Source organism: Arthrobacter glacialis (assembly GCF_002909445.1).
Classification (GTDB): Bacteria; Actinomycetota; Actinomycetes; order Actinomycetales; family Micrococcaceae; genus Specibacter; species Specibacter glacialis.
This window is the reverse complement of the sequence record NZ_PPXC01000003.1, coordinates 56,267-113,937: the sequence shown is the minus strand read 5'-3', so window position 1 is coordinate 113,937 and position 57,671 is coordinate 56,267. Positions and strand designations below refer to the sequence as shown.

The window sequence follows — 57,671 nt, the reverse complement described above, 5'->3', positions numbered from 1 at the left end:
GGCGTTGACGGCATCAAGTGCCGTCGCACGGACGCAGTGGTCGGTGGCGAGGCCCACGATGACCACATCCTCGACGTCGTTCTCGCGGAGCCAGTCATCCAGACTGAGGGGGGACTCGGCGTCCACATCGGCGGACTCGTGCGCCTCACGTTCGCCGACGGCAACCTCGTCCTCGGGTGCCAGCAGGCCGTCGAAGCCCGAGTAGGCGGCGTCGAACTTGCCCTTGCGGAAGTAAGCGTCAATGTCCTCGGTGTCCAGGTTGCGGTGCAGGGCGGCGCCCTTGGAACCAGCAACGCAGTGAACCGGCCAGCTGGTGCGGAAGTCAGGGGCATCCGAGAAGTGGCTGCCCGGATCCACATGCCAGTCCTGGGTGGCGACAATGAAGTCAAAGTCGGGTGCGTCGGCAATCAACTCAGTGATCTCGCTGGCAAGGTCAGCCCCGCCAGTCACGGCAAGTGATCCGCCTTCGCAAAAATCGTTCTGGACATCAACAATAATCAGGGCCTTGGCCATGAGTAACTCCTTTTAGTTCCTTGGGGTTGTTGCTTGTTCGTATTCAGTGGGGATGACGGCGTCCCCGCGCTGGAGCCGGCGTGCCGCTCCCGGCATCTCCGCCATGGAAGCGGCATGGCGGGCCGTTGCCCGCACCACGCCCTCGGCACCGGTCCACCCAGCTGCGAGCACGCCGCCGGTCATGAACTTGGCCAGCAGCGGCCTGTCGTTGTTGTCTGAGGCTGGCTCGTGGCCGATGCCCACAACTTCCGCCGTGGCAATGCCAGAGCCATTCAGGCGGCGCATGGCGTACTTCCGCCCGCCCACGCTGGCCTTGTTCTTGGCGGCCTTGGCCACCGAGACGAACTCGCCGTCGTCACCCTCGCGCGAGACCAGTTTGTACACCATGGAGGCTGTGGGGGCGCCGGATCCGGTCACCAGGGATGTCCCGACACCGTAGGAGTCCACAGGTGCCGCGGCCAGGGCGGCAATGGCGAACTCGTCGAGATCGCTGGTCACTGTGATGCGGGTGCTGGTGTTCCCCAGCGAATCCAGCAGGGCCCGGACGTCGCGCGCCTGGGCGAGAAGATCGCCGGAATCCAGCCGCACGCCGCCCAAGGCGGGGCCCGCAATGGCGACGGCCTTGCGAACTGCGGCTTCGACGTCGTACGTGTCAACCAGCAGCGTGGTTCCGGCACCCATGGAACCGATCTGGGCGCGGAAGGCTGCTTCCTCGGAGTCGTGCAGGAGCGTGAAGGAATGCGCGGCTGTGCCCTGGGTCAGGACACCGTAGCGCAAACCGCACTCGAGGTTGGAGGTGCTGTGGAAACCGGCGATGACGGCGGCCCGGGAGGCGGCAACGGCCGACTCCTCCTGCGTGCGCCGCGACCCCATCTCAATGCAGGGGCGGGCGCCGGCAGCACCGATCATGCGGGAAGCGGCGGAAGCGATGGCGGAGTCGTGGTTGAGCACCGAGAGCACATACGTTTCCAGGATGCAGGCCTCGGCAAACGTGGATTCAATGGTCAGAATGGGCGAATTGGGGAAATAGAGTTCGCCCTCTGCATAACCGTAGACGTCGCCGGAGAACTTGAAATCCGAGAGCCAGGCCAGGGTTTCGTCGTTGACAACGTTGTTGTTGGCCAGGAAATTGAGCTCATCCGGGCCAAAGCGGAAGTGCTCCAAACCTTCCAACAAACGTCCCGTGCCGCCCACAACACCGTACCGGCGGCCATCTGGCAGGCGCCGGGCAAAAGCCTCAAACACGCTGCGGCGGTGTGCGGCACCGGAGTGCAACGCTGCCTGCAGCATTGTCAGCTCATAGTGATCCGTAAACAATGAAGTGCGGGGGTGGCCCCAGTTTGATGGCGTAGTCACGGAATTTACTTTAGTGCGGCAACACTAGAATGGACACATGAGTGTCAGCACAGCCCCGGAAACAGTCCGGGAAGTCTCAACCAGCGAACTCATCTCCCCGGACATCCCGTGGGAATTAATCGTGTGGAACGACCCGGTTAATTTGATGAGCTATGTCAGTTACGTCTTCCAAAGTTATTTTGGCTATTCAGAGGCAAAGGCGGCGAAATTGATGCTGCAGGTCCACACGGAGGGCAAATCCGCCGTGGCCCATGGAGCAAAGGAAAAAATGGAAGCACACGCTGTGGCCATGCACGGATTTGGTTTGTGGGCAACGGTCCAAAAGGGCGGCAACCGTGGCTAAGGCCTTCTCCGCCGGGCGCCGCGGCATTACCGGCTACTTGGAACCTGCCGAGCGCGATCTGTTGCGCAAGCTTTTTGCCGACATCATCACCATGCTTGAGCCTGAAACCCCCGCCCACGAGGACCCGCTGGCGGCCTTGATTGGCCTTGACATGGACGTGCAGGTGCCGGTCGATCCGGCGCTGCTGCGTCTGCTCCCTGACGCGGTGAAGGAGGACGACGACGCTGCCCTTGAGTTCCGCCAGCTCACCGAACGTTCACTGCGCGAAACCAAGATTGGTGCCCTGCGCGCAGCCTCGATGGCGTTGGACTCCGAGAAGCTGGTGTTGGATCCGGAAGCGGCAAAGCTATGGGCCATGGCCCTGAATGACATCCGCCTGGTGCTGGCTGAAAGGCTTGAAATCCGTGACGAGGAAGACGCCGAACGGGTCCATGAAGTTCAGGACTGGGGCGATGCCGAGGATGTGGACAGCTACCTGAGCCTGGTCTACAACTTTGTCTCCTGGCTCCAGGAAAGCCTTGTCCAAGCCATGCTGGCTACTCTGCAGCGCGCAAAGTAGTTGTGTTTTTAGCCGCAATAGCAACAGCTGGGCTGGCAAACAAACTATTGTTGGAACGATCATGAGCACACATCCACGAACAGCCCCAACACCAACCGTTGGCACCACCGGGGCGCAGGGCGCCGTGTCCGAACGGGCCATCGGTATTTTTGATTCCGGTGTGGGCGGGCTGACAGTGGCCCGGGCTGTGATTGACCAACTGCCCAACGAATCCATCATGTACGTTGGCGACACAGCGAACGGCCCCTATGGTCCGCTGCCCATTGCCGAGGTCCGGGCCAACGCCCTGGGCGTCATGGATGAACTGGTTGACTCCGGGGTCAAACTGCTGGTCATTGCCTGTAACTCTGCCTCCGCTGCCGTGCTGCGCGATGCCCGGGAACGCTACACAGCCCGCTACGGGATTCCCGTCATTGAGGTGATCCAGCCGGCCGTTCGGCGCGCCGTGGCAGCAACCCGCAGCGGCAAGGTGGGCGTCATTGGCACCGTTGCAACTGTTGGTTCGCGAGCTTATGAGGACACCTTTGCTGCGGCCCCGGATCTGAGCATCACCTCCGTGGCCTGCCCGGACTTTGTGCGCTTTGTGGAATCCGGCATCACGGCAGGCGCCGAGCTACTCACCACCGCCGAAGAATACCTGGCCCCGCTCAAGGCTGCCCAGGTGGACACGCTGGTCCTGGGCTGCACGCACTATCCGCTACTCACAGGTGTCATCTCCTACGTGATGGGAGACTCGGTCACCCTGGTCTCCAGCGCCGAGGAAACCGCCAAGGACGTCTACAAGGCGCTGGTCAGCCACGACCTTGAGCGCGTTTCCGAGCAGCCGCCCACCCACAATTTCCTGTCCACAGGCGACGCCGGCAGCTTCGGCGTGCTGGCCCGGCGCTTCCTGGGCCCGGAAGTCCGTGGCGTGGAACAAGTCAGCCACGTGGCGGCCCATTACCCCACAGGATCCTTGGCCCGCATCACCCCGGACATGATCGCCGCAGCCCGCAGGATCGCCACCGGGCCAGCGGCCACACACGTCTCCAATTTTGTTTTGGCGGATTCGATGGGCAGACTTGCTATGCCGGGAACAGTTGCGGGGGAGCAAACATGAAGTTAACAATCGTTGGATGCAGCGGGTCATTCCCCGGCCCGGCGTCGCCCGCGTCCTGCTACCTGCTGACGGCGCACGACGGCGTGAGGCCCTGGCGGGTGCTGATCGACCTGGGCAGCGGTGCCCTGGGCGCCGCGCAGAAGTACATGGATCTGGAAGACATCGATGCCATCTTCCTCAGCCACCTGCACCCCGACCACTGCATGGACTTGTGTGGCCTGCACGTGGCTGTCCGGTGGAGCCCCAACGGCTGGAACCGCGACCGGATCGCCGTCTGGGGCCCTGCCGAGACGGCTGACAGGCTCGCCACCGCCTACGGTCTGGAGCTTGATCCGGGCATGCACGAGGAATTTGATTTCCAGAATTGGCAAGAACGCGAAGCCGTCACTGTGGGTCCGTTCAAGGTGACTCCGTACGCTGTGAACCACCCAGTCCCTGAAGCCTATGCGCTGCGGGTTGAGGTCACGGAGTACGACGGAACGGGTCTTGACCGCACGGCCGTCATGACTTATTCGGGGGACACCGACAGCTGCCAGGGCCTGGAAGACGCCGCCCAAGACGCGAATTTCTTCCTGTGCGAGGCGGCCTTCCAGGAGGGCCGCGATGATGCCATCAACGACGTCCACCTCACCGGCAAGCGCGCAGGAGAAGCGGCAGCCCGAGCAAATGTGAAACGCCTGCTCCTGACGCATATCCCCGTCTGGACTGACACCAACACTGTGGTGGCCGAGGCCAAGGAAGTATATTCCGGCGATGTTGCCGCTGCCGTGGCGGGCGTCCACTACACCATCTAGTTTCTTGGATGCCTTGGCTTCTCGGCTTCGCGGCTTCTCGGCGGCGAATATCGTCCCAAAGGATCATCCTTTTTGGCCGGCCGTCCGGTTAGGCTCGACTCAAGACCTGATGGCCTGCGCCGTCGAACATGAGATGAAATAAGGATGCCAACCATGAGTGAAATGCCCCGCTACAACCCCGCACCCGAAGCTTTTGTTCCGGCGCAGGCACCCACTGCCCCGCCCATCATGAACACCATCTTCTTCATGCTTCTGGGCGCTGCGGTGCTGCATATTGTCGCCACTATTCTTGGCATCATGAACGTGACCTCGGATTCCTTCCGCAACCAGGTCGAGCAGCAGCTGTCCGGTCAGAACATGCCTGAGACCACTCCGGAGATCGTGGACGCAACCATTATGTTTACGCTGGTGACCTCCCTTGCCATTGGTGTTGTGGGTGTCATTGTCTACGTGGTGATTGGCTTGTTCATCAAGAAGGGCATGGGCTGGGCCCGCATTGTGGGCTTGGTGTTGGCTGCCTTGTCATTGGGGCAGCTTGTTGGCATGACCATGCCTGGCGGGATCGCCGTCATCTTGCAGGTGCTGCTCGGCATTGCTGCCATGGTCCTGTGCTTCACCGGTCCGGCGGCTGCCTTCTTCACGGCGAAGAAGAACTTCAAGCTGGCGAGCAAGACCCCCTAGCTCCGTATTCCTCCCGTCCAGCGGGCTTCACAAGGCGGCTCCCATCACCGGGGGCCGCCTTTTTCACCACTGCTGACCGTAGCCGCGAGATGCATGGTTGCACGCGGCATTGTGCGGCCACGGTCAGCAGTCGATGCCAGTAGCCGCCCTCCCCAACCTCGCTGCTCCCCAGCCGCTCCCACCGCTCGCAAGCTCGCGGCGGGTCCCTCGCGGCCGTGGGCCCCCGCTCTTGGCCTCTCGGGCGCTAGCGCCGTCGCGCCCTCCCCAAGCTCGCTGCGCTCGCTCGTGGCCCCTCGGGCGCTAGGCTTGTCACCATGACATCCACTGAAACTGTTTCCTTGCGCTCTGACGGGCGCGCCAATGACCAACTCCGCGACATCACCATCACCCGCGGCTGGTCCAAGCAGGCCGAAGGCTCGGCACTGATCGAATTCGGCAACACCCGCGTGTTGTGCACCGCATCCCTGACACCTGGTGTGCCGCGCTGGCTCAAAGGCGAAGGCACCGGCTGGGTCACGGCCGAATACGCGATGCTGCCGCGCGCCACGAACACCCGTAACTCCCGCGAATCCGTCAAGGGCAAAATTGGCGGCCGCACCCATGAGATTTCCCGTCTGATCGGCCGCTCATTGCGCTCCATCATCGACCTCAAGGCCCTGGGCGAAAACACCATCGTGCTGGACTGCGACGTTCTTCAGGCCGACGGCGGCACCCGCACGGCAGCGATCACCGGCGCCTATGTGGCACTGGCCGACGCCATCGCCTACGCCAAGGAGAACAAGCTGATCGCCAAGAACGCCCAGCCGCTCATTGACACGGTCTCCGCCATCTCCGTGGGCATCATCGACGGGGTCCCCATGCTGGACCTGCCCTACGTTGAGGACGTCCGCGCCGAGACCGACATGAACGTCGTCGTCACCGGCTCCGGCAAGTTCGTCGAAGTCCAGGGCACCGCAGAAGGAGCACCCTTTGACCGTGACGAACTGAACCAGCTGCTCGATCTGGCCCTCATCGGCACCACCGAACTGACCCGGATTCAGCGCGAAACCCTCGGCCTCTGATGAGCGCACCCAAGCTGGTTTTGGCCACCCACAACCAGGGCAAGCTGCGTGAGCTGCGTGAATTATTGCGCGGCCAGGTGCCGGGTTTGGATGTGGATGCTGACGTGGTCGACGCCGGAGCTCTCGGAGCGCCCGACGTAGCCGAAACGGGTGTCACCTTTGCACAGAACGCGTTACTGAAGGCGCACGCCGTGGCACAGTTCAGCGGAGCCCTGGCCATAGCCGACGACTCAGGATTGGCCGTAGACGTGCTCGGCGGTGCGCCCGGGATCTTCTCTGCCCGCTGGGCGGGGACACACGGCGATGACACGGCCAATCTCAATCTGCTGTTGGCGCAGCTCTCAGACATTGCCCCCGATCATCGTGGTGCCCGCTTTGTGTGCGCTGCGGCGTTGGCCAGCCCCGACGGCTCGGTGGACGTTGTGGAGAAGGGGACCCTGGATGGAACCCTGCTGAGCGAACCACGGGGCGAGGGTGGCTTTGGCTACGACCCCATCCTGGCGCCCCTGGGCCTGGACAAGTCCTGCGCGGAGCTGACAGGCGCTGAAAAGAACGCCATCAGCCACCGCGGCAACGCGTTCCGTGCGCTGCTGCCGCACATCATCAAGGCCCTCTCCCAACTATGACGCAGTAGGTGCTAAATTCACGGCGATTTCCAGCACCTACTGCGTCATAGTTGGGTGGGGGAAAGCAAAAAGCGACCCGCAGCAATTTGCTGCGGGTCGCTTTTCGATGGTTGCGGGAACTGTGAAAATTACGGGGTGGGCTCGGCCTGCTGCGTGACCTTCTTCTTGCGACGGCTGCTCAGGGCCTTGAGGAACTCGATGCCAATGGGGATGACCGAGACGGCAACAATGGCGATGAAGATGATGTCGAGGTTGTCGCGCACCCACGGCACCTTGTTGCCCAGGAAGTAACCCAAGTAGGTGACTCCGCCTGCCCACAGCACGGCGCCAATGGCGTTGAAGAGCAGGAACTTGCGCATGTCCATCTTGGCGACGCCCACAATGACGGGAACAAAGGTGCGCACAATCGGGACGAAGCGGGCCAGGATCAGGGCCTTGCCGCCGTGCTTTTCGAAGAAGGCGTGTGCGCTGTCCACATGTTGCTTCTTGAAAAACTTGGAGTCGGGCTTGTTGAAGATGGCGGGGCCGGCCTTGTAGCCGATGTAGTAGCCCATCTGATTGCCTACGAAACCGGAGACAATCAACATCCCCATCAACACATAGATGTTCACGGGCATGGCGCCGGTGCTCACCAGCAGGCCGGCCGTGAACAGCAGTGAATCGCCCGGCAGGAAGAAGCCCACCAGCAGGCCGGTTTCGGCGAAGATGATGGCGCAGGCAATGATCACTACCCAGAAGCCCAGGGCGGAGTTGTCCAGGATCTTCATGGGATCCAGCCAGTCGGGGAGGAAGCCGAGGGAGGGTACGGCTCCGTGTCCCACAAGCGCGGGCAGGGCAGAGTCACTGAGTGCGGTTAGTATCACCGTTCCAGATTACGGCACTTAGCTGGACGCTTCCTCCATCCATGGGCTGATGTTTCGGGCACCCCTTGACTATTACTTCATTGCTTGTATGGTTAGTTACATGAGTAATGAACCAATGGGGTTGGCTAGCGGTCCGGGCGGCCGGGGCTTGGCGGTGATGGCCGGTGATTGATGACAGCAAGCCGATCTTTTTGCAGATTGCGGAAATGATCGAGAACGACATAGTTGACGGGGCTCTGGGCGAAGAGACGCAAGTACCTTCCACCAATGAGTTTGCGGCTTTCCACAGGATCAACCCGGCCACGGCAGCCAAGGGCGTCAACCGCCTTGTTGATGACGGGATCCTTTACAAGAAGAGGGGAATCGGCATGTTTGTTGCCACCGGATCCCGCGCCGTGCTGATGGGCCGGCGCCGGGAGGATTTTTACGAACAGTTTGTCCGCCCGCTGGCCAGTGAGGCCCGCAAGTTGGGGATCGACGGCGTTGCGCTGGCGGAGATGCTGGCCCGGGACCCGGGCGCAGGGGAAGAAAACACCAGAGCCAATGCGAAAGAAGGCGCGTTATGAGCACATCCATTGTCCAGGTGATGGACCTTCGTCGGCGCTACCGTGACGTCCAGGCCCTCGATGGCGTCAGCCTCAGCCTGGAGCGGGACAAGATCTACGGCTTGCTGGGCCGCAACGGCGCCGGCAAGACAACCCTCATGTCCATCCTGACTGCCCAGGGTTTTGCCAGCAGCGGATCCGTGAGCGTCTTCGGGGAGCACCCCTATGAAAATGAAAAAGTGCTCAGCAGGATTTGCTTCATCCGTGAATCACAGAAGTACCCGGATGACTTCAAGCCGGTGCACGCTTTCAAGGCAGCAGCGTTGTTCTACAAAAATTGGGACAACGCGCTGGCCCTGCAATTGGCCAAGGAATTCCAACTGCCCATGAAGCGCCGAATCAAAAAGCTCTCGCGCGGCCAGCTTTCGGCAGTGGGCGTCATCATTGGGCTCGCCTCACGTGCGGAGTTGACCTTCTTCGACGAACCCTATCTGGGCCTGGATGCAGTGGCACGGCAGCTCTTTTACGACAGGCTGTTGGCTGACTACACGGAATTCCCGCGCACCATCGTCTTGTCCTCACACCTGATTGACGAGGTGGCGAATCTGCTCGAGCACGTCATCATCATTGACAAGGGCCGCATCATCCTTGACGACGACGCCGAGAACATCCGCGGATCAGCCATCAATATTGCCGGCACCAGTGCGCGCGTCGAGTCATTTGCCGCAGGCCGCAGCGTCCTGCACAGGGAGAGCATCGGTGCGTTGCTGTCGCTCACCCTGGAGGGTTCCCTGACGGCCGCCGAACGCCGCGAAGCCCAAGAGCTTGGCCTGGAACTGGGGCCGGTGTCGCTCCAGCAGTTGGTCATCCGAAAAACGCTCGACGCCGAGGCGGCCCTGGACGGCCCGTCCCCGGACCCCGTCGAAGCAAACCCGAAGATCACCCGGACAGGAGCATCACGATGAACCGCGCACTGGGAGTTGCCAAAATGCAGCTCATCAACAAATGGACGTTTCTGGGCATACCTGCTGTGATCATCACAGGATCGTTCCTGCTCAGCATGGTCATTTGGGCCCTGATCCCGGACTCGGTGGGCGTCAAATACTCCGGCGCTGGCCAGGCGGTCATGTGGTACTTCTTTGGCCTGGGCATCCAGTCCCTGACCCTGAGCTTCCCGTTCTCGCAGGGCCTGAGCATCAGCCGCCGGAACTTCTTCCTTGGCACGGTGGGGCTGTTCACTGTGCTTGCTGCCGGGATTGCAGCCCTGTATGTGGTGCTGGGCCTCATTGAAAGCGCCACCAACGGCTGGAACCTGCAGGGCCGCATGTTTGCCATCTCCTGGGTCGCGGACCAGCCGTGGTTCATCCAATGGTTCTTTTACTTCGTCATGATGATGTTCCTGTTCCTGCTGGGTTTCTGGTTCGCCACCGTTTACAAGCGCTGGCAGGCGACGGGAACGCTGGTCATGTCGCTCTCGCTGGCGGTGCTGCTGGTCGGTGCCATCGCCCTCATCACGCTGCAGGGCTGGTGGCCAGCGGTCGGAGCGTGGGCCATCACCCTGACGCCGGCCAGCATCGGAGTGCTGGCTCTGGCCCTGGTTCTCATGCTGGGAGTTGGCGCCTACCTGACACTGCGCCGGGCCACACCCTAGAGAAATTCAAAGGTAAGTCCGACGCCGGAACGCAAGCCCGGCGTCGGACTTACCTTTGCGCTGGGGCAGGGGTGTGACGCACGGCTCGAGATGTATTAAGCGTCCGCGGCGGGCGGTAGCCTTGATGGGTGCCTCTGGACTTTACTGCCATCGATTTTGAAACCGCCAACGGATTTAGGGGATCGCCCTGCTCCGTGGGTCTGACAAAGGTCCGTGGCGGGGTGATTGTGGATGAGGGCTACTGGCTCATGCGCCCGCCCGTTGGCCATGACCACTTTGACTCCCGAAACATCACCATCCACGGGATCACCCCCGACGACGTTGCCACCGCCCCGCGCTTCCGTGAGGTCTTTCCGGAGGTGCTGGACTTTATTGGCCAGGATGCCCTGGTGGCGCACAATGCCGCCTTTGATGTGGGCGTGATCCGTTCGGCGTCGGAAGTCTCCGGCATGACCTCGCCGGCCTTTGACTATGCGTGCACGGTGATCCTGTCCCGCAAGAACTATTCACTCCCGTCCTACTCGCTGCCGTTCGTGGCGCAGGAGGCAGGAGTCCCGCTGCTCAACCACCACGACGCCACAGAAGATGCGCGGGCCTGCGCCGGGATCATGGTGGACATTGCCGCCAAGCACGGCGCCAACAGCGTCCAGGACATTTTTGCCTCGATGAAACTGGCCATGCCCCACGTTGACGCCTACGACCCTGCCCGGGACGAGATGTCCAAGGCCACCCGCTCGGCCCTGGAGAAGATGGCGGAGATGAAGGCGGGGATTGCCGGCGGTGCCGTCCGGGGCGGCCGCGTCAGCTGGTCCACGGAAGGCCCCAACCCGCTGCCGAATCCACACGCCGATGATTCACACCCCTTGTTTGGGCAGACGCTGGTCTTCACCGGCGACCTGAGCCTGGGGCGTCCCGAGGCAAAGCAGCGAGCAGCCGTGTACGGTGCCCAATGCGCCAGTAATGTGACACTCAAAACCACTGTGCTGGTGGTGGGCAGCGGGTTCACGGCCACCGATCTGCGCAGCGGGCGGCTCACCTCCAAGGCGCAGCGGGTGCTGGAATTGCAGCGCCGCGGCCAGGGCATTGAGGTGCTTTCCGAGGGCGAATTCATGCAGATGATCGGCTAAGACGCAGCTTTGGTGATTCGCTGCTGATATATCCGGCGCGGATCACCACATCGACGTCATCAGCCTCATCGGCGGGATTTGGTGCTGGTGCCACCGGGGCCCGCGCGCCTAGGATGCTCCCATGGCCCATCCTCGAATGTACAGCGACGATGACCCATTCCTGCTCCGGCTGCGGGGCCTGTGCTTTGCCTTCCCGGAGGCCATCGAGAAGGAAACTTTTGGTCGGCCCACGTTCAGATGCGGCAAAATCTTTGCGTATTACGGCCAGGGCCAAAGCGGGCACCCCCGGCCCGCCTCCATCCAGGTGCTGCCGGAAGCTGACGAGCGTGAGGCGTTGCTGGCAGACCCGCGTTTCTACCTCCCCTCCTACATTGGACCGTACGGCTGGGTGGGGCTCGATCTGACCCTGGCCGAGCCGGATTGGCAGGAAATTGCCGAGCTACTGGACAGCTCCTACCGCCGGATTGCACCAGCCGCCTGCTTGGCGCTGCTGGAACGCGACGGCTCACCGGCAGACCGCCGGCCGTAGCCTGCCCCCACGCCGGGCTGTCAAATGGCAACCGGCTGTCACATGGGGCAACAATGCTTTATTTCCAGTGCTGCCGCGTCCTACTGTGGGAACATGACACAGCTAGCGAAGTTCCACGCCGCAGCCGATTCCGTGCAGCCTCCCCGGCCCGGCGCCCTCAAGCGGTTCTTCGCCTTCCCGAACCCGGTCAATGAATACGCGGCACGATTCACCGCCGGCATCATTGTGGTCCTGGCACTGGTGGCAGTGGTTGGATCGATCGTGTGGCTGGTGGGGATCATCGCGGCGGGATTTGCCCTGCGCGTAGCCTTTGGCCCACGCATCTCCCCGGCCGCCCAACTGTCTGTGAAGGTCCTGGCCCCGCGCCTGGGCGCACCCAAATTGGTGCCTGGCCCGCCAAAACGGTTCGCCCAGGGGATTGGTGCTGTCCTGTCCATCGCGGCGTTTGTGCTGCTCCTGTCAGGCGTGGCACCCCTTGGCTGGTTGCTCATGGTCATGCTGCTGATGGCCGCCTCGCTCGAGGCGGTAATCGGTTTGTGCCTGGGCTGCCTGATCTTTGGCTGGCTCCAGCGCCGCGGGCTCATCCCCGCCAGCATCTGTGCCGAATGCGCCAACTTCACGCTGCGCACGCACTGACGGGGCACTAACTGACTGCGCAATAATTGAGAGCGCCAGCGCCAAGTTACTCCCCGGTGGTGAGCTTGATGAAGTCAGCTCCCAGGCGGCGAATCAGGGCCGGTGCCTCGCACAGCGTAAGCCACGACGGCGGCAAGGCCGCTTCCCCGTAGAGCGCACCAAGGATGTTCCCGGCAATGGATCCGGTGGAATCACTGTCGCCGCTGTGGTTCACGGCCAAACGCTGTGCAGCGAGAAAGTGTTCCACGGGCGAGGACGACGTTGCTGCGGTGGACAGCACTGCGTAGAGGGCCACAGCCAGAGCCTCCTCCGCCACCCAACCCAAGCCCAGCGCGGCGGTGAGGGAATCGCCGTTCAGGGGTTCGCCGTCGTGCGTGGAAAGCGTAAGGGCCGCCGCCAGACGGGCGAGCAGCTCGGCGTCGGGGGAGGGCTCGGCAGCGGCACGGTCCCGGGCGGACTCGGCCGCAGCCCGGAGCGGCAAGCCGCCCACCACCAGCTCATGGATGAGCCAGCTAAACGCCCCGGAGCTCTGGCGCGCGGAAGGGTGTCCGTGGGTCAGGGACGCGGCGTCGGAACTCATCTTGTAGACGGTTTCGGCCTCAACATTGGGCAGCAGGCCGTAAGGAGCGGAGCGCATGACCGTCCCGCAGCCCTTGGAATCAAGGTTCACGGGCCGGAAAGCCGTACCCATCTCACCCGTGGCGAGCCCGCTCAGGCAGGCGCTTCCCGGGTGGCGCTGGTGGTGCAGGACGCTCTGGGCATCAATCCAGCGCGGCGCCTGCTCGGGGGCGTGCTCGGCGCCGGGAACACCCTGGGTCTTGAACCAGCGCAGGTATGCCAGCCACTGGCAGGCGTTGATGTCCGCGCCCACGCCGTTGTTGGCCCATTCCAGGACATCCAGCAAACCATCCAGAGTGTAGAGGGTCATCTGGGTGTCGTCGGAAAAATGCACCGGCATCTGAGCCTGGGACAAGTCAACCAAGCCGGACGGGCCGTACCGGGCGGTGATTTCTGCCAGCGAATCAAACTCCACCAAATAGCCGAAGGCGTCGCCCAGCGCGCCTCCCATGAGTGTTCCTTGGACGCGGCTGGCAAAGCTGGCCGTTGGCTCGCCGGGGGACTGCGCTGCAATTGTCATGACACTAATTTACCGTCCTTCGGTGGGACATTCATGCCCAGTAGACTCGTAGCTGAACAACCACCCCACACTAATGAGGAGACCCATGCGCGAGCCTGCGTGGCGACGGACCGGGACGATGCCTGACTACAGGTTTTCCCTGGCCAACGAGCGGACGTTTTTGGCCTGGGTGCGCACTGCACTGGCCCTGCTGGCAGGGGCTGTGGCCATTGACCAGCTGGCACCGGAGATAGCACCGCCGGTGGTGCGCATCATCTTGTGCATGGTGCTGGCCCTGATTGGGGCCGTGCTGGCGGTGGTCAGCTACCGGCGCTGGGCCCATCAGGAACAAGCCATGCGCAACGATGAAGAGCTGCCGCATTCCTGGCTCATGCTCGGGATGACTATTGTGGTCTCTCTGGCGGCCATCGTTTTTGCCGTCCTGATTATGGTCCGGCCCTAATTTGGGTGCCACGCACGCCCCGGCCAGGGACCCCGGGCTGCAGCCCGAGCGGACGGCTCTGGCCTGGCGGCGCACCGTCATGAGTGCAATCATCGCCAGTGTCCTGATTTGGCGCGGCTGGATCCAAGCCCTTGCGGGTACCCAAACTGCTGCCGAGAGTGCCTCATTGATAGGCCAGGGCAGCCCGGCCCATATCGTTGGGCTGGGCATCTGCGCCGTGGTGGCCAGTGTGACAACCATCATTTTGGTGATGTGTTCGGTGGTCCGGATCCGCCTGCTGCACGCCGGGGTTGGGGTGTTGGAGAGCAGTGCCCACATCACCGTGCCAACTCTTATGGTACGCACAGCATCGGCCGCTATAGTTGCTCTGGCGCTCGCCACCATGTGTGCCATGGCCTTGGGGATTTAGTTCCCGGCGCAGCCCTTGACTTTATGTTTCCTACCGAAGGATTTCAACACCATGACTACACCCGGAACGGCTACGGCGCATGCCTACCCGCTCAGTACCCGCGTTGCCATTGAGGGGCTGGGCAGCTTCTTCATTGTGTTTGCAGGTCTGGCCACGGCACTGTTTAGCGCAACGGGGTCAGGCTCCACAGTGGGCTTCGCCTACGGGCTGGCCATGGTGGCCGTCATCATTTCCTTCGGGCACATCTCCAACGGCTACTTCAACCCGGCGTTTTCGTTGGGCATGGCCGTTGCCGGCCGCCTGAAGTACTCGGCCATGGCCCTGTACATCGTGGCCCAGACTGTTGGCGGCCTGCTGGCAACTGCTGTATTGCTGGCCCTGGTCAAGGTCATGCCGGCCGGTGCCACCCCCGAAACGCCCAAACTGTTCGGCGCACTGGCCAACGGTTTTGACTCGCATTCCCCGTCCCAGGTGCCCATGGTGGGCGTGCTGATCGTGGAAATTGTTGCCGTTGCCGTGCTGACGGCACTGATTCTGGGCATCACCTCTGCCCGCAACACCACCTCGCTTGGCCCCGTCGGCATTGGCCTGGGCTTTGCTGTGGCCATCGGCATCACCATGCCCCTGAGCAACGGTTCGCTGAACCCGGCCCGCGCCACCTCCGTGGTTTTCCTGGCCGAGTCCTGGGCCGCCGGCCAGCTGTGGTTGTTCTGGCTCGCCCCGCTCTTTGGTGCAGCCTTGGCCGCAGCCATTTTCCGTTCCTTCGCTCCTTCCGCGTCCCTGGTTGCTGCGGATCTGACGGACGACGCCGCTGCTCCCGCAGCTGATGCCGCCACCATTGATTCTTCCGATTCTTCGGATTCTTCGGCAACGCAGGTCGAGACGGACAAGCTGCCCAAGCCAGTGCCTGCATCCGGCCACGACGGCGCAGCTGCCCGGAAGGCTGCCCCGACTGAGGGTGTTAAGACTGACGGTGCCGATAGTGACAGTGCCGCTACTGACAGGGCCGTGATTGACGACGCCCAGGCGTTCTTCGACGGCCGCAAGAAGTAACCCGCATTTCCTTTTCCAACTGACCCGCAGAAAACGCCGAAAAACACGGTAAAACCGTGAATTTTCGGCGTTTTCTGCGGGTCAGTTGGCTTTGGCGCTAGGCTTGGTGGATGCTGATCTTCTCCCTCCTGTTTCTTGCCGCGTGCTCACTGGGCATTGCTGCCGCCAATCATGCGTGCGCCGCAGGGAAAATCAAGAAGAATCCGTTGCTTGGCATTCGAACAGCCAAAACTATGGTCAATGAGGACACCTGGAAGGCCGGGCACGCCGCCGCCGTGCAGCCGCTCTGGGTCAGTGGCATTGCCGCGGCAGCCATTTCCTTGGCCGGGTTATTGTTCTTGGAGGACCCCAACACCCAGCTCGTCATGGTTTTCCTAGCGTGCGCCCTGCTGGTCACAGCAGTCATTTACGGTGCCAAGCTGGCAAATGTTGCTGCTGTGGAAGCTTTGACCGTAGAAAAAGCGCGCCGCTAAGCATCTTCCCCGGTTTGGCCTCCACCCGCACGCCCTGGCTGTGACAGAAATGTCGGTGCCCTCCTATAGCGTGGAACCATGAAGCTACTTCACACCTCCGACTGGCATTTAGGCAGGTCCTTCCACGGTGTTGGCACCCTCGCTGCACAACACCGGTTTGCCGATCAGCTCCTGGAAACAGTCACCTCAGAAAACGTCGATGTGGTCCTGGTTGCCGGGGATGTCTACGACCGCGCACTGCCCAGCGTGGATGTTGTGAATCTCTTCGATGACATCCTGGCCAGGCTCAACGCTGCCGGCGTGCAGGTGGTGGTGAGCAGTGGCAACCATGATTCCGCGACACGGCTTGGCTTTGGTGGCAGGCTGCTGGAGAGCGCCGGTGTGCATTTGCGCACGCGGCTGGCGGATCTGGCCGTGCCAATTCTGCTTCCCTTGGATGGCAGTGCCAGCGGCGACGACGGCGAGCCGCCTGCCACCGTTGCCATTTACGGCATTCCCTTTCTGGAACCCCGACTGGCAGCCCAAGATCTGGGCGTGGAAAACCCCACACACTTCAGCGTGACGGAGGCAGCCCTCAAACTCATTGCTGCAGATCTGGCCACGCGCGCGCCAGGAACCCCCAGTGTGGTTCTGGCCCACACCTTTGCCAGCGGCGGGATCTCCTCGGCCAGTGAACGTGAACTGTCCATTGGGGGTGTTGGTGCCGTCCCCCTGGACCTTTTTGAGCCCTTCAGCTATGCGGCACTGGGGCACTTGCACGGGCCCCAGACGCTGAGCCATTCGGTGCGCTACTCCGGTTCGCCGCTGCCGTACTCCTTCTCCGAAGCCAAACACAACAAGGGTGCGTGGCTGGTGGAAATCACTGCCACGGGTTTGGGGGAGGTGCGCAAGGTGGACTGGGCGCCGGAGCGTGGGTTGAGCATCCTCAGCGGCAAATTGGAGGAGTTGCTCTCGTCAGTCGATTTTGACCAGGCGGAAGAACACTTCTGCCAGATCACCCTCACCGACAACGACCGCCCAGAACAGGCCATGGAGCGGCTGCGTGTGCGGTTCCCCAACACGCTGGTGTTGATGTTCGCCCCGGACATTGCGCGTGAGTCCGATCAACAAAGTTACGGTGAGCGGATTTCCGCCGCGGCCAATGAGCTGGACCTCTGCTGTGGTTTCCTTGACCATGTGCGGCACCGGCCCGCGAACGACGACGAACAAAAAGTTTTGCGCGAAGCCTTGACTGCGGTCCGGGCACAGGAGGCGTCCCTATGAGGATTCACCGTTTGGAAATCCAGGCCTTTGGTCCGTTTGCCGGGCGTGAAGTGGTGGACTTTGACGAGTTGGGTGCCCAGGGCATCTTCCTGCTCAATGGTTCCACGGGAGCCGGGAAGACAAGCGTCCTGGACGCCATTGCCTACGCCCTCTACGGACAGGTTCCAGGAGCAAGGCAGGGCACCAGCGGGCAGCTGCGCAGCCACCACGCGGGCGAGGGTGTTGGCCCCGAGGTTTTGTGTGAATTCAGTGCCGGCGGGCGGCGTTTGGAGGTCCAGCGCAAGCCCGAGTGGATGCGTCCGGTAAAGCGCGGCCAGGGCACCACCCGGGAGCAGGCCAGCACCCAATTGCGCGAGCAAACCGCCGACGGTTGGGAAGTGAAGTCCACCCGCAACGATGAAGCTGCGGCTGAAATTCAGGGACTGTTGGGCATGACCATGGCGCAGTTCACCAAAGTGGTTTTGTTGGCCCAGGGGGATTTTGCCGCGTTCCTGCGTGCCACTGCCGAGGAACGCCAAACATTGTTGCAAAAACTCTTTGGCACCGACATTTACAAGGACTTGGAGGTCCGCCTGACCGCCGAGTCCAGACAGGCAAACACTGATGTTGCTGCCGGTCTGAATGAGTTGGCAGCTACGCAGCAGTTGGCCCGCAGCCAGAGCGCGCCCACCCTGGCCGCCGACGTTGCCGCTCAAGCCCAAGCATCCCCGCCCGAGCAGGACACGGACGCAGTGGACATTGCAGAACTTGCCGGCCTGGAGCTATTTGCCGAACTGGGTCGACAGGTGGCGCTGGCGGTTGCGGCCGCGCAAGGCCGTGCGGCGCAGGCAGAGCAACAACACGATCACCTTGAGGAGGCTGTGCGGGACGCGCAGGCCCGCAGCGCGCGCCACACGGCGCTGGCTTCGGCACTGGCGGAGCAGCTCAGGCTCGCCGGGCTGGCTGAGCAGTCCCGGCTATGGCGCGACCAGCAGGAACAGCACCACGAAGCCCAAGTCCTTGCGGCGGTGGTGGATGCTGCTGTGACAACATCTCAGGCTGGCCAGCAGGCGCGCGCAATGGTGGCCTCTGCTGCGGCCAGTTTCAGCACCAATGAGGTGGCCGTGGCGTTGCTGGGCCAACCCGTGGATACTGCTGGCGCCAGCGCCTTGGAAACCGTGGACCGTGAGCTGACAACACAGCTGGCCGCTGTGGCAGCCGTGCTGCCGGATGAAGTGCGGCTCGGTGAAAAAACCACCTTGCTCGCCAGCAACCGGAGCTCGCTTTCGCTTGTCCTGACGCTCCAGCAAGAGCAAGGCGAAGCAGTGGGTGCGGCAAGGACACGACTAGACCAGATTCAAGGTCAGCTGACGGCACTGCGTGAGGGCGCGCAGAGCGTGGAACTCACACAACAAGCAGCACAGCAGGCAGAGAGCCTTGTTCACACCATCATCGAACACACAGCCCAACAACTGTTGGTCACGCACCTGGCGGAGGCAGAAAGCAGTGCGCGCGGCCAGGCTCTCGACGCCAAGGAAACGTGGCTTCAGGCCTTCGATCGCCGGCTCAGCCAGGTTGCCGGTGAACTGGCGGCCGACTTGGTGGACGGCGACCCGTGCCAAGTCTGCGGCAGCACAGTGCATCCGGACCCCTCTCCCTTAGCCAGCTCCGGAGCAGACCTGCCCAAGGCCGAGAAAGCAGCCAAGCAGGCCCACGAGCTGGCCGAGAAAATGGCCAATACGGCACGTACGGAGCTGGCTCAGGGCCAGAGCACTTTGGCCGTTCTGGTGGAACGCGGAGGAACGGGCAAGCTCAACGACGCACAGGATGCGGTGGTGCAGGCAACGATGGCCCATGAACGGGCCAGCAAAACTGTGAGCGAGATTGCCGCCCTGGCCGCCGAGGCCGCCACCCAAGAGGAACACCTTGCCGCGGCCCGGTCAGCCGGCCTGGCCGCGGCAGAACGCGCGGCTGCACTGAGTGCCACCAATGCGGCATTGGGCCAAGAAATTGAGCTCCTGAATGAGCAGCTGACGCTGGCCCGCGACGGATACCCGTCGTTGGCGTTGCGGCAGGCCGCCCTGACCCAGGCACAAGTGCCCGCCGATGCGCTTTTGCGAGCCGTCCGTGAGCGCGGCACGGCGATGCAGGCCCAGGAAGCGGCAGCCATTGCCCTGACACAAGCCCTGGCGGCATCCGACTTTTCCGATGTTGCACAGGTCAAGGAAGCCCTGCTCAGCCCTTCGGAGGCGGCGGCCGTGGACAAGGACTTGAAGGACTACACCAGGGCTGTTGCTGTCAACGCGGACAGACTGGCGGCAGCCGACGCGGTACTGGCCGCTCAGGAAGCAGCGGCAAACGTCCCCGTCCCCACAGTTGCGGAACTAGAGGCCCTGCGCAGTGCGGCCAAGGACGCCCAAACGCACGCACGTGCCGGTGCCGTGGCTCTGGGGCTGGCAGAATCGGCTGCGGGCCAGCTTGCGGCCACGGAAATTTCCTTCAGGAAGCTGGAGGCAACCGTGGCGCCACTGCGTGAACGGGCTGCTTTGTTGGCCGGGCTCGCTGATGTGGTGCGCGGATCCGGTGACAACAGGTACAAGATGACGCTGACCAGCTATGTTTTGGCGGCCCGGCTGGAACAGGTGGCCCAGGCGGCGTCCCTGCGCTTGTCTACCATGAGCGACGCCCGGTACACCCTGCGCCATAGCGACGCAAAAACCGGCGGAAACAGAAAATCGGGGCTGGGCCTGGAAGTCGTTGATCAGTGGACCGGCGTGAGCCGGGACACCGCCACGTTGTCCGGTGGGGAGTCGTTCATGGCGTCCTTGTCCCTGGCGCTGGGATTATCAGATGTTGTGCAGCAGGAATCCGGCGGACTGGACATGGAAACCCTCTTCGTTGACGAGGGCTTTGGCAGCCTTGACGAGCAATCCCTGGAGCAAGTCATGGATGCGTTGGAAGGCCTGCGCGACGGCGGGCGCATGATTGGCCTGGTCAGCCACGTGGCGGAGATGAAGACACGGATCCCCATGCACCTGCACGTCTTGAAGGGCCGCAGCGGTTCCACCCTGACAGTGGGAAGCCTCGAATAGTTCCGGCCCGGCCCGATCCCCACTAGACTGGAAACGTATTTGGGTTCGGTGTACCGGGTGGGGGGACGGTGCACGCGTATTTTGAGCTGACCGGATAAACATGACTTCCTCACTTCCCAGCCTCCCGAACCCCATTTCCACCCCTGAGCCGCCCGCCCCAGACAACGCGGGCAAGGGTGGCCGTTATGGCATGCTGCCTCGGCTGGCCGGGAAAAGCTACATCCCGCTGGGCCTCTTTGCCCGCGTGCCCCTGGCCATGCTCACCATTGGTGTCCTCACTCTGGTCACGGCCGTCAGTGAGTCCTATGCGATTGGTGGCTACGCCGCCGGTGCCGTGGGCGTAGGTGCGGCCATTGGTGCCCCCTTGGTGGGGTATCTCGCCGACAGGTTCGGCCAAAAACGAGTCCTGCTGGTCTCCGCGGTGTCCAACGCCGTGCTGGTGTGCGCCGTGGTGCTCATGGCCTACGGCATCGGCGAATTCACCGTTGGCGCCACCGTGGCCATGCTGGCCGCTGCGCTGCTGGCCGGGGCCAGTTCTCCCCAGGTGGGGCCGTTGTCCCGGGTACGGTGGATGGCGCTGAGCAAGAAGCTGCCCAAGAAGGAACAAGGCCCACTGGTGGACACGGCCTTGTCCCTGGAAGGCACCGCCGACGAAGTGACCTTTGTGCTGGGGCCGGCCCTGGTTGGCCTGCTGGCATCACTCGTGGCACCCTGGCTGCCACTGGTCCTGGCCGCAGCCATGACGGTGACACTGGTGACACTTTTTGCCATCCACCCCACCCAGGCCGCCGTCGGAGCACGCCAAAACTCAGTGACCAGCAACGCCGGATACATCCCCGCCGAACCCATCAAATGGTTGCGTGTTGCCGTCCCTGTGTTCGGCATGGTCTGCATGGGGGCGTTCTTCGGATCCTCCCAGACAGCCTTGACGGCGTTCACCGGTGTGCACGGTTCCGTGGACCAGGCCGGACTGATGTATGCCGTCATGGGTGCCAGTTCCGCAGTGACCGCCCTGTCCGTGGCCTATTGGCCCGTGGCCTTCAGGCACGCCTGGCGCTGGGTGCTGACGGCCGGGCTGATGGCCGCCGGGACCCTGGCCTTCCTGCTGCCGGACTCCCTGGGCTCCATGATCATCGTCCTGTTGCTGGTGGGCCTCCCTGTTGGTCCCACCATGGTCACCATTTTCAGTGTGGGCAGCGTCATTGCCCCGCCACAGTGGATGGGCACGGTCATGACAGCCCTGGCCAGCGGCATTGTGGCAGGCACCGCGCTGGGATCCTCGATCGCCGGTTCGCTGGCCCAAACCGTGGGCTACCACACGGCATTCGTGGTCCCCATTGTTGCCGCCAGCGCCCTGTTTGTGATGGGTGTTGTCTCAGCCGTTGTGCTGCGAAAAAACCTCAGCCGAGGAAATTCAGCGCAGCAGCCTTAAACTCTCTGGAGGTCACCGTGTTGTTGTGTGTGCGCCCCGCTACGACCATCATGGTGGCACCGGTGCAAAGCCCGGCCAGGCGGTCCATGGTGGCGGCCCTTTCATCATGTTCCCCGGCAACCAGTAAAACGGGCATGCGCGGCACGGCGTCCGTGGGATCAAAGGGTTCCATTTTGACTGCCTGAATCAGTGACAGCAGGGCGAAAATGTCGTTGGAGGGGACCAGCTGGGCCATGTTGAGCAGCCATGCTGTTGACTCATCGGCAATGGGGGTGCCGTCGTTGAGGAAATTCTGGGCCGCGGCCAGGTCAAAATCAGCCAGCGGGTCCTGTGGATTGGGTCCGCCCAACACCATTTTACGGACCAGTTCCGGCTGCGTGGCGCCAAATTCCCAAGCCAACCGCGAACCCAGTGAATAGCCGATCACATCGACACCGCTGCCGGGTTCCCCGGGCACCAAGGGGCGCACTCCTTGATCGACGAGGACTTGCAGCAGATCGGCGCGGATCTTTCCCGGCGTATAGGAGTCCAAGTCGTACGGGGAGCTGCTGCTGCCATGGCCGGGCAGATCCACGCCAATCACGTGGCGCCCGGCATCATTGAGGGCCTTGACCCAGCCGGTTTTGACCCAATTCAGCTCCACGGATGAGGCAAAGCCGTGAATCAAAAACACGGGAGGCAGTGGGGCCGGTGTGGCACTGTCAAAGACCAGAACGTTCAGCCCTGTATCCCCGCCTTCCACGCTGTGGGGAGCCACCGCTACTGTGTGCTTGCCTGGGGCATTCATGACTCCACCTTCCACGCGGTGGCCCGCGCCGCCGTCGTACGTCCAGAGTAGCGAAAACTTCAGGCGAACGGTGAACGGTGTGCGCGCCGTTGCGCACGCCGTCCAACTGAGGGGTGGCTTAGCTTGACACCGGACGGCGCTGGAAGCGTTGAGCCAGTGCGCAAACAACGGCGATGCCGGCCACGAGGGTGAACGTGCCGAACAGCTGGCCCCGGCTGGATTCTCCGATGAAGCCCACGGCAAAGATCGCGGCCAGAAGTACCAGCCCGAAGATGGTCAGCGCGGGAAACGCCTTCATGCGCAGGGGCAGGACGGTACCGTCCCGGTCCGCCCGTCGCCGCAGGATCAGCTGTGATACCAAGGCGATGCCCCAGACGATCAGGCAGGTGGACCCCACCAAGTTCAGCAGCGCGTCGAGGACCCGGTTCGGGAACAGCAGCTCCAGGACTACAGCGGCAAAGCCGAAACTGACCGAAACGGCCACGGCTGCCAAGGGAACCTGGCGCGCGGTGGTGCGGGAAAAAATGCGGGGGGCCTCGCCACGGTCAGCCAGCGAATAAATCATGCGGGAGGCGCCGTAGAGGTTGGCATTCAACGCCGACAGCAACGCAGCCACGGCCACCAGCGTGATTGCCGTGCCGGCCCATTCAATCCCGGCGACGTTGAGCACGGCAGCGAACGGGGAGCTGAGATCCGGTGAATTCCAGGGCAAAACTACCGCGATGATGAAGATGGAGCCAATGTAGAACACCAGGATGCGCCAGACAACTGTGCGCACCGCAATGGCCACACTGCGCTGGGGATCCGCTGTCTCCGCGGCGGCGACCGCCACGATTTCCGTGCCGCCAAAGGCAAAGACCACCACAAAGAGGCCGGTGGCTATTCCTGACAGGCCGTTCGGGGCAAAGCCGCCGTTGTTGACTAGATTGCCCAGTCCCGGTGACGGTGTCCCGGGCAGCCAGCCCAGCAGGAGCAGCGCGCCAAACACGAGGAACAAGACAATGGCGCCAACCTTGAGCAGCGCAAACCAAAATTCAAATTCACCATAGTTTTTCACCGACGTCAGGTTAATCGCCGTGAAGGTGACCATGAAAATCAGGGTCAGCGCCCAAACGGGGATGACCGGCCAAACACTGACTAGCAGGGCGGCCGCCCCGAGTGCTTCGGCGGCAATCACCACCACCAGCTGCAGCCACCACAGCCAGCCCACCGTGGAACCGGCCACCGGACCCATGGCCTTTTGTGCGTACACGGAGAACGCGCCGGAGTTTGGGTGGGCGGCAGCCATTTCACCCAGCGCCCACATGACCAGGATGATCAGGGTGCCCGCGGCCAGGTAGGAAATCAGGACGGCGGGCCCGGCCTCGGCCAAACCCTTCCCGGAACCCAGGAAGAGCCCCGCACCGATGGCGCTGCCGAGCCCCATCATGGTGAGTTGGCGTTGTTTCAGCGAGTGGCCCAGGCCCCCACTGCGGGCGTTGGAGTGGTCCTTCACATCTCCCCCGGGGGTGCCCGAGCCTGCTTGTGAGGGGGCGCTTTGATTGGCGCCTGTATCAACAGGCCCCTTGGGTGTTGGCTTTGAGGGGCTCATGGGGCAAGTGCTTCCTGGGTGTGGGACATACCGCAAGAGCTGAGAAAGCAAGCGGTGCGGGCAACAAGTCGATAGTGCCCTGCCTAGGATTATCCCCCGAAAACAGCGGGACTTTGTCATCGGCTTATGGTGGGGATCACTCTGGACACTATTTGCTGATGCGTTGTTTGAGTCGTAAGCTTAGTTGTAGTCAAGTTGACTATAACTAGATTTGATAGTTCGGGGTGGTGAAAATGCAGCAACAGTCCAGGCTTGGTTCCAGCGTAGGGTCAGGCACGCTTGCCGGCATTGCCCCGGCCGCGGCGCCCCTTGAGGTCCAGCTGCCAGAGGTCCAGCTGCCAGAGGTCCGGCTGCCAGCGGTCCCGCTGCCTGTGGGGGCCGCCAATGTGAGCGAACGGCTGGCACAAGCACCTGCCCTGGCAATTTCCACCGTCATCTTTGCCCTGCGGCCCAGCGAATCCAGCGGCCGCCCCACCCTGTGGCTTCCTCTGGTGCGCCGCATCCGTGAGCCGTTCATTGGGCAGTGGGCGCTGCCTGGCGGTCCGCTGACCCAGGCCGATTCCCTGCAGGATGCTGCCGCCCGCAACTTGGCGGACACCACCGGGCTGGCGCCGAACTATCTTGAACAGCTCTACGCTTTCGGCGGCCTGCACCGCTCACCCAGCCAGCGCGTGGTCTCCATTGTGTATTGGGCCATGGTCCAATCCACCGAGGCTGCCATGGCCAGGGAATCCGAAAATGTGAAGTGGTTCCGGGCTGGCGAGCTGACCGAGCTGGCCTTTGACCACAAGCAAATTGTTGACTACGCCCTGTGGCGCCTGCGCAACAAAATGACCTACGGCTCCATCGCCTACTACCTGCTGGGTGAGAAGTTCACTTTGGCACAGGTGCGCGAGGTGTATGAGGCCGTGTTGGGCAGGACCGTGGATCCTGCCAACTTCCGCCGCCAGCTCAAACAGGCGGCGCACATTGAAGCCACGGACGAGTACCTGCAGGGCGGCAAGCACCGTCCCCCCAGGCTCTACCGCTACACCGGAGACACCTTCTCCGACTCGCCGTCACCCTAGGCACCAGCAACTCCCCAAAACCCCCGCATTTTCCTGTTACCGGACCAACGTCACCGCTACGGAGCAAGCCATGTCATCTGTCAACACCACCATCCAGCTCATGACCCGTGAGGAAGCCCTTGCCGCGGGCAAGGCCGGCCGCGAGCAGTCCAGCTGCAGCACCGAGCTCTCCAAGGGCCCCTGGGAATTTGACCTGGCCGAGGCGCTCGCCGGCACTCCGGGCTACGGCCCCGGCGCCTCCAGCGAGGACAAGGCCCCCCAGGAGACCCCCCAGCAGGGCCAGCTGCCGCAGGAATACAAGGACGCCTCCGACGCCGAGCTCAAGGCGCGCATCCTTGGCGCTAAGGCTGAACTGGGGGAACGCGTCGTCGTGCTGGGGCATTTCTACCAGCGCGATGAGGTGGTGGAATTTGCCGACTTTGTGGGGGACTCCTTCCAGCTGGCCAACGCCGCCAAGAACCGCAGCGAGGCCGAGGCCATTGTCTTCTGCGGTGTGCACTTCATGGCCGAGACGGCCGACATGCTCTCGGGCAGTCACCAATCGGTCATCCTGCCCAACCTGGCCGCGGGCTGCTCCATGGCTGACATGGCGGATCTGCCCTCCGTAGAGGCCTGCTGGGCCCAGTTGGAAAAGCTCTATGGCACCGAGCCCGACGCCGAGGGCCGGGTTCCTGTCATCCCCGTCACCTACATGAATTCCTCGGCTGCGCTGAAGGCTTTCTGCGGTGAGCACGGCGGCATTGTGTGCACCTCATCGAACGCCTCAACAGTGCTGGAATGGGCTTTTGCGCGGGGCCAGCGCGTGCTGTTCTTCCCGGACCAGCACCTGGGCCGCAACACGGCCAAGGCCATGGGTGTTGCGTTGGCGAACATGCCGCTGTGGAACCCGCGCATGCCTCTGGGCGGCAACAGCGAACAGGTCATGACCGATGCCAAGGTGGTGCTGTGGCAGGGGTTCTGCTCCGTCCACAAGCGCTTCACCGTGGCGCAGATTGCGCAGGCCCGGATTGATTTCCCCGGCGTGCGGGTGGTGGTGCACCCGGAGTGCCCCATGGAGGTGGTGGATGCCGCTGACGAGGCCGGCTCCACGGACTACATTCTCAAAGCCATCCAAGGCGCCCCGGACGGCAGCACCTTCGCCATTGGCACCGAGATCAACATGGTCAACAGGCTGGCGGCACAGTACCCGCAGCACACCATCTTCTGCCTTGACCCGGTGATCTGTCCCTGCTCCACCATGTACCGGATCCACCCCGGCTACCTGGCCTGGGTGCTGGAGGGGCTGCTGCGCGGTGAGGTGCTCAATCAAATCACGGTGCCGGAAGCCACGGCCGTCAACGCCCGCATTGCCCTGGAACGGATGCTCGCGGCCAAGCCCAGCCAGGCCCAACCAGCTGCGCCGCTGTCATGACAGCGCGGAACTCGCACCTGGTGGTGGTGGGCAGCGGCATAGCTGGGCTGTACAGCGCGCTGCTGGCCGCCGAGGCGGGACTGCGGGTGACGCTGCTGACCAAGGGCAAGCTCGCCCACAGCAACACCCACTTTGCCCAGGGCGGGATCTGTGCCGTGCTGTCCCCGGGAGAGGCCGCCCCCGGGGACAGTGTTGCCGCGCACATTGCCGACACCCTCAAAGCCGGGGCGGGACAATGTGATCTTGAAGCCGTGCGCATCCTGTGCAGCGAGGCAGCGTCAGATATCGCAGCGCTGGAACGTTTCGGTGTGGCGTTTGACCGAGACCCGGAGACCGGGCGCCGGGCGTTGGGCCTGGAGGGGGCGCATTCGGCCGCCCGCATCCTCCACGCGGGCGGCGACGCCACAGGGGCGGCCATCGCCGACGGCCTGATCCGGGCCGTGCTTGACGCGGCCGCCCTGGGCACCCTCACCATTGAAGAAGACGCTTTTTTGCAGGAATTGCTGGTGCGGCAAGGCCGTGTGACGGATGTGTTGTTCCGCCGTTCGCGCGAGGCCGCGGACTCCGTGACCCTGCCTGCCGATGCCGTCCTGCTGGCCACCGGCGGTGCCGGCCAGCTCTTTGAATTCACCACCAACCCCGAGGTGGCAACGGCCGACGGCGTGGCCGCCGCGTGGCGGGCGGGGGCACTGCTGGCGGACCTGGAGTACTTTCAATTCCACCCAACCGCCCTGGCCGTTGGCAAGAACTTCCTCATATCCGAAGCCGTACGGGGAGCCGGGGCCGTGCTCCGCGACGCATCCGGCGAGGCCTTCATGCTCAGTTTCCACCCCGACGGCGAGCTGGCGCCCCGCGATGTGGTCTCGCGCAGCATTGCCGCCCACCTGGCCCGCAGCAGCGAAGGTGCCGCGTCCGCAGATTCGCCCCGGACCGTTTTCCTTGACGCCACGGCCGTGGAGAAGCTCCATGGTGCCGGGTACCTGGCCAAGCGGTTCCCCACGATTGACGCCATGACCGGCGCACTGGGCTTTGACTGGTCACGGGAATGGCTGCCGGTTGCGCCGGCGGCGCATTATTGGATGGGTGGGGTGGCCACCAACCTCAACGCCCAAACGTCCCTGCCCGGGTTGTACGCCGCAGGCGAGGTGGCCTGCACGGGAGTCCACGGCGCCAACCGGCTGGCCTCCAACTCGCTCCTTGAGGGGCTTGTCTTTGGCCGACGGGGCGTTGCTGCGTTCCTTGCCGAAACACACGACGCCGAAACACACGACGCCGAAACACACGACGCCGAAACGCAGGGCGCCGAAGCGCAGGACGCGCATCCGCTCGCCGCCAGTTGGCCTGAACTACCCGTTACGGGCACGGTGCGCCCGGGTGTCCTTGAACCGACAGCCACGAAAAAGCCCACAGCCCCGGCGGCAGAGCCGTTTAGCCGTCTGGCCCTGCGCTCCCTGATGAGCGGCCATGTAGGTGTGGTCCGGGACGGGGCGGGCCTGCGTCACGCCCAAGCCGTGCTCGCTAACTGGCGCTCGCAGTCCCTCGGCGAAGGCATCGCAGGAACCTCGGCGGAGGCCGCCGAATCCAGGAACCTGCTCTTGGTGGCAGAACTTCTGGTGCATGCGGCCCTGGCCCGTGAGGAGTCGGTGGGTGCCCATTGCCGCAGCGACCACCCCGGTGGCGACCAGGGCACCCGTGCCTCCCGCTTCTGGATCAACACCAACTCCTGCCCCGCCACGGAGCAAACCACCAGCCTTGCCGAACTTGAAAGTGAATCAGTATGAACGCGCTCCACACAGTCCCGCCCGCAGCCACCGCAACAGCCACGTTGCCAGCCCTCCCGGCCACGGCCGTGGAGACCATCCTGCGGGCTGCGTTCCTGGAGGATGCCCCGTATGGTGACATCACCTCCGCCACCTTGCTGCCCGCCCAGGCCCAGGCCACGGCCTGGCTGGTCGCCCGGGAACCGGGCATCTTCTCCGGCGGCGAGGTGTTCACAGCTGCCATGCTCATGCAGGACCCCAGGGCCCAAGTTGAGCAGCTGATTGCCGAGGGGCAGCCTTTTGACGCGGGCACCCGCATCATGCGCGTCACGGGTCTGGCCCGCGGTGTGCTGACGGCTGAGCGCATTGCCCTGAACCTGACCCAGCGCATGAGCGCCATTGCAACCCAGACGGCGGAATATGCGGCCCTGATCGCGAACACCAAGGCAAGGGTGACGGACACCCGCAAAACCACCCCGGGTTTGCGCGTGCTCGAACGCCATGCTGTTCGCTGCGGCGGCGGACACAACCACCGGTTCTCGCTTTCCGACGCTGTCCTGGCCAAGGACAACCACCTGGCAGTCTTGACCGGGGGAGACCTGGGCAAGCTGACAGCTGCCCTGTCCGGGGTGCGGGCGCAGTTGCCTCACACCGTCCACTTTGAGGTTGAGGTGGACAGCATTGAGCAAATCGAAGCAGTGCTGGCAGCCGGCGTGGACACCATCATGTTGGACAACTTCAGCAATGAGCAGCTGGTGGCGGGTGTTGCCTTGGTCAGTGGCCGGGCGCTGGTAGAGGCCAGCGGCAACGTCAACCTGGGCACCATCGCCGCAATTGCCCAAACAGGTGTGGACATCATTTCCGTTGGCGCGCTCACCCACAGCGTCCGGGCCTTGGACCTTGGCCTGGACATCGCCATCGAGGCCTGAGCCGTGATCTTCCTGGACGCCGCAGCCACCACGCCCGTACGGCGCGAGGTCATTGAGGCGATGTTCCCGTTTCTGACGAACCAGTTTGGCAACCCCTCCAGCCACCATGAGCTGGGGCAGCTGGCAGCCAAAGCTTTGGCAGGGGCCAGGGAGCAATGCGCGGCCGTTCTGGGCTGCCACGCGGAGGAATTGATCTTCACCTCCGGAGGTACCGAGGCGGACAACCTGGCGCTCAAGGGCATTGCCTTGGCGCGTCGGGCCGCCAATCCTGCCCGCAACCGTGTTGTCATCAGTGCCATTGAGCACCCTGCCATTGCGGACTCCGCCGACTACCTGAGCCGGGTTCACGGTTTTGTGGTTGAGCTGGTGCCCGTGGGCCCCGACGGCGTGGTGGATCCTGCGGTGTTCGCCGCGGTGCTGGGCGGTGCTAGGGCAGGCAGTGCTGGGGCAGGCAGGGACGACGGCGGCACGAAGGTGCCCGGCGCGGATGTGGCGATCGCTTCGGTCATGTATGCCAACAACGAGGTGGGCACGCTCCAGGACATCCCCGTGCTGGCCGGGATTGCCCGCAGTCACGGCGTACCGTTCCACAGCGATGCCGTCCAGGCCGCTGGCTGGCTGGATTTGGACGTCAACCGGCTCGGTGTTGATGCCCTGAGCATCTCCGGGCACAAGCTGGGGGCGCCCAAGGGTGTTGGCTTGCTGTACGTGAAGGGCTCAGTGCCGCTGGAACCGCTGATCCACGGTGGGGGCCAGGAAGGCGGCATCCGCTCAGGCACCGAAAATGTGGCGTTCGCCGTGGCCCTGGCCACGGCGTTGCGACTCTCCGAGGCGGGCCGGGCAGAGTCCGCGGTTCGCGTCGCTGCCCTTCGGGACGGCTTCATAGACAGCGTGTTGGAGCAAATACCTACAGCCAGTTTGACGGGTCATCGCAGCAGCCGCCTGCCCGGCGTGGCATCGTTTTGCTTCCCAGGGACCAGCGGGGAGTCGTTGCTGTTGGAACTCGAGCGGCAATCCATCATGTGCTCCTCCGGATCGGCCTGTGCCGCCGGCTCCGATGAACCCTCAGCCGTGTTGAGCGCCATGGGCGTGGAACGCGCTGTGGCGCAGACGGCCTTGCGATTTAGCTTCGGCGCGGACGTTGCCGAGAATGATCTGGTGCTAGCTGCGCGTGAATTGGTGGCGGCCGTGGCCACGGTGGGCAAGCTGGGACGCTGAGGCAACGCGAGCCCAGAAATCAGCAGGCGAATTAGGGCAGAAAATTGGCACTAATTAGTTGGCCGTGTTTGGGCGTACGGTAGGAAGAAATCGGGCCACGCACGGCCGGATTACTGCACGCAAGGAGAGCATCATGACTGCCACAGTTCCCGTCACCGAATGCGCCGTGGAAAACTGTTCCTTCAACGATCACACCCATTGCGGGGCCGCGGGCATCACCATTGGCGGCAACGCCGACCACGCCCAGTGCGCCACCTTCATTGATACCGGCGTTCATGGCGGCCTGCCGAAGGTGCTGGCGTCAGTGGGCGCTTGCCAGCGCACCGAATGCATCCACAACGATCACCTTATGTGCGGTGCCGACTCGGTGCGTGTGGGGCCCGGCGCAGACAACGCCGACTGCCTGACCTACGAGCACACCAACTAGCGAACTGCTGCGCGCCCGGCGTCGCCGCGACGCTAACCCGTGGTGGCGGGGCGGCGCAGCCTGCGGAAAATCCAATACCGCATCATCAGGAAGCGGGTCACCGCAGAGGCAACATTCCCGGCGACTATCACCACCAGCTCCACAAGAAGTGAGGCGTTGGGGGAGACCTCGTGCAAGACCCACAGACTGCCGCTGGTGAACATCAGCGCCAGCAACATGACCCACAGGCCGCGCCGCTGGTCCCGCCACCACAGCGCCCGGTCCGTGATGCCAAAACTCAGTCTCCGGTTCAGGTCAGTATTGAGCACCGAACAAAGGAAAAGGGACAAGGCGTTGGCCCATTGCAGGCCCAGCAGGGGGCGCAAACTGGCAAAAATGGTCATGGAGATCACTGTGCAAATGATGGCGACCAGGGCAAAGCCGCGCAATTGCGCGGCCAGCACTGGGTAGCGCTGCAACCATTGCGGGCGCGCAGAAAAGAACCCGCTGGGCCCTGCGCCAATGTCAGGATCCACGGGGGATGGTTCGGTAGCTGCTGTCGTTGCCATGGATAACCAATAATGCCAGCGGAACTAGACCCCGGCAACCACGGGGTTGCGGAGTTCGCCAATCCCGCCCACCCGGCAGATGACTTCATCTCCCGGGGTGATCTGGCGGCACTCGGCCGGGAATCCTGTCATGATGACGTCCCCGGGCACCAGGGTCATAAAGCCGCTCAGGTACACCAGAATCTCCTCCACGCCCCACCCGAGATCGTTGCTGGAGGCCGGGGCCAGCTCTGTGCCGTTGTGCACAATACTGATGGGCACGCCGTCGTCCGCCAGACCAACAACAATCCACGGGCCCAAGGGGGTGAAGGTGTCCGGGCTCTTGGCGCTGATCCACAGCTCATCGGACTTTTGCGCATCGCGGGCGGAGACGTCGTTGCCAATGGTGAAGCCCAGGATGGCTTCACGCGCATTCTCCAGGGTCAGGTTCCGTGCGGGCTGGCCTATGACGACAGTCAGTTCGGCCTCCGGGTCAACGTAGCCCACGGTGGGGCTGAGCTCAATGGCGTCGCCGGGGCCAACCACAGAGCTGGCGGCCTTGTGAAAGGCCTGGGGCGGCAGGGCACGGCCGGGGGCGCCGGTGTTGTGCGCCATGCCGAAGACATTGGCGGGGGCGCAGGGGGCCAAGAACGTGAACTGGGCCTCCGTTACAGAATCTCCCACGGCCCAGCCGTCACGGGCAGCGGTGTTTTGATTGGCGGCCGAGGTGGGGAACGGGGTTTCCATCCGCGTCCAGATGCGGCCCTCGGGGCTGTCAAAGTCGGTGGCGTCATTGCGCACAAAGAATTGCTCGGGCAGCGGCGCCGCCACAGCGTCAAGGGGGCGGACACGGGCCAGGCGGTACGGGGCAACAGTCATGAGGACATCCTACCTCCATGCGGCGGTGATTAATGAGAACAGTCCGCGATGGGCGGCAGGTGTCACGGCCGGCGGTGGGCAAAATCACAGTCCCGTGGCATAGAATCCGTGTCATGCCTAAAGGTTCAGCAATTAATCGCGCGCTGGCTGCAGCGGTGGGCGTTGGTGCCGCCGGTGCCGCAGCAGTCATTGCCGCGCGGGCCTACCGTGCAGGGGCGGCCCCGCCGGTGGGTGACCACGGTGCAGCCCCGCATCCCGGTGCGATTGGCGCCGAGTATGCCCACGCCGCCGCAGAACAGCTCAGTGAGTTGATCACGTTCCGCACCGTCTTCTCAAGCTTTCGCGACAGGATCGAGCTGGAACAGTTCACGGGCTTCATTGAGGCGTTGGAGAGGTTGTATCCGAGCGTCCATGCCACGCTGGGCCGGGAACTGGTCAATGGCCATGCGCTGCTGTTCAAGTGGTCCGGGACCCGGGCCGACGCCGGCGCCAAGCCCACCGTGCTGATGGCCCACTATGACGTGGTTCCCGTGGATTCGCGCGACGACTGGACGCATCCGGGCTTCTCCGGCCATCAGGATGGTGAGTTCGTGTGGGGCCGCGGCGCCCTGGATGACAAGGGCGCACTGGTGGTGATCATGGCGGCCATTGAGTCCTTGATCAAGGAAGGCTTCAGGCCCGCCCACGATCTGTACTTGTCTTTTGGCAACAACGAGGAAACGGCCGGCGACAGTGCCCAGGCGGCAGTGGACCTGCTGACACGCCGCGGGGTGCAGCCTTGGCTGGTCCTGGATGAGGGCGGCGCAGTGGCGCTGGACGCCTTCCCCGGCCTGGACGCACCGGCGGCTGTCATTGGCGTGGCCGAAAAAGGCATTCTGGACTTGGAAATCCTCACCCGCAGTGCCGGCGGACATGCTTCCACACCCCCGCGCATGGGCTCCACCTCCCGGCTGGCCCAGGCCATCATGGCGCTGGAGGAGACACCGTTTCCGGCCTCGATGCCCGAGCCCATTGCCGAAATGTTACGCCGCATAGGTACTCACAGCGGATTTGCCATGCGGCTCGTGACGGCCAATATGTGGGCCTTCAAACCGCTGGTCACCCAAGTGTTGGGTTTGGTGGGGGACGAAACCAGGGCACTGACCCGCACCACGGTGGCTGTCACCATGCTCGAGGGCAGCAAGGCCTCCAATGTGCTGGCAGCCACGGCCCGTGCCAATGTCAACATTCGCATAGCCGCCGGGGAGAGTGTGGACTCGGTGGTGGACGCCGTGCGGGAGATCATCGACGATCCCAGGGTGCAACTTACCGTCCGTTCGGGTCACAACCCCTCGCCAATTTCAGCCTTTGACAATGAGCAATTTGCCTTGCTGAGCCGGGCCGTGGCCGCTTCCTACCCACAAGCCGTGGTGACCCCGTACATCCAGACGGGGGCGACCGATTCGCGATTCTTCACGGCCATCTGTCCAGCTGTCTACAGGTTTTCACCGCTCCTGATGGACGCAGGGGACAGGGCCAGCCTGCATGCCGTCAATGAGAAGGTCCGCATCAGCTCGCTGGGCGCGGGAGTGGTGTTTTACCGTGAGCTCCTGGCGGGCCTGGCCTGACTGTGCAGCCGGCCCCTTTCCCTGCTGACGCAACACTGCCCCGGCGAGTCTGCCGCCAACACGCAACCGTGGCGCGCGTCCCGGCTGTAGCCTGTGCAACAAGCGTGTGCAACAGCTAAGGAAGCAACAGTGGGGAAAGGACAGCGCATGAGAATGCAGTCAAGCGGGAATCCGGCCACGGGCCTCAGTGCATGGGCCGCGGCCGGGATTGTGGTGGCTGCCCTGGCTCTGGCAGGCTGTGGCGTCTCGCTCGGTATTCCCGAAAAAACCTCGGCGCCGGCGCCCAGCCCAAGCGCCAGCAGCCCAACGGGGGTTACGCCGTCGGCCGGCAGTTCCGAAAGCGCCACCGGGTCCCAAGCCGCCGCCTCCCAGAGCTCCCCGGCGTCGGCCTCCTCCGCAGATTGGAAGAATTTCACCGACCCGGGGAAGACAGTGAGCTTTGAGGTGCCACAGGACTGGAGTGTGCAAGTCCTGCCGTCGCCGGGCGCCGGTGCGCTGCACCTTGAGGTGAAGGACCCCGCCGGAACCCTCATGGCCACCTTGAATACCCACATCACGGGGCTGGGCGGTGCCTGCCAGCCCGCCAGCAGCAGGCCCTACACGGTGCTGGCCAGCCTCCCTATGGTGATTCCTTCGGACAACACGGCTCCCGCCGCCGTGGAACCGCGCTACGTCTACAGGGTGATCCAGGGCGCCACCCACTTCTTCGCCTCCTACGGCCTCACCGACCAGTCGGCGGGCCCGGATGGCAAAGCCTGCCTGGTGTACAACACCGTGACTTCGAAGAAGCTGGGCGTCTACATGTTCGGCGATGTCCTCCAGTTCACCAGCGCACCGGACGGCTCGCCCGGTTTGCGGGCCTTCGCCACCATCGCCGACGCCCAGGCCCATATGCGCAGCGCCGAATACCAGAACATTCAAAAGATGGTCACATCGTTGAAGGTCCTGGGCTAGCGCTGGGCCACCGATTCGCGCAGCTTGCTGGTCAACTCCAGCAGGGTGCGCATCTCCTCATCGCTGAGCGCCGTTTCCATGACGTCCAGAATGTTGTGCACATGGGCCCTGCCCACTTCCTTTTGCAGCGCCGCGCCGGCCTCGGTCAGGCCAATGAGCACCCCGCGCCGGTCATCTTCTGCCGTTTTGCGCTGGATCAAGCCCCGCGCCTCCAGCCTGTCCACCATGCGGGAAATGCTCGGCTGGGTCAGCAAAACGTTGTCATTGAGTTCGTTCAGGCGTACCCAGCCAGTGGGGCACTGCGAAAGGGTAAACAAAACGTCGTATTCGCGGCTCCCCACCTTCTTGAAACTGGGCTCCTTGTGAAGTTCGCGCATGACGGCCACTTGGGACCTCAACAGCGATTCCCACGACGCTGTAGCCAAGCGGCGGTGTGTAGCGGCAGACATGCTACTTCACCTCCAGTGAGCGGGCTGCCTCGCGGCGGGCCTCGAAGGTGGGTGCGTCGGGGATGTGCGCGGGGCGGTTGGCAGCAAATTCCTTGCGCAGGGTTGGCAGGACGTCGGAGCCAAACAGGTCAAGCTGCTCCAGGACAGTCTTCAGCGGCAGGCCGGCATGGTCCACCAGGAAAAGCTGGCGTTGGTAGTCACCGTAGTAGTCGCGGAAGGTCAGGGTCTTTTCAATGAGCTCAGCCGGGCTGCCAACAGTCAGCGGGGTCTGGGAGGTGAAATCTTCCATGGACGGTCCGTGGCCGTAGACAGGTGCATTGTCAAAGTAGGGGCGGAACTCCTTGACGGCGTCCTGGGAGTTGGGCCGGATGAAGAACTGCCCGCCCAAGCCAACAATGGCCTGGTCAGCCTGCCCGTGGCCGTAGTGTTCGTAGCGCTCGCGGTACATGCTGATGAGCTGCTGGTAGTGCTCCTTGGGCCAGAAAATGTTGTTGGCGAAGAAGCCGTCGCCGTAGTAGGCGGCAATTTCGGCAACCTGTGGCGTACGGATGGAACCGTGCCACACGAAGGGGGCAACGCCGTCGAGCGGGCGGGGAGTCGCCGTGAAGCCGCGCAGGGGAGTGCGGAACTTGCCCTCCCAGTTCACCACTTCCTCGTCCCACAAGCGGCGCAGCAGGGCATAGTTTTCAACCGTCAGCTCAACACTGTCCTGCTGATTCTTGCCAAACCACGGGTAGACCGGGCCGGTGTTACCGCGACCCAGCACCAGATCCACGCGGCCCTCGGCCAGATGCTGGAGGGTGGCGAAGTCTTCGGCGATCTTCACCGGATCATTGGTGGTGATCAAGGTGGTGGCCGTGGAGAGAATGATCTTCTCAGTCTGCGCGGCGATGTAGCCCAAGATGGTGGTGGGCGAGCTGGGGTAGAACGGCGGGTTGTGGTGCTCGCCGGTGGCAAAGACATCCATCCCCACATCTTCTGCGTGCTTGGCAATGGTGGTGATGGCCTTGAGGCGTTCATGCTCCGTGGGGGTCCGGCCCGTGGTGGGATCCATGGTGATGTCGCCTACGCTGAAAATACCGAACTGCATGGTGTGCTCCTTCGCCCCGGGATCACCGAGAGATATATGCGTTTGTATCTAATATAAGGCTCAACCCCACGGGGCGTCAAAATGTTCCCGCCAGGAAATTTCTGTCACTTCGGGACAATAATCGGCGCAATACCCACGCATGTTACCGGCGGGTACTAGGATGCTTTCAAGCGGCATGTAAGGCATGTCACAAGTATCTGCGGAGGATGGCAATGGCTTCATTGCGCACGGGCCTGGCCGGCAACACAGTTCGGCTGGCCCCCACGGCCACGGCGATCGTGGGTTTTTTGGTTTTGGTGGAACTGACCAGCGGCATCCTGCAGGGGTATTACACCCCGTTGTTGACCGACATTGCCCGCTTTCTGGGCATCCACGACGCCGACGTCAACTGGTTCGAGGCCGCGCAGTTGATGGTCAGTGCCTTGGTGGTGCCGGTGCTGGCCAAACTGGGCGACATGATTGGTCACCGCAAGGTGCTGCTGATCTCCACGGCGTTGACGGCCGCGGCCTCCTGGGGTGTAGCGTTTGCGCCCAATTTTTGGATCTTCATCATCGCCTGGGCCTTGCAGGGCTTCTATGTGGTCTGGCTGCCGCTGGAAATTGCACTCATCTACAGCCGCTCCCATCAGCGTCCCGACGGTGCCGCGCTGACCCGAAAATCGGCTGGCATCCTGGTGGCCGGCCTTGAAGTTGGTGTGATCGCCGGAGCCCTCGCCGGCGGCTTCCTCGGCGGCATTTTCGTCGACAAATTGTGGCTGGTGCTGATGATCCCGGCCATTGCCGTCACCCTGTGCTTCTTCGTGATCCTCTTCGGTGTGCCGGAATCGGAGAACCGTACAGGTGGCAAGCTGGACCTTATGGGGCTCACACTGCTCTCCACGGGGCTGTTGCTGATCACCGCCGGGCTGACGTTCATGCGCATCAACGGCCCCGGCACCTGGTGGGCGTGGGCTGCCGTGGTTATTGGCATTGCCTCGCTGGTGCCCTTTACCCGCTACGAACTGGGCCACAAGGACCCCTTGATCGACATCCGTTTGCTGCGCCAACCCAGCATGTGGCCCGTGCAGCTGACGGCGTTCCTGTTCGGCGTCTCGGTGCTGGGCGCGCAGGCGCCACTGTCCACCTTTGCCCGCACCAACCCCGACGAAGTGGGCTACGGACTCGGCGCCAGCTCCGGGCTGGTCTCCATCTTGATTGGCGTCTACGTCCTGGGGCTGTTGGTGGGTGCGCTGCTGTATCCACTGGTGACCCGCTGGACGACGCCGAGAATCACCTTGATGAGCGCAGCGTTCCTCGTTGCTGTGGGTTACCTCTTGTTCCTGCCGTTCCACGGATCCATGAGCCAGGTCCTGACCAACATGGCCATTGCCGGGATTGGCAGCGGCGCCCTCGTGGCGGCACTGCCGTCAGCAGCTGCGGCTGCGGCGCCGTTAACCCAAACGGGCATGGCCACCGGGCTCACGAATGCCACCAAGACCCTTGGCGGGGCGTTTGCCTCCTGCGTGTTTGGCATTGCGCTGGCCGGGCAGGCGCTCGGATCCCTGACGGCAGGGGCCGGGAGCACTGCGGCACCGCTGGAGGGGTACATGCTGGTCTGGACCATCTGCGGCGTGACCGCGCTGGTGGCCGCCGTCGCCCTGTACTTTGTGCCAAAGTTGGCCTTCGGTCCCACCCTCCCGCACTAAGAATTTGCCCCCAGAGCCATGACTGCGGTTGCCCGGCTTGTCTGCGGTTCAGAAACCGTCGACAAGCCGGTCAACCGCAGTCATGCCGATCGGCGGCTTGCCGGCCGTGGGTTTAGTCGGCGGCGCGGCGGCCGCGGACCTTGGGTATGGCTCCTGTGGTCCAGTCTTGGAACGCGGCACTGGAGTCCATGGGTGACATCGTTCCAGTGGCGGCTGCCGCACCGCCGCCGTGATCCGGCTTGTGGACCACCTTGAGTGCCTTGATGAGGTCGTTGCGTTCCTTGCGGCCCTCCACCAGGCGGTACAGCACCGGCACCAGAATGAGCGTCAACGCCGTCGAGGAGATCAAGCCACCCACCACCACAATGGCCAGGGGCTGCGAAATAAAGCCGCCGCCGCCTGTCAGACCCAACGCCATGGGCGTGAGGGCAAAGATGGTGGCCAGCGCTGTCATGAGGATGGGGCGCAGGCGCTGGCGGGCACCGTGTTCAATGGCGTCGGCCACGTTCATGGCGGGTCTGTCCCCGGAGGGCTGCCTGTACTGGTTGATCAGATCGATGAGCACAATGGCGTTGGTGACAACAATTCCCACCAGCATCAGCATGCCGATGAGCGACGGCAAGCCCAGCGGCACCCGAGTGATGAGCAGCAAGCCAATGGCTCCGGTGGCAGCAAAGGGGATGGAGACCAACAGGATCAGTGGCTGAATCAGTGACTTGAAGGTGGCCACCATGATGACGTAGACAATGGCGATCGCTGCCAGCATGGCCAGCCCCAGCTGGGAGAAGGAATCGTTGAGCTGTGTTGCGGCACCGCCAATGCTGGCGATGACCCCTGCCGGCAGGCTGGTGGCATCCAGGCGCTTTTGCACCTCAGCACTCAGGGACCCCAGAGAGTCTCCCTCGGGAGTTACGGAAACTGTGGCCGTGCGCTGGCCGTTGGCGGAGGTGATGGTCAGTGGGGCTTGAACTTCCGCCACGGTGGCCACGGCGGAGAGCGGAACGGGCCCGCCAGCTGTGAGGAGTTGGGCGGCAGCAAGTGCCGTCACGGAATCAAACTTGGTGCCTACACCAATTTGGACCTTGTAGTCGGTGGTGTCGATGCGCACTGTGCCGCCCGGGATGGGGCTGACTGTGGCGGCGAGCAGGCCGGTGATCTGCGTTTCATCCAAGCCGGCGGCAACAGCCTTGGCCCTGTCAACACTGACCTGCACCACTGGCTGGGATCCACTGAGGTTGCTGTCCACGGACTGCGAGCCGGGCACCCCTGCCAAGGCCTTGACCAACAGGTCGCTGGCTTCTTGCAGTTCGGCACCCGTGGTGGCCTTGACGGTGATGTCCACTGAGTTTGAGGTGCCGAAGCCGCCGCCCTGGGAGCCCAGGCTGATGGTGCCGGCGTCCTTGATGCCGTCGATGGCTGCCACGACGGTTGCCTGCAGTTCGACCTGATCGGCATCGGGATCGGTGATGACCTGGAACGCGGCGCTTGAGGCCCCTGTTGACAGCAGGGCGGAGAAACCACCGGAGCCGTTGCCCACTGTCACCTGGACGTCGGTGACGCCGTCAATGCCGCGCAGCACCGACTCCACCTTCTGCGAGGCTTGGTCGGTGACCGCCAGGCTGGTTCCCGGCGGCATGTCCTGCTGAATGCTCAAACTGTTCTGGCCCGTATTGCCGAGCAAATTGGTGGGCAGCAGCGGCGTCATGGCAAGGGTTGCCGCCAGCACTATGCCGCCGGCTAGCAACGTGACCACGGGGTGCTTTTGCGTCTTGGCCAGAAGGGGCAGGTAGCCGCGCTGAAGCCAGGATGAACGTTCCTTCTCCTCCACAGCGCTCAGCAGCGCCTTCCCGCTCAAGGGAGTTCCGGCGTCGTCCGCGGAGGTGTGATCAGCAGCGCCCGGCGACTTCAGGAACCAATACGCCAGCACAGGAACAATGGTCAGCGAGACCAGCAGCGAGGCCAGCAGGGCGAAGGTGACAGTGAGTGCGAACGGCCGGAAGAGCTCCCCGGCCAGGCTGCCCACGAACGCAATGGGCAAGAACACTGCCACGGTGGTCAGTGTGGAGGCGGTGATGGCTGCCGCAACCTCGCGAATGGCGGCCAGAATGGCTGTCTTCTTGTCTTCGCCGTAGCTGAGGTGCCGCTTGATGTTCTCGATCACCACAATGGAGTCGTCCACCACCCGCCCGATGGCAATGGTGAGCGCGCCCAGGGTGAGAATGTTCAGCGAATATCCCGTGACCCACAGCCCAATGAACGTCACCAGCAGTGAGAGCGGGATGGAGATGGCTGTGACAAGCGTAGAGCGCACCGACATGAGGAAAATCAGGATGATGACGACGGCGAACCCCAGTCCCAGCAAACCCTCCACCGTGAGGTCGTGGATGGATTTTTCGATGAAGGGGGCCTGGTCCAGGACTGTTGTGAACGTGGTGTTATTGCCCAGCGAGGCGGCCAGGCCGGGCAGTTCTTCGTTGATTTGCCGGGACAGGGAAACGGTGTCTGCGGCAGGTTTTTTGGTGATGGACAGTGCCAGCGTGGGTTGGCCGTTGGTGCGTGTGATGGAGGTGGTGGGGTCATCGGCCAGGGCAACGCTGGCAACGGAGGCGATGGTGGGGGGAGTGCCCGATTGCGCGGCGCCGGGAACGGGCGTGCTTGCCAGTGGCAGTGCCTTGACGGCGTCGAGGGAGTCCACCGGGCTGCCGGCCTGGATGGGCAGGGTTAGGGTGTCGGTGCTCAAGGAGCCCACGGGAACCAGGCTGCCGTTATTGCTCAGGGCCTTGGCGATGGAGCCGGGGTTGACACCAGCGGCGGCCATTTTGGCCGGGTCCGGCAGAATGGCAATGTGCTGGGAGTTGGCGCCGCTCAGATCGGCGCCGCGCACGCCGTCGATCTTCAAAAGCTTGGGCACGGCAACGCGTTGCAGGTCAGTGTTCAGGGCTGCCAGATCCTGATCGGAGGAAACGGCCAGGAAGACGATGGGGAAGTCCGCGATGCTGCCGGCGATGGGCTGCGGCTGGACGCCTTCAGGCAGTCGCTGGCTGACATTGGAGATGGCCCGATCAATCTGGTTCCGGGCCCGGTCAAGGTTGGTGCCGTAGGCGAAGGCCAGATTGATGGTGGAAACGCCGCTGCGCGAGGTGGATATGCTCGATTCCAGCCCCTCCACCGCGTTCAGCGCGGCTTCGAGGGGTTCGCTGACTTGCTTGTCGATCACAGCAGGGGACGCGCCGGGCATGGCCGAGACAACAGTGATCTGCGGGAATTCGATGCTGGGGATCAGTTCCTGCTTCAGCGAACCGAGCGTGATGACCCCGAAAACCACCGCAAAGATGGTGATCAGGGCAATCAACGCCCGGTTGCCCAAGGACATTTTTGCCAAACTAAACATCAGCACGCTCCCACGCCGTCATGCCGGTTCCACCCGGCACTGCGAGGGAACTTTAGGCTTTTTCCGTCTTCAACTGCAAAGAAGCTGCCGTGGCGGCCAGGCTCTTTTCAAAAAGATCCGCGTCATCGTTGAGTTTGGTGCCATAGGTGGGCATCATGCCACGCAAGGATTCCTGCCATTCAAGCTTGAACTTGCGTGGGAAACAACGCTGCAACAGCTCAAGCATAATGGGGACAGCGGTGGAGGCGCCCGGGGAGGCACCCAGCAGGGCCGAGATGGTTCCATCGGCCGCCGTGATGACTTCGGTGCCGAACTGCAGCACGCCGCCTTTTTTGGCATCCTTCTTGATGATCTGCACGCGCTGGCCAGCAGTGATGAGCTCCCAGTCCTTGCCCTCGGCGTCGGGGAAGTACTCGTGGAGCGCGTCAACCTTGCCGCTGCGGGACTTTGTCACTTCGCTGACCAAGTACTTGACCAGGTCCAGGTTGTCCTTGCCAACAGCCAGCATGGGGATGATGTTGTTGGGGCGGATGGAGCCGGGGAGGTCCAGGTAGCTGCCGGTCTTGAGGTACTTCGTGGAGAAGCCGCCGTACGGGCCGAACAGCAGTGAACGCTGGCCGTCAACGTAGCGGGTGTCCAGGTGGGGCACCGACATGGGTGGGGCGCCCACTGAGGCCTGGCCGTACACCTTGGCGCTGTGCTTGGCGGCAATCTTCTGGTCCGTGCAACGGAAGAACTGGCCCGAAACCGGGAATCCGCCAAAGCCCTTGCCCTCGGGGATGCCCGAGCGCTGGAGCAGGTGCAGGGCGCCGCCGCCTGAGCCGATGAAGACAAACTTGGCCTTTACCTTGCCGTACTCACCGGAGGCGGGGTGCTTGAGAGATACGTCCCAGCCGCCGTCGGTGGTGCGTTCCAGGTCCGTGACGGTGGTGCCGTAGTTCACTTCGACGCCGTTGGTGTCCATGTAGCCGATCAGCTCACGGGTCAAGGCGCCAAAGTCCACGTCGGTGCCTTCGGCGGCACGGGTGGCTGAAACTTTTTCCTGCGGGTCGCGGCCCTTCATCACCAGCGGAGCCCACTTGGCGATGGTTGCCGGGTCTTCGCTGTACTCCATGGAGGCAAAGACAGGGTTCGGCTTGAGAGCCTCGTGCCGGGCCTTGAGGAACTTCCTGTGGGCTTCGCCAATGACGAAGCTCATGTGCGGAACCGTGTTGATGAAGCCCTTGGGGGAGCCAATCAGCGATTCGTCGACCAGGTGCGCCCAGAACTGGCGTGAGAGCTGGAACTGCTCGTTGATGTTGATGGCCTTGGCCGGGTTTACCGAACCGTCGGCGGCCGCCGGTGAGTAGTTAAGCTCACAGAGCGCGGAGTGGCCGGTACCGGCGTTATTCCAGGGGCTCGATGATTCCAATCCCGGAGTATCAAGCTGTTCAAACAGCACAATCTTCCAGTTTGGTTCGAGTTGCTTGAGCATGGTGCCCAGCGTGGCGCTCATGATGCCGCCTCCGATGAGAACAACGTCAGCGTCTTTGGTGTTCGAAATGAAGGTCACAGTCAACTCCGGTAGAGGCTCTTCCTAGCGGTAGAAGCGTATCGCGGTACGTGCGTCATGCCTAAATCCACACAATGGGGCTAGCCGGCACCCCAGCGTCATCAGCCCGTTTTTGGCGCCAGCACCACGTGGTTGAAGACCTCATTTAAGACCGGGCTGAGCGGGTAGGAGACCACTTTGTCAGACAGTGCAATGGCTGAGATGGGGAAGGCGATCGGCACGGCAGGAACCGTTGCGGCCAGCTGCTTGCTGATGGATTCGTACGCGGCAACGCGGTCAGGCCCGTTGGGCATGCTGCGTGCGCGGGTGATTTTGGAGACCAGCTGGGGATCATCCAGACCAAGCTCGGCGCCAGGGGAGCCGAAAAGGGGACCCACAAAGTTGTCCGGATCCGCGTAGCTGCCATTCCAGCCCAACAGACTCAGCGCGTGGTCGCCGTCTTGGGTCACAGCAGTCACGTAACCATCGCTCCACGGCACGGGAACGGGCTTGATGTTGAATCCAACGGCCGTGAGCTCGGCGGCAATGCTGGCGTACACCTTTTCCGGGGAGGGAAGGTAGGTCCTGGACGAATTTGTGGGGTAATAAAACTTCAGCTCTTCGCCCTTATAGGAGGATTCGGCCAGCAGGGTCTTGGCCTTGGCCTGATCGTAGAGGATCCCAGGAACTTTGTTGTTGAAGCCGCTCAGTTTCGGTGGGATGAACTGGGCGGTGGTGGCGGTGCCGGCAATAAAGTAGTTGTTGACGAGGGTTGTCTTGTCGATGGCCGCGGCGATGGCTTCTCGCACCTTTTGATCGGCCAGAACAGGAACCTTCTGATTGATCCCTAAGTACATGACGGAGAAGGGGTCACGTTGGAGAACTTGCTTGCCACTTTTGATGAGTTTATCTAAATTGCTGGGCGTCACCGGGTCAAAGCCGTCTAGCGAACCGTCCTCCAAAGCGGCCAAGCGGGTGGCGGGCTGGTCGAAGGTTCTGAAATTCAGTGTGGTGATTTGGCCCTTTTCGCCCCAGTATCCGGCATTGGCATTCATGGTCACGGTGCCGGCGCCGGCCTGGGTGAAGGTGAAGGGTCCGGTGCCCACGGGGTGCAACGCGTATCGTGACACCTTGTTAGCGGCATAAGTCTGGTCCAAAACATCCGCAGTTCCCTTGGCCAGGGCCGTGGGTGAGGAGATGGCGAAGGCTGGCAGGGTCAACGCCTGCAGGAAGCCCGTCAACCGAATGTTCAGCCCCAGGGTCACCTTCAAGGGCCCGTCCACGGTGCAGCCCTTGTAGAGCGAGTTCGCAGCATCGTCCTTGAAGCCGCGGAAAACCTGCTTGAACATGGAGGCCGAGCCGTCACCTCGGGTCGCGGCCGACATGGAGTACCAGCGCTCAAAGTTGGTGCACACCGCTTGGGCGTCGAAGGCTGTGCCGTCGTGAAATTTGACCCCAGGGCGCAGCTCAAAGGTGTACGCCAAGCCGTCATCGAGCTCCTGCCAGCTGGTGGCCAGGCTGGGTGCCGGGGCGCCCGTCACGGGGTCAATGGTCAGCAAGCCCTCAAGAACCTGCCGCGTCACCCTGTACGACTCCGTGTCCTCCACCAGTGCCGGGTCAAAACCCAGGGGATCCGAGCCAACACCAAAGTTAAATGTCGTGGCAGCAGCAGCGGTGGCAGTGGCCGATGCCGGGGCTGAGGGGCCGGGCACGGGAGCAGCCGTGCAGGCGGAAAGCGCAAGAAGGACGACGGCGGCCAGGGCCACGGTGCCCCGGCTGAAGGCACGCTGTGGTTGGGCACTCTGGCGTGGCTTGCGCCCAGTGGCTGTGCGCCAGGGAACCTTCACTGTTGCATCCTTGTGCTGGGGGCCGGAAGGGCTTGGCACGTTCGAGTTCTCCTTGCAGCACGATTATTCCATCAGCCACTCATCATAGTGTGAGTTACTGGACGGTTCCTTGGAAGGGCCGCAAGGGTGGTCAGGAGCACTGGCAGGAACCGGTAGTATTGTTCATGCTTCAATGCACCCGCGCGAGTGGTGGAATTGGTAGACACGCAGGTTTTAGGTACCTGTGCCTTCGGGCGTAGGGGTTCAAGTCCCCTCTTGCGCACCAATAAAGGCCCCGCTGATGAAAATCGGCGGGGCCTTTGCGTGGGCGCTGACCCTGGGGAGCGGCTGGGGAGCTAGACCTAGGCGGCCACGGCGAGGCCCAGATCCCGGTGAAGTTTGGCAACATGGCCGGTTGCCCGGACGTTGTATTGGGCCAGCGCCACTTTTCCCTCACCATCAATGACAAGGGTTGAACGGATCAGGCCCTGGTAGGTCTTTCCGTAGTTCTTCTTCTCACCCCAGGCGGCGTAGGCCTCCGCCACCGAGTGGTCCAGATCGCTCAAGAGCGGGAAGGTGAGGCCCTCCTTTGCTGCAAAGCGGGCCAGTTTTTCCACCGGATCGGGGGAGACGCCCACCACCGCGTAGCCTGCGGCCTGTAGCGACGCCAAATTATCGCGGAAATCGCAGGCCTGCTTGGCGCAACCTGGTGTCATGGCTGCGGGGTAAAAGTACAAAACCACCTGGCGCCCCGAGAAGTCAGACAGTGATGTTGCGCCGCCTTCAGCATTGGGCAGGGTGAAGCTGGGGGCGGGGTCGCCGGGGACTAGACGCTCAGTCATTGAATACTCCTGGTTCGCCCCGCCGCACCGCCTGGTGGCGAAAGCCGGGGAAATAGTTTTGGGCACTCGCTCCAGCCTAATGGGTTGACGTGAAGGCCGACGCCGGCCAGCCCAGCTGGGTGACCGGCGTCGGACGTCGTTCTTCTCGATGTTGGCAGGGCAGGGTGTCAGTCAATTGCCCCGGCATACAGGTCTGTACGGGTACTGGTATCCACCGACGCGATGGCGGGCCCGTTGATGCGGCCGGAGTTGGCAGGATCCACGGGAGCCTGCCAGGAGACTGCAGTGGAACCGCGGATTGGGATATCACGAGCCTTGAGCTGGTGCAACAGGCCCGCGCCAATCTGTCCTGAGATGTCCTGAGACCGGGCAATAAAAAAGCCGCTCCGACACCGGTTGTTACCAGTTTCGGAGCGGCTTTACCCGTGCACCCCTCCGGACTTGAACCGGAAACCCATTGATTAAGAGTCAATTGCTCTGCCAATTGAGCTAGAGGTGCGTATTTGGTTATCAGCAGCAAGAACTGCTTCGCAGTAAAAAACCGCACCGACACCGGTTGTTACCAGTGTCGGAGCGGTTTTACCCGTGCACCCCTCCGGACTTGAACCGGAAACCCATTGATTAAGAGTCAATTGCTCTGCCAATTGAGCTAGAGGTGCGTATTTGGTTATCAGCAGCAAGAACTGCTTCGCAGTAAAAAACCGCACCGACACCGGTTGTTACCAGTGTCGGAGCGGTTTTACCCGTGCACCCCTCCGGACTTGAACCGGAAACCCATTGATTAAGAGTCAATTGCTCTGCCAATTGAGCTAGAGGTGCATCTCTTCGCTGCTGGGAAGCAATTCGGATTGTTTCCGTCGTGTTCCTCGCAACGACATGAAACTATACGGCTTTTTTGGGCAAGTGTGAAATCGAAATGTCCAATTTTGCCCATTTTGGGCCGCAGCTCACCAAAAGATCCGGTAACTTCCCCGGATTCTCGCGGTTCCTGCCGCAAAAATTCATTAAATTTTATTCTCAAGTGCCGCAGCTGCACGCCGCAGGGGAGCGTGGTGCGTCATCGCAAGTTGCTCGCGAATTCATTGCTGTGTGGCTTGTCGTGGCCGCTGCCCGGGCCTTCAGCTGCGCATAATGCGCAGCGCCAGCACCGCGGCGTGCGCATGACCAAAGTTAACTTCGGCTATGCGCACGCGGGGGTGCTGGCACTGCGCCGCTGTCATTCCTGCGCAAGCCAAGCGGCTGGCAGCGCGCAGGGGCAAAGCCGCCTGGGGCATTCGCAAGAGATTTCGCGAGCATCCCGCAAATGCGGCACGCACCCCTTTCGCGAGCACTTTAGATGAGTCTCGCAGGGGAGTGGCTCAGCTCACGTTTCGGTCATAGACTGCCACCATGAGTGCCGAGAGCAATTCAGTAGAGCCAGCAGACGACGTCGTCCGAACAGCAGACGGGCGCCCGGACATCAAGCCGCGCAGCCGGGTTGTCACCGACGGCATACACGCGGCACCCTCACGCGGCATGTTCCGCGCGGTGGGCATGGGGGATGACGACTTTAGGAAACCGCAGATTGGTGTGGCGAGTTCGTGGAATGAGATCACCCCGTGCAACCTCTCCCTGAACCGTTTGGCCCAGGGCGCCAAAGAGGGCGTGTTCGCCGCCGACGGCTTCCCCATGCAGTTTGGCACCATCTCCGTCTCCGACGGCATTTCCATGGGCCACGAGGGTATGCACTTCTCGCTGGTCTCTCGGGAGGTGATCGCCGATTCAGTGGAAACCGTCATGATGGCCGAGCGTCTTGATGGTTCGGTGCTGCTGGCCGGCTGCGACAAGTCCCTGCCCGGGATGCTCATGGCGGCCGCCCGGCTGAATCTAGCCAGCGTGTTCTTGTACGCCGGCTCCATCATGCCCGGCTTCGCCAAGCTGGAGGACGGCACGGAGAAGGAAGTCACCCTGATTGACGCCTTCGAGGCCGTGGGTGCCTGCGCCGCCGGCAAGATGAGCCTGAAGGACCTTGACTCCATTGAGCGGGCCATCTGCCCGGGTGAAGGTGCCTGCGGTGGCATGTACACGGCCAACACCATGGCGTGCATCGGCGAGGCCCTGGGCATGTCCCTGCCCGGCTCGGCTGCCCCGCCCAGTGCTGACAGGCGTCGTGACATGTTTGCCCGCCAGTCCGGAATGGCCGTGGTGAATCTCCTCAAGCAGGGGATCCGCGCCCGCGACATCATGACCAAGAAGGCGTTCGAGAATGCCATTGCCGTCACCATGGCCTTCGGCGGCTCCACCAACGCCGTGCTGCACCTGCTCGCCATAGCCCGCGAGGCCAATGTCGAGTTGACCCTTGCCGACTTCAACAGGATCGGCGACAGGGTCCCGCACCTGGGCGACCTGAAGCCGTTTGGCCGCTATGTCATGTTCGACGTGGACAAGATCGGGGGAGTGCCTGTCATTATGAAGGCCCTGCTCGACGCCGGACTCATCCACGGCGACTGCCTCACCGTGACGGGAAAGACGGTGGCCGAGAACCTGGCCGACATCAACCCGCCGGATCCCGATGGCAAGGTCCTGCGCGCCATGGACAATCCCATCCACAAGACCGGCGGGATCACCATCTTGCACGGTTCCATGGCCCCGGAAGGCGCCGTGGTCAAAAGCGCAGGTTTTGATTTGGACGTGTTTGAAGGCACCGCGCGGGTGTTCGAGCGTGAACAGGGCGCTCTCGATGCCCTGGATAAGGGGCAAATCCATGCGGGGGATGTGGTGGTGATCCGCTACGAAGGCCCCAAGGGCGGCCCCGGCATGCGCGAGATGCTCGCCATTACCGGCGCCATCAAGGGGGCCGGCCTGGGCAAGGATGTGCTGCTGCTGACCGACGGGCGCTTCTCCGGCGGCACCACCGGGCTGTGCATTGGCCACGTCGCCCCTGAAGCTGTCGACGGCGGCCCCATCGCCTTGGTGCGCGACGGGGACACAATCCGCGTGGACATTGCAGCGCGCAGCTTTGACCTTCTGGTCGACGAGGCGGAGCTGGACGCGCGGCGGATTGGCTGGGAGCCGTTGCCGCCCAAATTCACCACGGGCGTTCTGGCCAAGTACGCCAAATTGGTCAACAGTGCCTCAACCGGCGCATATTGCGGCTAATGCCGTCAACGCAGCGGAAATTCCCGGTGGGAGCAGCGTGAGCGGACTGTTCCCTTGGGCCCAACAACCCCGCCATTCCGCGCCCTGACCAAACTGTGGACACAGTGTCCAAATAGTGAGATGCCCGCGCGGCTCGTTTGACACTTAAGAGCTGAAAACGGGAGACTACACATATGCAACGAAAGCTCCCAGTCGTCATACGTTAGCGCGTGACGCAAAATGACCGCACCCATGGTCATGGCCCTGCGATTCTCCAATGAGAGAGCGTCGCAACACGTGCATACCCCTCGATGAGAGCCTCATGGGCTGAGGGGTTTTTTTGTTTCCACCACCAGCGGCAACTCGTACTACTGCGTGAACCATCCAGATTTTCCACGCAGCTGAAGAAGACTTACCTAAGAAACATGAGTTCCCCAAAGGAAGAACCGATGAGTAAAGGAACGCCCGCCAGCCCAGCGCTGATGGCAGCCAAGTCCTCCGGACACGGTACGCAAGCTAGCCCCGTCTCAGGTGCCGCCAGCACCGTTGGCCCAGTCTCCGCCGTCGTGGGTCCCAACAACGTTGTGGCTCCCATTCAGATGTCCGGTTCCGAGGCCATTGTGCGTTCGCTTGAAGAGCTTGGCGTCAAGGACATTTTTGGTCTTCCCGGTGGTGCCATTCTTCCCACCTATGACCCGCTCATGGCTTCCTCTCTCAATCACATTCTGGTGCGCCACGAACAAGGCGCCGGCCATGCCGCCCAGGGCTACGCAATGGTCACCGGCGGTGTTGGCGTGTGCATTGCAACGTCCGGCCCCGGTGCCACGAACTTGGTTACGCCCATCATGGATGCCCACATGGACTCGGTGCCCCTGGTGGCCATCACGGGCCAGGTTTCCAGTGCCGTGATTGGCACGGATGCGTTCCAGGAAGCGGACATTGTGGGCATCACCATGCCCATCACCAAGCATTCGTTCCTGGTGACCGACCCCAACGACATCCCCCGCGTGCTGGCCGAGGCATTCCACCTCGCCTCCACCGGCCGCCCGGGCCCCGTCCTGGTGGATGTCGCCAAGGACGCCCAGGTGGGGCAGATGACCTTTTCCTGGCCGCCGGTCATTGACCTGCCCGGCTACCGCCCCGTATTCCGCGGCCATTCCAAGCAGCTGCGTGAAGCGGCCCGCCTGATCCGCGAAGCCAAAAAGCCTGTTCTTTATGTGGGCGGCGGCGTTGTCAAGGGCAATGCAGCTGCGGAACTGATGGTTCTGGCGGAACTGACGGGTGCCCCCGTTGTGACCACCTTGATGGCCCGGGGCGTATTCCCCGATTCGCACCCGCTGCACGTTGGCATGCCTGGCATGCACGGCACCGTTTCCGCCGTCACAGCCCTGCAGCAGTCGGACCTGCTCATCACCCTAGGTGCACGCTTCGATGACCGCGTCACTGGTGTGCTGAGCAGCTTTGCACCGCACGCCAAGGTCATTCACGCCGATATTGACCCGGCAGAAATTTCCAAGAACCGCACAGCAGATGTTCCCATTGTTGGCTCGGTCAAGGAGATCATTCCGGACCTGAGCGCTGCCGTGAAGGCGGAGTTCGATGCCTCCGGCGCGCCGGACCTCGGTGACTGGTGGGCGTTCCTGGGCAACCTGCGCGACACCTACCCGCTGGGCTGGACCGAACCCGAAGACGGGCTCATGTCTCCGCAGCGCGTCATCTCCCGCATCGGGGCCCTGACAGGACCCGAAGCCGTTTACACCGCGGGCGTTGGCCAGCACCAGATGTGGGCGGCCCAGTTCATCAAGTACGAGCGTCCCCGGGCGTGGCTGAACTCCGGCGGTGCCGGCACCATGGGTTACTCGGTTCCCGCGGCCATGGGTGCCAAGGTGGGCGACCCGGACCGTGTTGTGTGGGCGATCGACGGCGACGGTTGCTTCCAGATGACCAACCAGGAGCTGGCCACCTGCCGCATCAACAACATCCCCATCAAGGTTGCCATCATCAACAACTCTTCCCTGGGCATGGTTCGCCAGTGGCAGACACTGTTTTACAACAGCCGATACTCCAACACCGACCTGAACACGGGCCACGACACCATCCGGGTTCCGGACTTCGTGAAACTGGCCGAGGCATACGACTGTGTTGGCCTGCGCTGCGAACGTGTTGAAGATCTGGACGCCACCATTGAGGCCGCCCTGGCCATCAATGACCGCCCCGTCATCATTGACTTCGTGGTCAGCCCCGATTCAATGGTGTGGCCCATGGTGCCCTCGGGCGTCAGCAATGACCAAATTCAGGTAGCCCGGAACATGACCCCGGTGTGGGACGAGGAGGACTAGAACATGACTCGACATACTCTTTCCGTACTGGTTGAAGACAAACCAGGTGTGTTGACACGTGTTGCGAGCATGTTTGCCCGCCGCGCCTTCAACATCAACTCCCTAGCCGTTGGCCCCACAGAGATTGCCGGGATTTCCCGTATGACAGTTGTGGTTGACGCCGACGGTGACTTGATTGAACAAGTCACCAAACAACTGAATAAACTGGTCAACGTCATCAAGATCGTTGAACTTGTTTCAGAGAATTCCGTGCAACGGGACCACATCCTGGTCAAGGTACGTGCGGATGCCGCGACGAGACTGCAAGTCACCCAAGCTGCAGATCTCTTTCGGGCCTCGGTGGTGGATGTGTCCACAGACTCATTGACCATTGAAGCCACAGGCTACGCGGACAAGCTTGCAGCATTGCTGAATGTTCTGGAACCCTTCGGGATCCGGGAAATTGTGCAATCAGGCACCTTGGCTATTGGGCGCGGTTCCCGTTCCATGAGCGACCGGGCACTTCGCGCTTCCTAGCGCACAGGCCCCTGGGGCCACCAACAAATACTTTTCACAACCAGCAACACACCATTTACCAAGGAGTTACACAGTGACCGAGATGTTCTACGACGACGATGCCGACCTGTCAATCATCCAGGGTCGCAAGGTCGCCATCATTGGCTACGGCAGCCAGGGCCACGCACATGCACTGAACCTGCGCGATTCCGGCGTCGACGTCCGCGTTGGCCTCAAGGCAGGCTCCAAGTCCATCGCCAAGGCAGAGGCAGAGGGTCTGCGCGTCCTCAACGTGGCCGAGGCAACCGCCGAAGCCGACGTCATCATGATCCTCACCCCGGACCAGGTGCAGCGCTTCGTCTACGCCGAGGACATTGCCCCGAACCTGAACGCAGGCGACGCCCTGTTCTTCGGCCACGGCTTCAACATCCGCTTCGGCTACATCACCCCGCCGGCCGACGTCGACGTTGCCCTGGTTGCCCCCAAGGCTCCGGGACACACCGTACGCCGCGAATTCGAAGCCGGCCGCGGCATCCCCGACCTGATCGCCATCGAGCAGGACTTCACCGGTGCCGCCAAGGCACTGGCACTGTCCTACGCCAAGGGCATCGGCGGAACCCGTGCGGGCGTCATTGAGACCACCTTCACCGAAGAGACCGAAACCGACCTCTTCGGCGAGCAGGCAGTTCTCTGCGGCGGCACCTCACAGCTGGTCCAGTACGGCTTCGAAGTTCTGACCGAAGCCGGCTACAAGCCGGAAATCGCCTACTTCGAGGTCCTGCACGAGCTCAAGCTCATCGTTGACCTCATGTGGGAAGGTGGCATTGCCAAGCAGCGCTGGAGCGTTTCCGACACCGCAGAATACGGCGACTACGTCTCCGGCCCGCGCGTCATCACCCCCGAGGTGAAGGAAAACATGAAGGCCGTCCTGGCCGACATCCAGAGCGGTGCCTTCGCAACGCGCTTCATCAACGACCAGGACAACGGCGGCGTTGAGTTCAAGGCCCTGCGCAAGAAGGGCGAAGAGCACCCCATCGAGGCCACCGGCCGCGAACTGCGTGGACTGTTCTCCTGGATCAGCAACAGCGACGACTACACCGAAGGCTCCGTAGCCCGCTAGCACAGGCAGTTGCGTTTCAAGTTCTTGCGTCGCCTGCCGGACCCACCTGGGCTCGGCAGCCGACGTCGAACTTGAGCCAAGCAGCGCTCCACATGTGAGTTGCATCGCTTGCGTCGGTGCACTTGCCGATTGTTACGGTGAGGAAGCCGGGCTCCCATAAACTGGAGTCCGGCTTTTCTGTTGGAATATCAGCATAAGAACCATCACCAAAATCCCCACAAGAACATAAACGAAAGCTAAAGAGGTCACCAGGTGAGCGCCACCAAGCCAGTAGTACTCCTCGCTGAGGAACTTTCGCCCGCCACCATTGAGGCGCTGGGTCCCGATTTTGAGATCCGACATGCCGATGGGGCAAACCGCTCCGAACTGCTTTCTGCCATCGTTGACGTCGACGCGATCCTGGTTCGCTCCGCAACGCAGGTGGACGCCGAGGCCATTGCCGCAGCGAAGAACTTGAAGGTCATTGCACGTGCCGGTGTGGGGCTGGACAACGTGGACATCAAGGCTGCAACGCAGGCCGGCGTCATGGTGGTTAACGCCCCGACGTCGAACATTGTCTCCGCCGCGGAACTGACCATCGGCCACATCCTCTCCCTGGCCCGGCACATTCCCGCCGCCAGCACCGCGCTGAAGAACGGCGAGTGGAAGCGTTCCAAGTACACCGGCACCGAACTGCTGGAAAAGAAGCTGGGCATCATCGGCTTGGGCCGCATTGGCGCCTTGATCACCGAGCGCGCCAAGGCCTTTGGCATGGAGATCGTTGCTTACGATCCCTACGTCACCTCAGCCCGCGCGGCCAGCCTGGGCGTCCAGCTTCTGACCCTGGATGAGCTGCTGGAACAGTCGGACTTCATCACCATCCACATGCCGCGCACGCCGGAAACCCTGGGCATGATCGGCACCGCAGCTTTTGCGAAGATGAAGAAGACCGCCTACGTCATCAACGTGGCCCGCGGTGGCTTGATCGATGAAGCGGCCTTGAACATTGCCTTGCGTGAGGGCGAAATCGCCGGTGCCGGCATTGACGTTTTCGTCAAGGAGCCCGCCACGGACGTTGACTTCCTCGGCCTGGACAACGTCATCGCAACACCGCACCTGGGTGCCTCCACTGATGAGGCGCAGGAAAAAGCCGGCGTCTCCGTCGCCAAGTCGGTGCGTCTGGCCCTGGCTGGCGAGCTCGTTCCGGACGCCGTAAACGTTGCCGGCGGCGTCATTGCCGCCGAGGTCCGCCCCGGCATCCCGCTGATCGAGAAGCTGGGACGCATCTTCACCGCACTGTCCCACGCCTCCGTGACCCAGATCGACGTTGAAATTGCCGGTGAAATTGCCGCCCTGGACGTCAAGGCTTTGGAGCTCTCAGCGTTGAAGGGTGTCTTCAAGGACATCGTCTCCGAGCAGGTTTCCTACGTCAACGCACCGGTGTTGGCCGAACAGCGCGGCATCAAGACCCACCTGATCACCACCTTGGAATCAGCTGACTACCGCAACGTTTTGACCATCCGCGGCGCACTCTCGGACGATTCACAGATCTCCGTTTCGGGCACCCTGACAGGTCCGAAGCAGATCCAGAAGATCGTTTCAGTCAACGGCTACGAGCTCGAAATCCCCATGAGCGATCACCTTCTGGTCATCTCTTACGCTGACCGCCCCGGCGTTATCGGCACCTTGGGCCGTCTCCTGGGCGAGAACGGCATCAACATCGCCGGCATGCAGGTTGCCCGCAACACCGAGGGCGGCCAGGCACTGTCCCTGCTGACAGTCGACAGTGCCGTCCCGCAGGCTGTGTTGGATTCCATCAAGACCGAAATCGGCGCCACCATGGCCCGTGAAGTGGACCTCGAGGACTAATCTCCTTTTCCAACTGACCCGCAGTAGTGGTCGAAAAATCGCGAATTTTCGTGTTTTTTCGACCACTACTGCGGGTCAGTTCGTTTTGGGGCCATGCCACCATGGTCCGTGGGGACGGTCACGAATCGGTGTTTTAGCCGGGTTCACGGTAAATTCGTAGGGTGACATCTACTGAATCGGCCAAGACGCCCTACTACCTGACCACCGCCATCACGTACCCGAACGGTGTCCCGCACATTGGGCACGCCTACGAGTACATCGCCACGGACGCCATGGCACGCTTCAAGCGCCTGGACGGGTACGACGTCATGTTCTTGACCGGCACAGATGAGCACGGCATGAAGATCGCGCAAACGGCTGAGAAAGAGGGCGTCACGCCCAAGGAACTCGTGGACCGCAACGTTGCCGTCTACAAGGAAGCCCACGCGGCCCTGGGCATCAGCTACGACCGGTTCATCCGCACCACGGACGCCGACCACTACGCCGCCTCGCAGGCCATCTGGAAGAAGATGGAGGATGCCGGGGACATTTACTTGGGCAAGTACGAGGGCTGGTACTCCGTCCGCGATGAGGCCTATTACGGCGAGGACGAGACCGAACTGCGTGAAGACGGTCTGCGCTACTCCAAGGTCACCGATACCGAGCTGACCTGGACGGAAGAGGAAAGCTACTTCTTCCGCCTCTCCAACTACCAGGACAAGCTGTTGGCGCTCTACGCTGACCAGCCCGAATTCGGCTCCCCGCGTACCCGCTTCAACGAGGTCATCAGCTTCGTCAAGGGCGGCCTCGAGGACCTGTCCGTCAGCCGCACCACCTTTGACTGGGGCGTTCCCGTGCCCGGCAATGACAAGCACGTCATGTACGTGTGGGTTGACGCGCTCACCAACTACCTCACCGGCATTGGCTACCCGGACGTGGATTCGGCATCGTTCCAGAAGTTCTGGCCCGCCGACGTGCACATCATCGGCAAGGACATCTCCCGTTTCCACGCCGTCTACTGGCCCGCGTTCCTGATGTCCGCCGGGCTAGAACTGCCTCAGCGTGTCATGATCCACGGTTTCCTCCACAACAACGGCGTGAAGATGTCCAAATCCCTGGGCAACGTGGTGGCCCCGGCCGACTGGGTTGCCCAGTACGGCCTGGACCAGGTGCGCTTCTTCCTGCTGCGCGAGGTCCCCTTCGGCGCCGACGGCTCCTACAACCATGACGCCGTCGTGAGCCGGATGAACTCCGACCTTGCCAACAACTTGGGCAACCTGGCCCAGCGCTCCTTGTCCATGGTGGCCAAGAACTGCGAGGGCGTGGTGCCCACTCCCGGCGCATTCACCGAGGCTGATGAGGCCATCCTGGCCGCGGCCGCTGCGCTGTTGGAGCAGTCCCGCGCTGCCTACCAGGTACAGGATTTCCACGGTTCACTAGAGAAGATTTGGCATGTGCTGGGCGACACCAACGCCTACTTTGCCGACCAGGCCCCGTGGGTGCTGCGCAAGACAGATGTGCCCCGCATGGAAACGGTGCTGTACGTGACCCTCGAGGTGCTGCGCATGGTCTCGATCCTGGTTCAGCCGGTCATGCCCGACGCCGCCGCGAAGCTGCTGGAGGTGCTGGGCCAGGGAACTTCCCCGGACGACGCCGTTCGCCAGTTCGCTGCCTTCACCTCACCCCTGGTGGCCGGTACAGTCTTGCCCGCACCGGCGCCGATCTTCCCCAAGTATGAGGAACCGGCTCCGGTAGAGGCGTAACCGCCAGGCCTGTTGCAAGAGACGGCGTTCGCGGTTAAAGCCGGTGTTCTACCACCGGCTTTAACCGCGAACGCCGTCTCTTTTGTGCAGGTGAACTATTTTTGCCGAAGGCCGGCCTGACGGAGCAGGGCGATAAACCGTTCCCGGTTCAGCATTTCCGCCCACGTCCACCGAACAAATCCGACGTCCTGGGATCGGATCTGGTCTTCTCGCTGCTTTTCCTTCAAAACCCGGTCCTGAATGGACAATCCGCCGCTCCAACCAGCCCGGAGGTACTTCTCCTTGCCGTCGAACTCCCCAGCGAGGCGGAGTTGTTCAAACCAGAAGTCGACAAAGGCGTCGCTCCCGTCACGCAGCGTGAAGTGTTTCTGCAGCACGGGTATTGGAAATCCGAACATGTGCATCTTGGCCCGGCTAATCGACTCTCCGGCAGAGCCGGAGAGTGCTGAGGCGAAATTTATGACGGCCATGGCCCGCACATTGGCAGCCCTGCTGGGCAGTAGATCGGCAGCGGCCGCGAGCTGTTCGCGCCCCAATGGTGTTCCTTGCGGGTAGTTGCTTTGCCACCGGGGCTCCCCGGGTTGGGGATCCCTATCTGCCTGGGTGAACTGGTTGTAGATGTGTTGGCGGTTGGGGACGCGCAGACTGGAATCACACACCGCCACAGCGTAGGGAAAGGGCAGGCTCAAAATCAATTGCGTGACAGTTGTGAGTTTGTCCGTGAGTTGGAACGGACCGCAGTGAACCACCCCTTCGGTCATCGAACCGCGGTGGCGAATCACGCCATTCTCGGTGCGCCCGCCGCGAGTCACCTCCGTCATGACGTGAAGTCTTTGGGGCGACCCCACGATCCACAAACCCCACAACAGCGCTGCCGTGGCATGGCAGAGTACGGGTTGCCGTGGTGCAAGTTGTTGAAAGGCCAGTGCCCTCAGGCCGTATTGCTGCAAGGGGTGGAGTTCCCGGAAGTCGGATGCAGTGACATAGACTCCGCGGCGCAGTCTGGTGAGTTCGCCCTTGTTGCACAACGCCACCAGTTTGCGTCTGTCCTGCCCCACACTTTCCAAATCGGATGGCAAAATCAGCCGTGGCATGCTCATGTTCTACAGGGTTTCACCACAGCCAGCGCTGCGGAAGAGGCACTTTTGCGGCTGTGGATAACTTCGGCTCCTTGCCGAAGTCAGAAAAGACGGCGCTTGCGTAAAAAGCTGGCCGTGGAGCACCGTCTTTTTGCGCAAGCGCCGTCCCTTTTGCCGGGGGAACCGAAATTAGTCCATGGCCAGTCCCTCAACGGGGGAGAGTTTCGCAGCGCGGCGGGCGGGGATCACGGAGGCCAGCAAGCCGGCCACCGCGGCAACGAGCACCACGGCGAGGA

52 protein-coding genes and 4 tRNA genes (2 of these 56 running past the window's edge) are annotated in these 57,671 nt (G+C 62.7%); 37 read left to right on the top strand and 19 right to left on the bottom strand.

The annotated features are described in order from the left end of the window. Positions 1-513 carry the 5' portion of an isochorismatase family protein gene (locus CVS27_RS04400; RefSeq protein WP_103464524.1) on the bottom strand. The gene continues 105 nt to the left of window position 1, outside the view, so only the first 513 of its 618 coding nucleotides appear in the window; it begins with the start codon at positions 511-513; the stop codon falls past the left edge of the window. 12 nt (positions 514-525) lie between these two features. Beyond that, positions 526-1,830, bottom strand: coding sequence for a nicotinate phosphoribosyltransferase (locus tag CVS27_RS04395; protein ID WP_103464523.1), 1,305 nt, complete (start codon positions 1,828-1,830; stop codon positions 526-528). Positions 1,831-1,906: 76 nt separating this feature from the next. Between CVS27_RS04395 and clpS the strand changes: the two genes are divergently transcribed. The 7 genes from clpS (at position 1,907) to rdgB (ending at position 7,032) form a co-directional block, all read left to right on the top strand. After that, positions 1,907-2,212 (top strand): ATP-dependent Clp protease adapter ClpS, encoded by a 306-nt coding sequence (gene clpS / locus CVS27_RS04390; RefSeq protein WP_103464522.1) that lies wholly within the window; start codon positions 1,907-1,909, stop codon positions 2,210-2,212. Next, positions 2,205-2,771, top strand: a complete 567-nt coding sequence (locus tag CVS27_RS04385; RefSeq protein ID WP_103464521.1) for a DUF2017 domain-containing protein — start codon at positions 2,205-2,207, stop codon at positions 2,769-2,771. Before clpS ends, CVS27_RS04385 begins: the two co-directional genes overlap by 8 nt. A gap of 61 nt (positions 2,772-2,832) precedes the next feature. Continuing rightward, entirely contained in the window at positions 2,833-3,870 is a 1,038-nt protein-coding gene (murI, locus tag CVS27_RS04380) for a glutamate racemase (protein WP_207767444.1), read from the top strand. Beyond that, the gene (locus CVS27_RS04375; protein ID WP_103464520.1) at positions 3,867-4,664 is read left to right on the top strand and encodes an MBL fold metallo-hydrolase; all 798 of its coding nucleotides are present in this window, start codon (positions 3,867-3,869) and stop codon (positions 4,662-4,664) included. The genes murI and CVS27_RS04375 overlap by 4 nt, the downstream gene beginning before the upstream one ends. A 153-nt stretch (positions 4,665-4,817) precedes the next feature. Further along, positions 4,818-5,345 (top strand): hypothetical protein, encoded by a 528-nt coding sequence (locus CVS27_RS04370; protein ID WP_103464519.1) that lies wholly within the window; start codon positions 4,818-4,820, stop codon positions 5,343-5,345. Between the two features lie 314 nt (positions 5,346-5,659). After that, entirely contained in the window at positions 5,660-6,406 is a 747-nt protein-coding gene (rph, locus tag CVS27_RS04365) for a ribonuclease PH (RefSeq protein WP_103464518.1), read from the top strand. Beyond that, on the top strand, positions 6,406-7,032 hold the full coding sequence (gene rdgB / locus CVS27_RS04360) for an RdgB/HAM1 family non-canonical purine NTP pyrophosphatase (protein WP_103464517.1): 627 nt from the start codon (positions 6,406-6,408) through the stop codon (positions 7,030-7,032). The genes rph and rdgB overlap by 1 nt, the downstream gene beginning before the upstream one ends. Positions 7,033-7,160: 128 nt before the next feature. Here the strand turns inward: rdgB and CVS27_RS04355 are convergent, their stop codons facing one another. Beyond that, positions 7,161-7,895, bottom strand: a complete 735-nt coding sequence (locus CVS27_RS04355; RefSeq protein WP_243399724.1) for a VTT domain-containing protein — start codon at positions 7,893-7,895, stop codon at positions 7,161-7,163. A 206-nt stretch (positions 7,896-8,101) separates the two neighbouring features. Between CVS27_RS04355 and CVS27_RS04350 the strand changes: the two genes are divergently transcribed. The 6 genes from CVS27_RS04350 (at position 8,102) to CVS27_RS04325 (ending at position 12,383) form a co-directional block, all read left to right on the top strand. Next, positions 8,102-8,461 (top strand): GntR family transcriptional regulator, encoded by a 360-nt coding sequence (locus CVS27_RS04350; RefSeq protein WP_103464741.1) that lies wholly within the window; start codon positions 8,102-8,104, stop codon positions 8,459-8,461. Further along, a complete protein-coding gene (locus tag CVS27_RS04345) occupies positions 8,458-9,405 on the top strand; it encodes an ABC transporter ATP-binding protein (protein WP_103464516.1) in 948 nt (315 codons plus the stop codon). Before CVS27_RS04350 ends, CVS27_RS04345 begins: the two co-directional genes overlap by 4 nt. Beyond that, a complete protein-coding gene (locus tag CVS27_RS04340; protein WP_207767443.1) occupies positions 9,402-10,091 on the top strand; it encodes a hypothetical protein in 690 nt (229 codons plus the stop codon). The genes CVS27_RS04345 and CVS27_RS04340 overlap by 4 nt, the downstream gene beginning before the upstream one ends. 128 nt (positions 10,092-10,219) lie before the next feature. Next, entirely contained in the window at positions 10,220-11,218 is a 999-nt protein-coding gene (locus tag CVS27_RS04335; protein WP_103464515.1) for a 3'-5' exonuclease, read from the top strand. A 121-nt stretch (positions 11,219-11,339) separates the two neighbouring features. Beyond that, on the top strand, positions 11,340-11,747 hold the full coding sequence (locus CVS27_RS04330; protein ID WP_103464514.1) for an MmcQ/YjbR family DNA-binding protein: 408 nt from the start codon (positions 11,340-11,342) through the stop codon (positions 11,745-11,747). A 93-nt stretch (positions 11,748-11,840) separates the two neighbouring features. Next, positions 11,841-12,383, top strand: a complete 543-nt coding sequence (locus CVS27_RS04325; protein ID WP_103464513.1) for a DUF4395 domain-containing protein — start codon at positions 11,841-11,843, stop codon at positions 12,381-12,383. A gap of 46 nt (positions 12,384-12,429) precedes the next feature. Here the strand turns inward: CVS27_RS04325 and CVS27_RS04320 are convergent, their stop codons facing one another. Then, positions 12,430-13,521 (bottom strand): ADP-ribosylglycohydrolase family protein, encoded by a 1,092-nt coding sequence (locus tag CVS27_RS04320; protein WP_103464512.1) that lies wholly within the window; start codon positions 13,519-13,521, stop codon positions 12,430-12,432. Between the two features lie 85 nt (positions 13,522-13,606). On the opposite strand from CVS27_RS04320, the gene CVS27_RS04315 reads away from it, so the two are divergent. From CVS27_RS04315 to CVS27_RS04285, 7 genes are all read left to right on the top strand, one after another. Further along, entirely contained in the window at positions 13,607-13,963 is a 357-nt protein-coding gene (locus CVS27_RS04315; protein WP_103464511.1) for a YidH family protein, read from the top strand. Position 13,964: 1 nt separating this feature from the next. Further along, positions 13,965-14,372, top strand: coding sequence for a DUF202 domain-containing protein (locus CVS27_RS04310; protein ID WP_103464510.1), 408 nt, complete (start codon positions 13,965-13,967; stop codon positions 14,370-14,372). Positions 14,373-14,423: 51 nt separating this feature from the next. Next, a complete protein-coding gene (locus tag CVS27_RS04305; protein ID WP_103464509.1) occupies positions 14,424-15,425 on the top strand; it encodes an aquaporin in 1,002 nt (333 codons plus the stop codon). Between the two features lie 110 nt (positions 15,426-15,535). Further along, the gene (locus CVS27_RS04300) at positions 15,536-15,898 is read left to right on the top strand and encodes an SdpI family protein (protein WP_103464508.1); all 363 of its coding nucleotides are present in this window, start codon (positions 15,536-15,538) and stop codon (positions 15,896-15,898) included. A gap of 78 nt (positions 15,899-15,976) precedes the next feature. After that, positions 15,977-17,161, top strand: coding sequence for an exonuclease SbcCD subunit D (locus tag CVS27_RS04295; RefSeq protein ID WP_103464507.1), 1,185 nt, complete (start codon positions 15,977-15,979; stop codon positions 17,159-17,161). Further along, a complete protein-coding gene (locus CVS27_RS04290; RefSeq protein ID WP_103464506.1) occupies positions 17,158-20,232 on the top strand; it encodes an AAA family ATPase in 3,075 nt (1,024 codons plus the stop codon). The genes CVS27_RS04295 and CVS27_RS04290 overlap by 4 nt, the downstream gene beginning before the upstream one ends. Before the next feature lie 100 nt (positions 20,233-20,332). After that, positions 20,333-21,664 (top strand): MFS transporter, encoded by a 1,332-nt coding sequence (locus CVS27_RS04285; protein ID WP_103464505.1) that lies wholly within the window; start codon positions 20,333-20,335, stop codon positions 21,662-21,664. Here CVS27_RS04285 and CVS27_RS04280 read toward each other — a convergent pair. Together CVS27_RS04280 and CVS27_RS04275 are read right to left on the bottom strand one after the other, a co-directional pair. Beyond that, positions 21,633-22,451: an alpha/beta fold hydrolase gene (locus CVS27_RS04280; protein ID WP_103464504.1), complete on the bottom strand. Its 819-nt coding sequence runs from the start codon at positions 22,449-22,451 to the stop codon at positions 21,633-21,635. The two genes, CVS27_RS04285 and CVS27_RS04280, sit on opposite strands and share 32 nt — an antisense overlap. Positions 22,452-22,569: 118 nt before the next feature. Further along, a complete protein-coding gene (locus CVS27_RS04275) occupies positions 22,570-24,042 on the bottom strand; it encodes an amino acid permease (protein WP_103464503.1) in 1,473 nt (490 codons plus the stop codon). Between the two features lie 233 nt (positions 24,043-24,275). Between CVS27_RS04275 and CVS27_RS04270 the strand changes: the two genes are divergently transcribed. From CVS27_RS04270 to CVS27_RS04245, 6 genes are all read left to right on the top strand, one after another. Continuing rightward, positions 24,276-25,109: an NUDIX hydrolase gene (locus CVS27_RS04270; RefSeq protein WP_103464739.1), complete on the top strand. Its 834-nt coding sequence runs from the start codon at positions 24,276-24,278 to the stop codon at positions 25,107-25,109. A 70-nt stretch (positions 25,110-25,179) separates the two neighbouring features. Next, entirely contained in the window at positions 25,180-26,520 is a 1,341-nt protein-coding gene (nadA, locus tag CVS27_RS04265) for a quinolinate synthase NadA (protein WP_103464502.1), read from the top strand. Continuing rightward, a complete protein-coding gene (locus CVS27_RS04260) occupies positions 26,517-28,301 on the top strand; it encodes an L-aspartate oxidase (RefSeq protein ID WP_103464501.1) in 1,785 nt (594 codons plus the stop codon). The genes nadA and CVS27_RS04260 overlap by 4 nt, the downstream gene beginning before the upstream one ends. Continuing rightward, positions 28,298-29,209, top strand: coding sequence for a carboxylating nicotinate-nucleotide diphosphorylase (nadC, locus tag CVS27_RS04255; RefSeq protein ID WP_103464500.1), 912 nt, complete (start codon positions 28,298-28,300; stop codon positions 29,207-29,209). Before CVS27_RS04260 ends, nadC begins: the two co-directional genes overlap by 4 nt. A gap of 3 nt (positions 29,210-29,212) precedes the next feature. Next, on the top strand, positions 29,213-30,427 hold the full coding sequence (locus CVS27_RS04250) for a cysteine desulfurase family protein (protein ID WP_103464499.1): 1,215 nt from the start codon (positions 29,213-29,215) through the stop codon (positions 30,425-30,427). A 133-nt stretch (positions 30,428-30,560) separates the two neighbouring features. Continuing rightward, positions 30,561-30,854, top strand: coding sequence for a DUF1540 domain-containing protein (locus CVS27_RS04245; RefSeq protein WP_103464498.1), 294 nt, complete (start codon positions 30,561-30,563; stop codon positions 30,852-30,854). Positions 30,855-30,886: 32 nt separating this feature from the next. Here the strand turns inward: CVS27_RS04245 and CVS27_RS04240 are convergent, their stop codons facing one another. Beyond that, the gene (locus CVS27_RS04240) at positions 30,887-31,402 is read right to left on the bottom strand and encodes a GtrA family protein (protein ID WP_103464497.1); all 516 of its coding nucleotides are present in this window, start codon (positions 31,400-31,402) and stop codon (positions 30,887-30,889) included. Between the two features lie 24 nt (positions 31,403-31,426). After that, positions 31,427-32,260, bottom strand: a complete 834-nt coding sequence (locus CVS27_RS04235; protein ID WP_103464496.1) for a fumarylacetoacetate hydrolase family protein — start codon at positions 32,258-32,260, stop codon at positions 31,427-31,429. Positions 32,261-32,373: 113 nt separating this feature from the next. On the opposite strand from CVS27_RS04235, the gene CVS27_RS04230 reads away from it, so the two are divergent. Both CVS27_RS04230 and CVS27_RS04225 read left to right on the top strand, forming a co-directional pair. After that, positions 32,374-33,867, top strand: coding sequence for a M20/M25/M40 family metallo-hydrolase (locus CVS27_RS04230; RefSeq protein WP_165788250.1), 1,494 nt, complete (start codon positions 32,374-32,376; stop codon positions 33,865-33,867). A gap of 147 nt (positions 33,868-34,014) precedes the next feature. Beyond that, positions 34,015-34,821, top strand: coding sequence for a hypothetical protein (locus CVS27_RS04225; RefSeq protein WP_133162873.1), 807 nt, complete (start codon positions 34,015-34,017; stop codon positions 34,819-34,821). Here the strand turns inward: CVS27_RS04225 and CVS27_RS04220 are convergent. Further along, positions 34,818-35,270: a MarR family winged helix-turn-helix transcriptional regulator gene (locus CVS27_RS04220; protein ID WP_103464493.1), complete on the bottom strand. Its 453-nt coding sequence runs from the start codon at positions 35,268-35,270 to the stop codon at positions 34,818-34,820. The genes CVS27_RS04225 and CVS27_RS04220 overlap by 4 nt on opposite strands. 1 nt (position 35,271) lies before the next feature. Next, positions 35,272-36,360 carry an LLM class flavin-dependent oxidoreductase gene (locus CVS27_RS04215; protein WP_103464492.1) on the bottom strand — a complete coding sequence of 363 codons (1,089 nt, stop codon included), beginning with the start codon at positions 36,358-36,360 and terminating at the stop codon, positions 35,272-35,274. A gap of 212 nt (positions 36,361-36,572) precedes the next feature. Here CVS27_RS04215 and CVS27_RS04210 point away from each other — a divergent pair, with 212 nt between their 5' ends. Continuing rightward, entirely contained in the window at positions 36,573-38,045 is a 1,473-nt protein-coding gene (locus CVS27_RS04210; protein WP_103464491.1) for an MFS transporter, read from the top strand. Between the two features lie 112 nt (positions 38,046-38,157). On the opposite strand, the gene CVS27_RS04205 is transcribed toward CVS27_RS04210, so the two are convergent. From CVS27_RS04205 to CVS27_RS04195, 3 genes are all read right to left on the bottom strand, one after another. Further along, positions 38,158-41,436: an efflux RND transporter permease subunit gene (locus CVS27_RS04205; protein WP_103464490.1), complete on the bottom strand. Its 3,279-nt coding sequence runs from the start codon at positions 41,434-41,436 to the stop codon at positions 38,158-38,160. Positions 41,437-41,488: 52 nt separating this feature from the next. Further along, positions 41,489-42,988 (bottom strand): malate:quinone oxidoreductase, encoded by a 1,500-nt coding sequence (locus tag CVS27_RS04200; RefSeq protein WP_103464738.1) that lies wholly within the window; start codon positions 42,986-42,988, stop codon positions 41,489-41,491. 101 nt (positions 42,989-43,089) lie between these two features. Beyond that, positions 43,090-44,853 carry an ABC transporter substrate-binding protein gene (locus tag CVS27_RS04195; protein ID WP_306418475.1) on the bottom strand — a complete coding sequence of 588 codons (1,764 nt, stop codon included), beginning with the start codon at positions 44,851-44,853 and terminating at the stop codon, positions 43,090-43,092. A gap of 141 nt (positions 44,854-44,994) precedes the next feature. Here CVS27_RS04195 and CVS27_RS04190 point away from each other — a divergent pair. Further along, positions 44,995-45,079 (top strand) — tRNA-Leu (locus tag CVS27_RS04190). 76 nt (positions 45,080-45,155) lie between these two features. Here CVS27_RS04190 and bcp read toward each other — a convergent pair. From bcp to CVS27_RS04170, 4 genes are all read right to left on the bottom strand, one after another. After that, entirely contained in the window at positions 45,156-45,635 is a 480-nt protein-coding gene (gene bcp / locus CVS27_RS04185; protein ID WP_103464489.1) for a thioredoxin-dependent thiol peroxidase, read from the bottom strand. A 426-nt stretch (positions 45,636-46,061) separates the two neighbouring features. Further along, positions 46,062-46,134 (bottom strand) — tRNA-Lys (locus CVS27_RS04180). Between the two features lie 87 nt (positions 46,135-46,221). Next, positions 46,222-46,294, bottom strand: a tRNA-Lys gene (locus tag CVS27_RS04175). 87 nt (positions 46,295-46,381) lie between these two features. After that, positions 46,382-46,454, bottom strand: a tRNA-Lys gene (locus CVS27_RS04170). Positions 46,455-46,551: 97 nt separating this feature from the next. Between CVS27_RS04170 and CVS27_RS04165 the strand changes: the two genes are divergently transcribed. From CVS27_RS04165 to metG, 7 genes are all read left to right on the top strand, one after another. Beyond that, the gene (locus tag CVS27_RS04165) at positions 46,552-46,767 is read left to right on the top strand and encodes a hypothetical protein (protein WP_133162872.1); all 216 of its coding nucleotides are present in this window, start codon (positions 46,552-46,554) and stop codon (positions 46,765-46,767) included. Positions 46,768-47,024: 257 nt separating this feature from the next. Further along, positions 47,025-48,773, top strand: coding sequence for a dihydroxy-acid dehydratase (ilvD, locus tag CVS27_RS04160; RefSeq protein ID WP_103464487.1), 1,749 nt, complete (start codon positions 47,025-47,027; stop codon positions 48,771-48,773). Between the two features lie 428 nt (positions 48,774-49,201). Beyond that, a complete protein-coding gene (locus tag CVS27_RS04155; protein WP_103464486.1) occupies positions 49,202-51,091 on the top strand; it encodes an acetolactate synthase large subunit in 1,890 nt (629 codons plus the stop codon). Positions 51,092-51,094: 3 nt separating this feature from the next. Beyond that, entirely contained in the window at positions 51,095-51,607 is a 513-nt protein-coding gene (gene ilvN, locus CVS27_RS04150) for an acetolactate synthase small subunit (protein ID WP_103464485.1), read from the top strand. 73 nt (positions 51,608-51,680) lie between these two features. After that, positions 51,681-52,706: a ketol-acid reductoisomerase gene (ilvC, locus tag CVS27_RS04145; protein WP_103464484.1), complete on the top strand. Its 1,026-nt coding sequence runs from the start codon at positions 51,681-51,683 to the stop codon at positions 52,704-52,706. A gap of 252 nt (positions 52,707-52,958) precedes the next feature. Continuing rightward, positions 52,959-54,554 (top strand): phosphoglycerate dehydrogenase, encoded by a 1,596-nt coding sequence (serA, locus tag CVS27_RS04140; protein ID WP_103464483.1) that lies wholly within the window; start codon positions 52,959-52,961, stop codon positions 54,552-54,554. Positions 54,555-54,715: 161 nt separating this feature from the next. Then, positions 54,716-56,296, top strand: a complete 1,581-nt coding sequence (metG, locus tag CVS27_RS04135) for a methionine--tRNA ligase (protein ID WP_103464482.1) — start codon at positions 54,716-54,718, stop codon at positions 56,294-56,296. 95 nt (positions 56,297-56,391) lie between these two features. Here the strand turns inward: metG and CVS27_RS04130 are convergent, their stop codons facing one another. Next, entirely contained in the window at positions 56,392-57,390 is a 999-nt protein-coding gene (locus CVS27_RS04130) for a type IV toxin-antitoxin system AbiEi family antitoxin domain-containing protein (protein ID WP_103464481.1), read from the bottom strand. A 174-nt stretch (positions 57,391-57,564) separates the two neighbouring features. Beyond that, positions 57,565-57,671: the 3' end of an FtsX-like permease family protein gene (locus tag CVS27_RS04125; RefSeq protein ID WP_103464480.1), read on the bottom strand. It continues 2,383 nt past the right edge of the window; the window shows 107 of its 2,490 coding nt (coding positions 2,384-2,490); the start codon falls outside the window, past its right edge — the gene reads right to left on this strand; the stop codon is at positions 57,565-57,567.

Excerpts from the sequence above, each read along its gene's own strand:
- clpS (WP_103464522.1), top strand. The coding sequence starts at position 1,907 with ATGAGTGTCAGCACAGCCCCGGAAACAGTCCGGGAAGTCTCAACCAGC.
- murI (WP_207767444.1), top strand. The coding sequence starts at position 2,833 with ATGAGCACACATCCACGAACAGCCCCAACACCAACCGTTGGCACCACC.
- CVS27_RS04375 (WP_103464520.1), top strand. The coding sequence starts at position 3,867 with ATGAAGTTAACAATCGTTGGATGCAGCGGGTCATTCCCCGGCCCGGCG.
- CVS27_RS04370 (WP_103464519.1), top strand. The coding sequence starts at position 4,818 with ATGAGTGAAATGCCCCGCTACAACCCCGCACCCGAAGCTTTTGTTCCG.
- rph (WP_103464518.1), top strand. The coding sequence starts at position 5,660 with ATGACATCCACTGAAACTGTTTCCTTGCGCTCTGACGGGCGCGCCAAT.
- rdgB (WP_103464517.1), top strand. The coding sequence starts at position 6,406 with ATGAGCGCACCCAAGCTGGTTTTGGCCACCCACAACCAGGGCAAGCTG.
- CVS27_RS04350 (WP_103464741.1), top strand. The coding sequence starts at position 8,102 with ATGATCGAGAACGACATAGTTGACGGGGCTCTGGGCGAAGAGACGCAA.
- CVS27_RS04345 (WP_103464516.1), top strand. The coding sequence starts at position 8,458 with ATGAGCACATCCATTGTCCAGGTGATGGACCTTCGTCGGCGCTACCGT.
- CVS27_RS04340 (WP_207767443.1), top strand. The coding sequence starts at position 9,402 with ATGAACCGCGCACTGGGAGTTGCCAAAATGCAGCTCATCAACAAATGG.
- CVS27_RS04330 (WP_103464514.1), top strand. The coding sequence starts at position 11,340 with ATGGCCCATCCTCGAATGTACAGCGACGATGACCCATTCCTGCTCCGG.
- CVS27_RS04325 (WP_103464513.1), top strand. The coding sequence starts at position 11,841 with ATGACACAGCTAGCGAAGTTCCACGCCGCAGCCGATTCCGTGCAGCCT.
- CVS27_RS04320 (WP_103464512.1), bottom strand. The coding sequence starts at position 13,521 with ATGACAATTGCAGCGCAGTCCCCCGGCGAGCCAACGGCCAGCTTTGCC.
- CVS27_RS04315 (WP_103464511.1), top strand. The coding sequence starts at position 13,607 with ATGCGCGAGCCTGCGTGGCGACGGACCGGGACGATGCCTGACTACAGG.
- CVS27_RS04305 (WP_103464509.1), top strand. The coding sequence starts at position 14,424 with ATGACTACACCCGGAACGGCTACGGCGCATGCCTACCCGCTCAGTACC.
- CVS27_RS04300 (WP_103464508.1), top strand. The coding sequence starts at position 15,536 with ATGCTGATCTTCTCCCTCCTGTTTCTTGCCGCGTGCTCACTGGGCATT.
- CVS27_RS04295 (WP_103464507.1), top strand. The coding sequence starts at position 15,977 with ATGAAGCTACTTCACACCTCCGACTGGCATTTAGGCAGGTCCTTCCAC.
- CVS27_RS04290 (WP_103464506.1), top strand. The coding sequence starts at position 17,158 with ATGAGGATTCACCGTTTGGAAATCCAGGCCTTTGGTCCGTTTGCCGGG.
- CVS27_RS04285 (WP_103464505.1), top strand. The coding sequence starts at position 20,333 with ATGACTTCCTCACTTCCCAGCCTCCCGAACCCCATTTCCACCCCTGAG.
- CVS27_RS04280 (WP_103464504.1), bottom strand. The coding sequence starts at position 22,451 with ATGAATGCCCCAGGCAAGCACACAGTAGCGGTGGCTCCCCACAGCGTG.
- CVS27_RS04275 (WP_103464503.1), bottom strand. The coding sequence starts at position 24,042 with ATGAGCCCCTCAAAGCCAACACCCAAGGGGCCTGTTGATACAGGCGCC.
- CVS27_RS04270 (WP_103464739.1), top strand. The coding sequence starts at position 24,276 with ATGCAGCAACAGTCCAGGCTTGGTTCCAGCGTAGGGTCAGGCACGCTT.
- nadA (WP_103464502.1), top strand. The coding sequence starts at position 25,180 with ATGTCATCTGTCAACACCACCATCCAGCTCATGACCCGTGAGGAAGCC.
- CVS27_RS04260 (WP_103464501.1), top strand. The coding sequence starts at position 26,517 with ATGACAGCGCGGAACTCGCACCTGGTGGTGGTGGGCAGCGGCATAGCT.
- nadC (WP_103464500.1), top strand. The coding sequence starts at position 28,298 with ATGAACGCGCTCCACACAGTCCCGCCCGCAGCCACCGCAACAGCCACG.
- CVS27_RS04245 (WP_103464498.1), top strand. The coding sequence starts at position 30,561 with ATGACTGCCACAGTTCCCGTCACCGAATGCGCCGTGGAAAACTGTTCC.
- CVS27_RS04240 (WP_103464497.1), bottom strand. The coding sequence starts at position 31,402 with ATGGCAACGACAGCAGCTACCGAACCATCCCCCGTGGATCCTGACATT.
- CVS27_RS04235 (WP_103464496.1), bottom strand. The coding sequence starts at position 32,260 with ATGACTGTTGCCCCGTACCGCCTGGCCCGTGTCCGCCCCCTTGACGCT.
- CVS27_RS04230 (WP_165788250.1), top strand. The coding sequence starts at position 32,374 with ATGCCTAAAGGTTCAGCAATTAATCGCGCGCTGGCTGCAGCGGTGGGC.
- CVS27_RS04225 (WP_133162873.1), top strand. The coding sequence starts at position 34,015 with ATGAGAATGCAGTCAAGCGGGAATCCGGCCACGGGCCTCAGTGCATGG.
- CVS27_RS04220 (WP_103464493.1), bottom strand. The coding sequence starts at position 35,270 with ATGTCTGCCGCTACACACCGCCGCTTGGCTACAGCGTCGTGGGAATCG.
- CVS27_RS04215 (WP_103464492.1), bottom strand. The coding sequence starts at position 36,360 with ATGCAGTTCGGTATTTTCAGCGTAGGCGACATCACCATGGATCCCACC.
- CVS27_RS04210 (WP_103464491.1), top strand. The coding sequence starts at position 36,573 with ATGGCTTCATTGCGCACGGGCCTGGCCGGCAACACAGTTCGGCTGGCC.
- CVS27_RS04205 (WP_103464490.1), bottom strand. The coding sequence starts at position 41,436 with ATGTTTAGTTTGGCAAAAATGTCCTTGGGCAACCGGGCGTTGATTGCC.
- bcp (WP_103464489.1), bottom strand. The coding sequence starts at position 45,635 with ATGACTGAGCGTCTAGTCCCCGGCGACCCCGCCCCCAGCTTCACCCTG.
- CVS27_RS04165 (WP_133162872.1), top strand. The coding sequence starts at position 46,552 with ATGTCCAATTTTGCCCATTTTGGGCCGCAGCTCACCAAAAGATCCGGT.
- ilvD (WP_103464487.1), top strand. The coding sequence starts at position 47,025 with ATGAGTGCCGAGAGCAATTCAGTAGAGCCAGCAGACGACGTCGTCCGA.
- CVS27_RS04155 (WP_103464486.1), top strand. The coding sequence starts at position 49,202 with ATGAGTAAAGGAACGCCCGCCAGCCCAGCGCTGATGGCAGCCAAGTCC.
- ilvN (WP_103464485.1), top strand. The coding sequence starts at position 51,095 with ATGACTCGACATACTCTTTCCGTACTGGTTGAAGACAAACCAGGTGTG.
- CVS27_RS04130 (WP_103464481.1), bottom strand. The coding sequence starts at position 57,390 with ATGCCACGGCTGATTTTGCCATCCGATTTGGAAAGTGTGGGGCAGGAC.